58 protein-coding genes and 3 riboswitches are annotated in these 54,760 nt (G+C 70.6%); of the genes, 32 read left to right on the plus strand and 26 right to left on the minus strand.

Features of this window, described 5'->3' with window-relative positions:
• Positions 1-109: 109 nt before the first annotated feature.
• Positions 110-511: a YccF domain-containing protein gene (locus CI785_RS08505; RefSeq protein ID WP_105031681.1), complete on the minus strand. Its 402-nt coding sequence runs from the start codon at positions 509-511 to the stop codon at positions 110-112.
• 106 nt (positions 512-617) lie between these two features.
• Positions 618-2,291 carry a DEAD/DEAH box helicase gene (locus CI785_RS08510; RefSeq protein WP_105031682.1) on the minus strand — a complete coding sequence of 558 codons (1,674 nt, stop codon included), beginning with the start codon at positions 2,289-2,291 and terminating at the stop codon, positions 618-620.
• 340 nt (positions 2,292-2,631) lie between these two features.
• Here CI785_RS08510 and CI785_RS08515 point away from each other — a divergent pair, with 340 nt between their 5' ends.
• Positions 2,632-3,876 (plus strand): M20 metallopeptidase family protein, encoded by a 1,245-nt coding sequence (locus CI785_RS08515; RefSeq protein WP_105031683.1) that lies wholly within the window; start codon positions 2,632-2,634, stop codon positions 3,874-3,876.
• A 15-nt stretch (positions 3,877-3,891) separates the two neighbouring features.
• Here the strand turns inward: CI785_RS08515 and CI785_RS08520 are convergent, their stop codons facing one another.
• Positions 3,892-4,641: a GAF and ANTAR domain-containing protein gene (locus CI785_RS08520; protein WP_105031684.1), complete on the minus strand. Its 750-nt coding sequence runs from the start codon at positions 4,639-4,641 to the stop codon at positions 3,892-3,894.
• 260 nt (positions 4,642-4,901) lie between these two features.
• On the opposite strand from CI785_RS08520, the gene trmB reads away from it, so the two are divergent.
• A complete protein-coding gene (trmB, locus tag CI785_RS08525) occupies positions 4,902-5,780 on the plus strand; it encodes a tRNA (guanosine(46)-N7)-methyltransferase TrmB (RefSeq protein WP_105031685.1) in 879 nt (292 codons plus the stop codon).
• 42 nt (positions 5,781-5,822) lie between these two features.
• Positions 5,823-6,854, plus strand: coding sequence for a DUF695 domain-containing protein (locus CI785_RS08530; protein ID WP_105031686.1), 1,032 nt, complete (start codon positions 5,823-5,825; stop codon positions 6,852-6,854).
• 22 nt (positions 6,855-6,876) lie between these two features.
• Here CI785_RS08530 and CI785_RS08535 read toward each other — a convergent pair whose 3' ends face one another.
• On the minus strand, positions 6,877-7,470 hold the full coding sequence (locus CI785_RS08535) for a TetR/AcrR family transcriptional regulator (protein ID WP_170068226.1): 594 nt from the start codon (positions 7,468-7,470) through the stop codon (positions 6,877-6,879).
• 26 nt (positions 7,471-7,496) lie between these two features.
• On the opposite strand from CI785_RS08535, the gene CI785_RS08540 reads away from it, so the two are divergent.
• Positions 7,497-8,672, plus strand: coding sequence for an MFS transporter (locus tag CI785_RS08540; RefSeq protein WP_105031687.1), 1,176 nt, complete (start codon positions 7,497-7,499; stop codon positions 8,670-8,672).
• Between the two features lie 19 nt (positions 8,673-8,691).
• Here the strand turns inward: CI785_RS08540 and CI785_RS17640 are convergent, their stop codons facing one another.
• Both CI785_RS17640 and CI785_RS08550 read right to left on the minus strand, forming a co-directional pair.
• Positions 8,692-8,826: a hypothetical protein gene (locus CI785_RS17640; RefSeq protein WP_276308018.1), complete on the minus strand. Its 135-nt coding sequence runs from the start codon at positions 8,824-8,826 to the stop codon at positions 8,692-8,694.
• Between the two features lie 34 nt (positions 8,827-8,860).
• Positions 8,861-9,544 carry an SDR family NAD(P)-dependent oxidoreductase gene (locus tag CI785_RS08550; protein WP_105031688.1) on the minus strand — a complete coding sequence of 228 codons (684 nt, stop codon included), beginning with the start codon at positions 9,542-9,544 and terminating at the stop codon, positions 8,861-8,863.
• 78 nt (positions 9,545-9,622) lie between these two features.
• On the opposite strand from CI785_RS08550, the gene CI785_RS08555 reads away from it, so the two are divergent.
• Positions 9,623-10,198, plus strand: coding sequence for a DUF5655 domain-containing protein (locus CI785_RS08555; protein ID WP_105031689.1), 576 nt, complete (start codon positions 9,623-9,625; stop codon positions 10,196-10,198).
• Here CI785_RS08555 and CI785_RS08560 read toward each other — a convergent pair.
• The 9 genes from CI785_RS08560 to CI785_RS08600 form a co-directional block, all read right to left on the minus strand.
• The gene (locus CI785_RS08560) at positions 10,155-10,856 is read right to left on the minus strand and encodes a PspA/IM30 family protein (RefSeq protein WP_105031690.1); all 702 of its coding nucleotides are present in this window, start codon (positions 10,854-10,856) and stop codon (positions 10,155-10,157) included. The two genes, CI785_RS08555 and CI785_RS08560, sit on opposite strands and share 44 nt — an antisense overlap.
• A 48-nt stretch (positions 10,857-10,904) precedes the next feature.
• Positions 10,905-11,471 carry a hypothetical protein gene (locus tag CI785_RS08565; RefSeq protein WP_105031691.1) on the minus strand — a complete coding sequence of 189 codons (567 nt, stop codon included), beginning with the start codon at positions 11,469-11,471 and terminating at the stop codon, positions 10,905-10,907.
• 104 nt (positions 11,472-11,575) lie between these two features.
• Positions 11,576-12,004, minus strand: a complete 429-nt coding sequence (locus tag CI785_RS08570; protein ID WP_105031692.1) for a heat shock protein transcriptional repressor HspR — start codon at positions 12,002-12,004, stop codon at positions 11,576-11,578.
• 52 nt (positions 12,005-12,056) lie between these two features.
• Entirely contained in the window at positions 12,057-13,043 is a 987-nt protein-coding gene (locus tag CI785_RS08575; protein WP_105031693.1) for a DnaJ C-terminal domain-containing protein, read from the minus strand.
• A 184-nt stretch (positions 13,044-13,227) separates the two neighbouring features.
• Positions 13,228-13,866, minus strand: coding sequence for a nucleotide exchange factor GrpE (locus CI785_RS08580; RefSeq protein WP_105031694.1), 639 nt, complete (start codon positions 13,864-13,866; stop codon positions 13,228-13,230).
• A 2-nt stretch (positions 13,867-13,868) separates the two neighbouring features.
• Positions 13,869-15,740, minus strand: coding sequence for a molecular chaperone DnaK (gene dnaK / locus CI785_RS08585; RefSeq protein ID WP_105031695.1), 1,872 nt, complete (start codon positions 15,738-15,740; stop codon positions 13,869-13,871).
• Between the two features lie 135 nt (positions 15,741-15,875).
• Positions 15,876-17,189 (minus strand): DUF2252 domain-containing protein, encoded by a 1,314-nt coding sequence (locus tag CI785_RS08590; RefSeq protein WP_105031696.1) that lies wholly within the window; start codon positions 17,187-17,189, stop codon positions 15,876-15,878.
• A gap of 47 nt (positions 17,190-17,236) precedes the next feature.
• Positions 17,237-18,226, minus strand: coding sequence for a permease prefix domain 1-containing protein (locus CI785_RS08595; protein WP_105031697.1), 990 nt, complete (start codon positions 18,224-18,226; stop codon positions 17,237-17,239).
• On the minus strand, positions 18,223-18,567 hold the full coding sequence (locus CI785_RS08600) for a PadR family transcriptional regulator (RefSeq protein WP_105031698.1): 345 nt from the start codon (positions 18,565-18,567) through the stop codon (positions 18,223-18,225). The genes CI785_RS08595 and CI785_RS08600 overlap by 4 nt, the downstream gene beginning before the upstream one ends.
• Positions 18,568-18,686: 119 nt before the next feature.
• Between CI785_RS08600 and CI785_RS17495 the strand changes: the two genes are divergently transcribed.
• Positions 18,687-19,304, plus strand: coding sequence for a cupin domain-containing protein (locus tag CI785_RS17495; protein ID WP_240615095.1), 618 nt, complete (start codon positions 18,687-18,689; stop codon positions 19,302-19,304).
• Between the two features lie 94 nt (positions 19,305-19,398).
• On the opposite strand, the gene CI785_RS08615 is transcribed toward CI785_RS17495, so the two are convergent.
• Positions 19,399-19,884 (minus strand): GNAT family N-acetyltransferase, encoded by a 486-nt coding sequence (locus CI785_RS08615; protein ID WP_105031699.1) that lies wholly within the window; start codon positions 19,882-19,884, stop codon positions 19,399-19,401.
• Between the two features lie 50 nt (positions 19,885-19,934).
• A complete protein-coding gene (locus CI785_RS08620) occupies positions 19,935-20,540 on the minus strand; it encodes a LysE/ArgO family amino acid transporter (RefSeq protein WP_105031700.1) in 606 nt (201 codons plus the stop codon).
• 69 nt (positions 20,541-20,609) lie between these two features.
• Between CI785_RS08620 and CI785_RS08625 the strand changes: the two genes are divergently transcribed.
• Both CI785_RS08625 and CI785_RS08630 read left to right on the plus strand, forming a co-directional pair.
• Complete coding sequence (locus CI785_RS08625; protein WP_105031701.1) at positions 20,610-21,512, plus strand: ArgP/LysG family DNA-binding transcriptional regulator; 903 nt, start codon at positions 20,610-20,612, stop codon at positions 21,510-21,512.
• 99 nt (positions 21,513-21,611) lie between these two features.
• A riboswitch (cyclic di-GMP riboswitch) is annotated at positions 21,612-21,686 on the plus strand.
• Between the two features lie 122 nt (positions 21,687-21,808).
• Positions 21,809-22,624, plus strand: coding sequence for a response regulator transcription factor (locus tag CI785_RS08630; protein WP_240615096.1), 816 nt, complete (start codon positions 21,809-21,811; stop codon positions 22,622-22,624).
• Positions 22,625-22,639: 15 nt separating this feature from the next.
• Here the strand turns inward: CI785_RS08630 and CI785_RS08635 are convergent, their stop codons facing one another.
• Positions 22,640-23,086, minus strand: a complete 447-nt coding sequence (locus CI785_RS08635; RefSeq protein WP_157940210.1) for a hypothetical protein — start codon at positions 23,084-23,086, stop codon at positions 22,640-22,642.
• Between the two features lie 105 nt (positions 23,087-23,191).
• Positions 23,192-25,342: an MMPL family transporter gene (locus tag CI785_RS08640; RefSeq protein ID WP_105031704.1), complete on the minus strand. Its 2,151-nt coding sequence runs from the start codon at positions 25,340-25,342 to the stop codon at positions 23,192-23,194.
• A gap of 100 nt (positions 25,343-25,442) precedes the next feature.
• Here CI785_RS08640 and CI785_RS08645 point away from each other — a divergent pair, with 100 nt between their 5' ends.
• From CI785_RS08645 to pabB, 5 genes are all read left to right on the plus strand, one after another.
• A complete protein-coding gene (locus CI785_RS08645) occupies positions 25,443-25,913 on the plus strand; it encodes a MarR family winged helix-turn-helix transcriptional regulator (protein WP_105031705.1) in 471 nt (156 codons plus the stop codon).
• A gap of 29 nt (positions 25,914-25,942) precedes the next feature.
• Positions 25,943-26,740 carry a methyltransferase domain-containing protein gene (locus CI785_RS08650; RefSeq protein ID WP_105031706.1) on the plus strand — a complete coding sequence of 266 codons (798 nt, stop codon included), beginning with the start codon at positions 25,943-25,945 and terminating at the stop codon, positions 26,738-26,740.
• A gap of 66 nt (positions 26,741-26,806) precedes the next feature.
• Positions 26,807-27,316: a low molecular weight protein-tyrosine-phosphatase gene (locus CI785_RS08655; RefSeq protein ID WP_105031707.1), complete on the plus strand. Its 510-nt coding sequence runs from the start codon at positions 26,807-26,809 to the stop codon at positions 27,314-27,316.
• A gap of 23 nt (positions 27,317-27,339) precedes the next feature.
• Positions 27,340-27,957 (plus strand): LysE family transporter, encoded by a 618-nt coding sequence (locus CI785_RS08660; protein WP_105031708.1) that lies wholly within the window; start codon positions 27,340-27,342, stop codon positions 27,955-27,957.
• A 3-nt stretch (positions 27,958-27,960) separates the two neighbouring features.
• Positions 27,961-30,072 (plus strand): aminodeoxychorismate synthase component I, encoded by a 2,112-nt coding sequence (gene pabB / locus CI785_RS08665; protein ID WP_240615097.1) that lies wholly within the window; start codon positions 27,961-27,963, stop codon positions 30,070-30,072.
• A 15-nt stretch (positions 30,073-30,087) separates the two neighbouring features.
• Here the strand turns inward: pabB and CI785_RS08670 are convergent, their stop codons facing one another.
• On the minus strand, positions 30,088-30,981 hold the full coding sequence (locus CI785_RS08670) for a GAF domain-containing protein (RefSeq protein ID WP_157940211.1): 894 nt from the start codon (positions 30,979-30,981) through the stop codon (positions 30,088-30,090).
• A 291-nt stretch (positions 30,982-31,272) separates the two neighbouring features.
• Here CI785_RS08670 and CI785_RS08675 point away from each other — a divergent pair, with 291 nt between their 5' ends.
• The 12 genes from CI785_RS08675 (at position 31,273) to CI785_RS08725 (ending at position 42,792) form a co-directional block, all read left to right on the plus strand.
• A complete protein-coding gene (locus tag CI785_RS08675) occupies positions 31,273-32,028 on the plus strand; it encodes a GAF and ANTAR domain-containing protein (protein ID WP_105031710.1) in 756 nt (251 codons plus the stop codon).
• A gap of 121 nt (positions 32,029-32,149) precedes the next feature.
• A complete protein-coding gene (locus CI785_RS08680; protein WP_105031711.1) occupies positions 32,150-33,283 on the plus strand; it encodes an FAD-dependent oxidoreductase in 1,134 nt (377 codons plus the stop codon).
• Between the two features lie 29 nt (positions 33,284-33,312).
• Positions 33,313-33,918 (plus strand): GNAT family N-acetyltransferase, encoded by a 606-nt coding sequence (locus CI785_RS08685; protein WP_105031712.1) that lies wholly within the window; start codon positions 33,313-33,315, stop codon positions 33,916-33,918.
• Positions 33,919-34,108: 190 nt separating this feature from the next.
• Complete coding sequence (locus CI785_RS17645; protein WP_276308019.1) at positions 34,109-34,231, plus strand: hypothetical protein; 123 nt, start codon at positions 34,109-34,111, stop codon at positions 34,229-34,231.
• A gap of 188 nt (positions 34,232-34,419) precedes the next feature.
• Positions 34,420-35,409, plus strand: a complete 990-nt coding sequence (locus tag CI785_RS08690) for an ABC transporter substrate-binding protein (RefSeq protein ID WP_105031713.1) — start codon at positions 34,420-34,422, stop codon at positions 35,407-35,409.
• A gap of 94 nt (positions 35,410-35,503) precedes the next feature.
• Positions 35,504-37,027, plus strand: coding sequence for a sugar ABC transporter ATP-binding protein (locus tag CI785_RS08695; protein ID WP_105031714.1), 1,524 nt, complete (start codon positions 35,504-35,506; stop codon positions 37,025-37,027).
• Entirely contained in the window at positions 37,024-38,055 is a 1,032-nt protein-coding gene (locus CI785_RS08700; RefSeq protein WP_105031715.1) for an ABC transporter permease, read from the plus strand. Before CI785_RS08695 ends, CI785_RS08700 begins: the two co-directional genes overlap by 4 nt.
• The gene (yjfF, locus tag CI785_RS08705) at positions 38,055-39,068 is read left to right on the plus strand and encodes a galactofuranose ABC transporter, permease protein YjfF (protein WP_105031716.1); all 1,014 of its coding nucleotides are present in this window, start codon (positions 38,055-38,057) and stop codon (positions 39,066-39,068) included. The genes CI785_RS08700 and yjfF overlap by 1 nt, the downstream gene beginning before the upstream one ends.
• Before the next feature lie 34 nt (positions 39,069-39,102).
• Positions 39,103-39,981 (plus strand): aminodeoxychorismate lyase, encoded by an 879-nt coding sequence (locus tag CI785_RS08710; RefSeq protein WP_105031717.1) that lies wholly within the window; start codon positions 39,103-39,105, stop codon positions 39,979-39,981.
• A 107-nt stretch (positions 39,982-40,088) separates the two neighbouring features.
• Positions 40,089-40,207: riboswitch (SAM riboswitch) on the plus strand.
• 158 nt (positions 40,208-40,365) lie between these two features.
• Positions 40,366-41,283 carry an ABC transporter substrate-binding protein gene (locus CI785_RS08715; protein WP_105031718.1) on the plus strand — a complete coding sequence of 306 codons (918 nt, stop codon included), beginning with the start codon at positions 40,366-40,368 and terminating at the stop codon, positions 41,281-41,283.
• Between the two features lie 10 nt (positions 41,284-41,293).
• Entirely contained in the window at positions 41,294-42,058 is a 765-nt protein-coding gene (locus tag CI785_RS08720) for an amino acid ABC transporter permease (RefSeq protein ID WP_105031719.1), read from the plus strand.
• Entirely contained in the window at positions 42,055-42,792 is a 738-nt protein-coding gene (locus CI785_RS08725; RefSeq protein ID WP_105031720.1) for an amino acid ABC transporter ATP-binding protein, read from the plus strand. Before CI785_RS08720 ends, CI785_RS08725 begins: the two co-directional genes overlap by 4 nt.
• A gap of 76 nt (positions 42,793-42,868) precedes the next feature.
• Here the strand turns inward: CI785_RS08725 and CI785_RS08730 are convergent, their stop codons facing one another.
• From CI785_RS08730 to CI785_RS08740, 3 genes are read right to left on the minus strand one after another with little or no spacing between them, the layout of a single operon-like run.
• Positions 42,869-43,621 (minus strand): energy-coupling factor transporter transmembrane component T family protein, encoded by a 753-nt coding sequence (locus tag CI785_RS08730; RefSeq protein WP_105032124.1) that lies wholly within the window; start codon positions 43,619-43,621, stop codon positions 42,869-42,871.
• A gap of 41 nt (positions 43,622-43,662) precedes the next feature.
• Positions 43,663-45,165 (minus strand): ABC transporter ATP-binding protein, encoded by a 1,503-nt coding sequence (locus CI785_RS08735; RefSeq protein ID WP_420808222.1) that lies wholly within the window; start codon positions 45,163-45,165, stop codon positions 43,663-43,665.
• Positions 45,162-45,770 carry an ECF transporter S component gene (locus CI785_RS08740; RefSeq protein WP_105031722.1) on the minus strand — a complete coding sequence of 203 codons (609 nt, stop codon included), beginning with the start codon at positions 45,768-45,770 and terminating at the stop codon, positions 45,162-45,164. The genes CI785_RS08735 and CI785_RS08740 overlap by 4 nt, the downstream gene beginning before the upstream one ends.
• A 61-nt stretch (positions 45,771-45,831) precedes the next feature.
• A riboswitch (TPP riboswitch) is annotated at positions 45,832-45,956 on the minus strand.
• Positions 45,957-46,072: 116 nt separating this feature from the next.
• Between CI785_RS08740 and CI785_RS08745 the strand changes: the two genes are divergently transcribed.
• Positions 46,073-46,333: a DUF4235 domain-containing protein gene (locus CI785_RS08745; RefSeq protein WP_105031723.1), complete on the plus strand. Its 261-nt coding sequence runs from the start codon at positions 46,073-46,075 to the stop codon at positions 46,331-46,333.
• A gap of 92 nt (positions 46,334-46,425) precedes the next feature.
• Here the strand turns inward: CI785_RS08745 and CI785_RS08750 are convergent, their stop codons facing one another.
• Complete coding sequence (locus CI785_RS08750; RefSeq protein ID WP_105031724.1) at positions 46,426-47,553, minus strand: FUSC family protein; 1,128 nt, start codon at positions 47,551-47,553, stop codon at positions 46,426-46,428.
• A gap of 165 nt (positions 47,554-47,718) precedes the next feature.
• On the opposite strand from CI785_RS08750, the gene CI785_RS08755 reads away from it, so the two are divergent.
• A complete protein-coding gene (locus CI785_RS08755; protein ID WP_105031725.1) occupies positions 47,719-48,012 on the plus strand; it encodes a hypothetical protein in 294 nt (97 codons plus the stop codon).
• Between the two features lie 15 nt (positions 48,013-48,027).
• On the opposite strand, the gene CI785_RS08760 is transcribed toward CI785_RS08755, so the two are convergent.
• Positions 48,028-49,479: an amino acid permease gene (locus CI785_RS08760; protein ID WP_105032125.1), complete on the minus strand. Its 1,452-nt coding sequence runs from the start codon at positions 49,477-49,479 to the stop codon at positions 48,028-48,030.
• 233 nt (positions 49,480-49,712) lie between these two features.
• On the opposite strand from CI785_RS08760, the gene CI785_RS08765 reads away from it, so the two are divergent.
• The 5 genes from CI785_RS08765 to CI785_RS08785 all read left to right on the plus strand — a co-directional run bounded on the left by CI785_RS08765 (position 49,713) and on the right by CI785_RS08785 (position 54,115).
• Positions 49,713-50,360 carry a 4a-hydroxytetrahydrobiopterin dehydratase gene (locus tag CI785_RS08765; protein ID WP_105031726.1) on the plus strand — a complete coding sequence of 216 codons (648 nt, stop codon included), beginning with the start codon at positions 49,713-49,715 and terminating at the stop codon, positions 50,358-50,360.
• Positions 50,361-50,375: 15 nt separating this feature from the next.
• Complete coding sequence (locus CI785_RS08770) at positions 50,376-51,947, plus strand: FAD-dependent monooxygenase (protein WP_105032126.1); 1,572 nt, start codon at positions 50,376-50,378, stop codon at positions 51,945-51,947.
• On the plus strand, positions 51,944-52,285 hold the full coding sequence (locus CI785_RS08775; RefSeq protein ID WP_105031727.1) for a UBP-type zinc finger domain-containing protein: 342 nt from the start codon (positions 51,944-51,946) through the stop codon (positions 52,283-52,285). Before CI785_RS08770 ends, CI785_RS08775 begins: the two co-directional genes overlap by 4 nt.
• A 166-nt stretch (positions 52,286-52,451) precedes the next feature.
• On the plus strand, positions 52,452-52,835 hold the full coding sequence (locus CI785_RS08780; RefSeq protein WP_240615142.1) for a LexA family protein: 384 nt from the start codon (positions 52,452-52,454) through the stop codon (positions 52,833-52,835).
• Between the two features lie 5 nt (positions 52,836-52,840).
• The gene (locus tag CI785_RS08785) at positions 52,841-54,115 is read left to right on the plus strand and encodes a Y-family DNA polymerase (protein WP_105031729.1); all 1,275 of its coding nucleotides are present in this window, start codon (positions 52,841-52,843) and stop codon (positions 54,113-54,115) included.
• An 11-nt stretch (positions 54,116-54,126) separates the two neighbouring features.
• On the opposite strand, the gene CI785_RS17075 is transcribed toward CI785_RS08785, so the two are convergent.
• Entirely contained in the window at positions 54,127-54,507 is a 381-nt protein-coding gene (locus CI785_RS17075) for a response regulator transcription factor (protein ID WP_157940212.1), read from the minus strand.
• Between the last annotated feature and the right edge of the window lie 253 nt (positions 54,508-54,760).

Here is a 54,760-nt window from a genome sequence, read left to right on the forward strand (position 1 = left end):
CGCGTCGCGCCACCCCGGGCGCCCCGGCTCGACGCGGGCGGCTGACCGGCAGCGCGACCGCCGGGCCGGGCACTCCGGCTGGAGGCGGGCGGCCGACCCGGCGGGGTGCCTAGCGGTAGGTGGGCAGGTATGTCCCCGACGACGGGACGATCACCTTGCCGAGCGGGGCCAGCGACACCGGGATGAGCTTGAGGTTCGCGATGCCCAGGGGGATCCCGATGATGCTCGCGAACATCGGGATGGCCGTCAGCACGTGGCCGATGGCGATCCAGATACCGGCGACGAGCAGCCAGATGACATTGCCCACGGCGGTGAAGCCGTTCGCCGGCCCACCCCGGTTCACCACCGTCTGACCGAAGGGCCACAGCGCGTACAGGCCGATCCTGAACGAGGCGACCCCGAACGGGATCGTGACGATCAGCAGGCAGCAGACGATGCCCGCCAGGAAGTACCCGAGGGCGAGCCAGATGCCGCCGAACAGAAGCCAGATGATGTTCAGGAGTGCGCTCATGCCGCCATTGTTCCGCACACTCGACGACGCCGCATCCACCAGGACGGGGAAAGGCCCCCTACCCGGACGGGCAGGGGGCCTTTCCCTTGTGCTGCAACGGGTCGTGCTAGCGCGGGCGACGGTCGTTCGACGCCGGGGCGCCCGCCCTGCGGGAGCCGGGGGCGCGACGGGCGCCCTCGGTCCGGGGAGCGGACGACGGCGCGTGGCTGCGCTGGCCGCCGGCAGCCGGGGCTCCCGCGGCCGTGCGACGGACGGCGTCGCCGACGCGCTGACCCGAGGCGGGTCGGCGGCTGCGCGTCGACGTCTCCGAGGCCGTACGGGGCTCGTCGGCCCGTCGGCGTCCGCCGGTCTTCGCGGCAGCACCGGCATCCGACCCGAAGCGCGGTGCCTGCGGCTGGTCCTTGCGGCGGTCGGCGCGGTTGCCCTGCGCGGACTGCGGTTCGGCGGAGACGCGGCCGCGTCCACCGCGTCCTCCACGGCCTCCGGCGGTCGGAGCAGCCGCGCCACGGCGGGCGCGCTTGCGCTCGGCGTTGGCACCGGTGGAGGTGCCCTCGCCGCGTGTCGCCTCACGGGTGGCGAGCAGTGCGGCACGGGTGCGGGGATCGATCTTGTCCGCGACGTCGCCGGTCAGGGACAGCACGAGCGGCGAGGTCGCCTTGACGGTCTCGAACGCGACGTCGACCCCGGCGGCCTTCATCAGCTTCTGCACCTCGGACTTCTGCTCGGGCAGGGTGATCGTGACGACCGTTCCCGAGGATCCGGCGCGGGCCGTGCGGCCCGAGCGGTGCAGGTACGCCTTGTGCTCCGTGGGCGGGTCCACGTGGACCACGAGCTCGACGTCGTCCACGTGCACGCCACGGGCTGCGACGTCGGTGGCGACCAGGACGCGGACGTCACCGGAGGAGAACTCGGCCAGGTTCCTGTCCCGGGCGTTCTGGGAGAGGTTGCCGTGCAGGTCGACGGCGGGGATACCGGCATCCGTCAGGGTCTTCGCCAGCTTGCGGGCGTGGTGCTTGGTGCGCATGAAGAGCAGGCGGCGTCCGCTGCCGGAGGCGAGCTGCACGATGAGCTGCTTCTTCTGCGTCTGGTCGCCGATCATCAGCACGTGGTGCTCCATGGTGGTGACCGCGGCCTGGGGGTCGTCGACCGAGTGGGTGACGGGGTTGGTCATGTAGCGGTTGACCACCTTGTCCACACCGTTGTCGAGCGTGGCGGAGAACAGCAGGCGCTGGCCGTCGGCGGGGGTGGTGTCGAGCAGCTTCTTCACGACGGGCAGGAAGCCGAGGTCGGCCATGTGATCGGCCTCGTCCAGGATGGTGATCTCCACGGACTCGAGCGTGATGAGCTTCTGGCGCATCAGGTCCTCGAGACGCCCGGGGCAGGCGATGACGATGTCGACGCCGGCACGCAGCGCCTTCTCCTGGCGCTGCTGGGACACACCGCCGTAGATCACGGTGGTGTTGAGTCCGAGCTGGTTCGCGAGCGGCTCGACGGTGGCGTTGATCTGTGTCGCGAGCTCGCGGGTCGGGGCGAGCACGAGGGCCAGGGGGCGTCCCGGCTTGCGCCGGTACGCCGCTTCCTGCTCGGCGAGGCGGGCGACCATGGGCAGCGCGAAGGCGAGGGTCTTACCCGAGCCGGTGCGGCCGCGGCCGAGGACGTCACGTCCTGCGAGGGAGTCCGGGAGGGACTTCACCTGGATGGGGAACGGTTCGGCGATCCCCTGCGCGGCGAGGTTCTCGACCAGCGCTTTGGGCACACCGAGGGCAGCAAAAGTAGTCATGGAAAGTACACGAACTTTCTTCTCATCTTCCCGGCACCGGGCGGTGCGGGGGTTCGCCGAAGAAAAGTCAGACAGTGTCCACCGCGCTTCCGGTCTCGGAAGCTGGATGCGGGACAAAAGAATGCGTTCTAGCGACGCAGGCTGCGCATCTCACTGGCGGAACCGATCCGCCCTGCGCAGGCAAGTATCCCCAGTTTACCAGCAGTGACGCTCCTGGCCCGCATCGGCGGAGACGGCGCGCCCCCGCACCACGGGAACCGGGCTCCGGGGTCTCGCCCCGGCCCGGCGCATCTGCGAGGGTGGGACCACCAGCGCCGGTACCGTGCCAGGAGGAACCCCCATGACTTCGTCCCCAGCCACCCTGCTCGAGGATGCCCGATCACTCGCGGGTGACATCACCGACCTGCGGCACCGTCTGCACCGCGAGCCGGAGCTGGGCCTGCAGCTGCCGCGCACCCAGGAGAAGGTGCTGGCGGCCCTCGACGGGCTCCCCTACGAGATCACCCTCGGAACGGACACCACCTCGGTCACCGCCGTCCTGCGCGGCGGCGCCGCGCGGGAGGGCGAGGCTCCCGTGGTGCTCCTCCGCGGCGACATGGATGCCCTGCCGGTCCAGGAGGCCGCCGGCGTCCCCTACTCCTCCGAGGTCGCCGGCGTGATGCACGCCTGCGGCCACGACCTGCACACCGCCATGCTCGCCGGGGCCGCCACGCTCCTCGCCGAGCGCCGGGAGCAGCTGGCGGGCGATATCGTGCTCATGTTCCAGCCCGGCGAGGAGGGGCACGACGGCGCCGGCGTCATGATCCGCGAGGGCGTCCTGGATGCCGCAGGCAGGAGGCCCGACGCCGCCTACGGCCTGCACGTGGTGTCCTCGCTCATACCCACCGGGGTGTTCACCAGCCGGTCCGGGCCTCTGATGTCGGCGTCGGACGGGTTGACGATCACGGTCCGGGGCGCGGGCGGGCACGGGTCCTCGCCGCACTCCGCCAAGGACCCGGTGACGGTGGCCGCGGAGATCGTCACGCAGTTGCAGGTCGTGATCACCCGGCAGTTCGACATGTTCGACCCCGTGGTGCTGTCCGTCGGGGTGCTGCGCGCAGGCACGCAGCGCAACATCATCCCGGAGACGGCGCGGATCGAGGCGACCGTCCGCACGTTCTCGGCAGTGAACAGGGACAGGATGGCGGAGGCGGTCCCCCGCCTGGTGCGGCACCTCGTAGCCGCCCACGGGCTCGAGGCGGACGTCGAGTACGTCCACGAGTACCCCGTCACCGTCACCGACCCCGACGAGACGGCACACGCCGAGGCGCAGGTCGGCGCACTGCTCGGGACCGACCGGTACCTCACCATGCCCCGGCCCCTGAGCGGGTCCGAGGACTTCTCCCGCATCCTCGAGGCCGTGCCCGGCAGTTTCGTGTTCCTCTCGGCGGTGACCCCGGGCGTCGAGCCGGTCACGGCACCCTTCAACCACTCGCCGTACGCCGTCTTCGACGACAGCGTCCTCCCCGACGGCGCGGCCCTCTACGCGCAGCTCGCGATCAGCCGCCTCGACGCCGCAGCCGGCGCTGGTCCACACCGGCGATAGGGCGGCGGTCCCCGCCTACTCCGCGATCCGGCGCCGTGTCGCCAGATCTCCGCGGACGGCGAGCTGCTCGGCGACCTCGATCAGCTTGGTGTTGGTCTTCGTGCTCGCGGAGGAGAGCACCAGGAACGCCTCGTGGGCGGTGAGCTTGTGGCGTTCCATGAGGATGCCCTTCGCCTGGCCGATGACGTCCCTGGTGATGAGCGCGGCGTTGAGGTCTGAGATCTCCTGCGCGTCGGAGAGGGCGATCGCGGCGTGGGCCGCGACCAGCAGGCCGACCTGCTCGTAGTCCTCACCGAACTCGCCCACCTCCGCGCCGTACAGGTTCAGCGCACCGAGGTTGTCGTCGTCGACGAAGAGCTGGAAGGAGAGCATGCTGCGCGCTCCGGCGTCCCAGGCACGCCGTGCGAAGTCTGGCCACCGGGGCTCGTCCCTCAGACTCGGTACCCGGACGATGCGTTCACGGAAGACCGCATCGAGACACGGACCCTGCCCGGTCCGGGTCTGCAGGTCGTCGATGATCCGGGGCAGGTCCCCCGACGCGGCCCGCGATTCCACGCGCCGCCGGGCCCGGACGAGGCTGATGGAGCCCTCCGCCGCGGGCGGGATGAGGGACAGGGCGGCGTGGACGATCTCGGCGAGGGTCGAATCCACGTCGGGTTGGCGACGGAGTCCGCGCGCGAGCTCACTCAACTGCAGGGCGAGACCGCCCGTGGCCTCGCCGCCTCCAGCTGCCGCCGGCGCCACCGCATCAGGACCCGTGTTCATGTCGCGCCTCCTCGGGTTCGTCACATCACTCTGCCACTGTCCGCGTGGGCACACCAGTGCATCGCCCCGCGGCGGTGCACCCGATCGACGATGCACAGCGCCCCGATGCGATGACCACCCGGTCCGACGATGGGGTGCCCGGCGCAGCAGCGGATGCGCGGTTCACCCGTGGCGTAGGGATTCCCCGGGCGCTCCTCGCCGGCCGCAGGCCGTGCCCGGCGGCGGTACCGGCGGGCGTGCTGCCGGTAGCCTTGGAGGTGATGGAGCCCTCAGCACAGACCCCCGACCAGCCGCACCGCGCCCAGCCCGTCTCCTTCGTCCGGCGGGGCTCACGCCTCCAGGGCCGGCGCCGCGAGGCCTGGGACGACCTCGCCGAGGACTTCCTCATCGACGTACCGCGCATCGAGAACGCCGACACGTCCGTGGCTCCGGGCTTCGTGTTCGACGCCGGAACCGCCTTCGGGCGGACCGCCCCGCTCGTCGTGGAGGTGGGCTCGGGACTCGGCGAGGCCATCACGCACGCCGCGGAACAGGACCCGGACCGCGACTACCTCGCCCTGGAGGTCTACCGGCCGGGGCTGGCCCAGACGATGCTCCGTATCAGCCAGAAGGACCTGACGAACGTGCGGACCGCTCAGGTCGACGCGGCGGAGGCCTTCGCCGGCATGATCCCGGCGTCCTCCGTCGCGGAACTGTGGACGTTCTTCCCCGACCCCTGGCACAAGGCGCGGCACCACAAGCGGCGGCTCGTCAAGGACGACTACGTGGAGCTGGCCGCGCGCATCCTCGAGCCCGGCGGACTCTTCCGCCTGGCCACGGACTGGTCCAGCTATGCGGTGCAGATGCGCGAGGTCCTCGATGCGAGCGGGCGCTTCGAGAATCTGCACGACGGCGAGCGCGCCGGAGCCGCGAGCCCCCTCACCCAGGTGTGGGAGAGCGGCGTGGAATCGGTGGTGGGCGGCGCCCCGGTGCGTGAGGGACGCGACCCGGTGAGCACCGGCAACACGGGCGTCAACGAGGGCGTCGACGAGCGCGGAGGCTGGGCGCCGCGTTTCGAGGGGCGGACCCTCACGAGCTTCGAGAACAAGGCGATCAAGGCCGGGCGGATGGTCTTCGACCTCACCTACCGGCGTCGCTGACCGACGCCTCCCCGGACGCGTACACCGACAGAAGCAGGGACCATGGGACTCTTCAGCCGCCGGGCACCATCCCGCCGCGGACACGGCAGGGACCCCGTCGCGGCGTTCTGGCAGTGGTGGGCCGAGGACGGCGAGGAACTGCTCACCACAGCCACGAGGGCCGGTGACTTCGACGCCTACGTGGACGTGATGACCCACAGGGTGAGGGCGATCGCCCGGGGCCTGGAGTGGGAGACGCGCACAGGTGTCGGTGCCGAGCACACCCTGTGCCTCTCCAGCGGAGGCGATGCCGCGCTGCGTCCCGTGGCCGAGCGCTGGTACCGGGCGGCGCCGCCGCCGAGCAGGCGCTGGGAATTCATGCCCGCCCGCAGCGCGCGGCCCGACATGCTCGACTCCACCATCACGTACCGCGGCAGGACGTTCGACCTCCGCCGCACCAGGGTCCACGCGGCGGTGACCCGCAAGGGTGACGGGTTCATCGTCTCCGTGTACAACCCCGGGTTCACGGGTCGCTGGGACGACGAGCACGGCCTGTGCGTCCTCGTCCTCGAGTGGCTGCTGGGCGAGGACGACGTCGAACGCTGGGTACGCCGCGTGGACTGCATCGCGACCGACGTCGTGGACAGCATCGCGGCCGTGGACCTGCCGGCGCGGGTGGCCGACCTGGCGGGCACGCTGCCCCCGCCGGCGTGGCTGCTGATGCAGGGGTCACTCGGCGCCGGCGACCCGATCCTGGTGCGGGTCCTGCGCCCGCTGCGGTGGATCGACCACCCGCGCTTCGATCTCCACACGGCGCTGCGGGTCCCCTTCGAGGCCGACGGGCAGGGCCTGCCCCTGCCGGCGGTGCTCGGCGTCCTCGACGATCTCGAGGACACCCTCGTGCGGTCCCTCGGTCACCGTGGGATGCTCGTCGCCGCCGAGACCTCCAGGGGCGTCAGGACCCTCCACTTCTACTCCGATTCGGAGGACCAGAACGGGCGTGACGTGCTCGACGCCGCCGCTCGCGACCGGCGTCCCGTCACCGCCCGGCACTCGCTCGATCCCGGGTGGAGGAAGGTCCAGGACTTCGCGTGACCGGGCACCGGTCCCGGTGGGCTCAGGGAGCCGCCGCCGGCGCTCCGGTGAAGGACTGCAGAGTGATGCTCGCGATGCGCCGCCCTTCGGTGGTGGCGGTATTCACGTCCGTCCCACGCAGGATCATCCCGAGGACCCCGGTGTAGATCAGGACGAGGTGGCGTGCCAGGAGCGCGGCTCCGTCGGCGCCGACGAGGGGAGCCGACAGGTCTTCGAGCCGCCCCAGCAACAGCCGGGTGTCGTCGCCCAGGGTGGCCTCGAGGTCGGGACCCGGGTGCGGGGTCTCCGCGGTGACCCCGAGGAACACGCACCACCGGGAAGGTGTGACCCCCTGCCGATACCGTGCGAGGGCTGCGAAGAGCGCGAGCACCTTCTCCTCGGGGGTGGGCGCCTCGTCGACGCACTCCTGCCAGGTCGTGTCCCACCGGGACAGCCTGCGCTGCAGGGCGTGGGTGATCAGCCCCTCCTTGTTGCCGAAGTGCGCGTACAGCGTCGCCGGTGACACCTGGGCGCGCTCGAGGATCGCATCCACGGGGGTGGCGGTGACACCTCGCGTCGCGGCCAGGTCCTCTGCCGCATCGAGGAGTCGATCTCGCGCTGTCGGTTGTCGTGCCATGGAACAAGGGTATAACGTTCGTTTCAATGAAACGATCGTTACAGTTCGCCACGTCCCGTCGGGACCTCCTCTTCGCCGCATCCGCGGTCTCGCTCATCGCGGTCACCTACGGTCTGGCCCGGCTCGGCTACGGACTGTTCCTGCCCGCCTTCTCGGCGTCGTTCCCGCTGCCGCCCGCGGTGAGCGGCCTGCTGGCCGCGGGTGCGTCGGTCCTCTACTGCGTCTCCGCCGGGATCGGCTTCCGCTTCGCCCAGGGTCATCCGCGGGCGGTGACGCTGCTCGCGGGCCTCTCGGCGGCTCTCGGCAGCATCGGCATCGCCGGCGCCCAGACCACCCCGATCTTCGCCGCAGGGGTCCTGCTCGCCGGCACCGGAGCAGGCTTCGCGTCTCCCGCACTGGTGGAGCTGGTGCAGCGGAACACCGCACCGGAGGCCCGCGGGCGCCTGCAATCGGTGGTCAATTCGGGGACGGGCTTCGGCGTGGTCCTGGCGGGCGCCCTGTCCCTGGTGCTCGGTGAGGCGTGGCGCATGGCATGGGCGCTCGTGGCAGTGCTCGCCGTGACGTCCATGCTCGCCGTCCTGCGGCTCGACGGAAGCGCCGCCGCACCGGCTGCACCACCTCGGCCCGCTCCGTCCCTCGTCGCACGATCGAGCAGGCGCGGGCTGGCCCGGCCGCTGTGTGGGGCCTTCGTCTTCGGGATCGGGTGCGCCGCCGTGTGGGTGTACGGCCGGTCCACGCTCGAGCAGTCGGGCGGTATGAGCGAGGAGTTGTCGGCCGGCGCCTGGATAGCGCTGGGGCTCGGGGGCGCCGGCGCCACCCTGGTGTCGCGTTGGCTCGCCGGCCGCTCCGTCCCAGCCGCCTGGTCGCTGACCACCCTGGCGACGGCGGCGGCCACCGCACTCCTCGGGACGGTACCGGACTCCCTGCTCCTGGCCTACGCGGCCTCCGCCCTGTTCGGACTGGCCTACACGGCGGCGACCTCCGTGCTCATCCTGTGGGCCTCCACCACCGACGCGGGCAGCGCTGCGGGCACGTCGCTGCTGTTCACCTCCCTCGTGCTGGGGCAGGCGGCCGGCGCACCCCTCACCGGATTCCTGCTCCAGCAGGGCGGCGCGACGCTCGCCTTCGCGGTGGCGGCTCTCGCGTGCGCGGCGAGCACCGCTGCCGCCGCGCCGATCCGGGTGAAGGTGCGGGTGGAGTGAGAGGCGAGGCGCCGTCGGTTCAGTCGTCGATGACGGCCAGGCCCCGGCACTGGAGGTCCCCCGCGAGGTCCCCCGCGAGGTCCGCCTTCGTCCCGTGCAGGAACGCTCCCGACTCGTGGAGTTCGAAGGGCTTCGGTCCGTCCGCCGAGGTCACCTCCGATGAATGGCTGTGCCCGCCGGGCCCCTGCTCAGAATGCCGATGACGGCAGGTCGCGCTCGCCGTCCCGGATGGCCGTCACGATGCGTGCGGCGACAGCCACCGGATCCTTGCCCTGCGGCAGCCTCGGCGCCTCCCCTGCGATGGGCCGGCTAGCCAGCCCGGTCTCGGTGTGGGGCGGGCGGGCGTCGAGCACCCGCACCCCCTGCCTGCGCAACTCCAGTGTCAGCGCCTTCCCGTAGGCGCTCAGTCCCGCCTTCGTCGCGGAGTACGCGGCCATGCCCGCCGTCGGGCTCTCTGCGACGACGGCGCTGATCTGCGCGATGAACGAGTCCCGCGCGAGCCGGGGCGCGATCTCGCGCACGAGCCGCATGTAGCCGAGCAGGTTCACGAGCACGAGTTCGTCGAGGGTGTCGTCGTCCACCTCGACGGCGGGACCGAACGCCACGACGCCGGAGGCGAACACCAGCCCGCTCAGTTCGCGCCCGTAGATGGCAGCGGCGATGTCCGCCGGGCCCGTGGGTCTGCCGAGATCGGCAGCGGCGCGGCCCAGGACGGCATCGCCGAGTTCGTCCGCGAGCGCCGCCAGTCTGTCCTCGGAACGGCCCGAGAGCGTGAGCTGGGCGCCCTGGGCCACGAGCTGGCGGGACAGCTCGGCCCCGAGGACTCCCGTCGCACCGACGACGAGGACGTGGGCACCGCTCAGCTCGGTCATGGGCAGAGTGTAGCAACGGCCTTCGGCGTCCTTCCCTTCGCGCCCGGCGGGACGGCACCGGAACGCTACAGTGTGGCCATGGGCGAGATGCAGAGCTGGCAGTCGATGGTGCACGCCAACGCCGCGCGGCTGCTCCGCACCACCGGACGGACACCGGCGGACTGGGCTGCGGAGGCGCGTACTGCGGGGATCGGCACGCGGGAGGATCTCTCGCACTGGCTGAAGGAACAGGGAGTCACCGGATACAACCTGATGAGCGTCGACTGGGAGGTCTTCGGATTGCCGGAGTTCTTCGAGCGGTCGGCGGAGGAGCTCTACGCCGGCCAGTACGCGGACCGTCCGGCCCTCAGGCCCATCGCGGACAGCATCGTGTCCTGGGCCACCGCGACACCGGAGGTCACCATCCAGCTACGCAAGACCTACGTGTCCCTGCAGTCGTCGCGACGGAAGTTCGCGCAGCTCACGCCCACCAGGACCGCCGTGGACCTGGTCTTCCGGCTCGCGATCCCCGGACTGCCCGGGCTCGAGCCGATCCGCACGAACGAACCGTTCGCCTGGCGCCTCCGGCTCAGGCAGCCGGGGGACGTCGATGCCGCCGTCCGGCAGGCGCTCAGCGTTGCACTGGAGGATAGCCTCGGCCGTTCCTCCGCTTGAGCTCCTCGAGCTCCTGCTGGGCGGCGGCCTCCGCCTCGAGTTCCTCGAAGGCCTGCTGCAGGCGCGGTGACGACGGGTCCGTCCAGGACAGTTCCTCACGGGCCTGGGCCTGCGCCTCGAAGCGCCGCACCTCGAGTTCGGCGTTGCGCCGCGCCGCGTCCATCGCGGCCGCCTCCCGCGAGGACGACGCCAGTGCGTCATGAACACCGATCGCAGCCTGGGCCGCCGCGCGGCGGGCCAGCATGGCGTCGTACTCCATGGCGTTCTGCTGCACGCGCTGTTCCAGCCGCTGCACGTCGTCGTGGAGCCGGCGCGCCTGCTGCTCCGCCTCGTGCAACTGCCGGGTGAGGGTCTCGAGGCGACGCCGCGCCGTCATCGATTCGCGGATCGCGGCCCGGGCGGCGTCGTCGTCCCCGCGCTGCACCGCGGCTGCGGCAGCGGCCTCGACCCGGTTGACGTAGTCGGCGGCCTCGTTCGCGGCCAGGCCCACCCGGTGGTGGTGCGCCGCGACGTCCGCTGCCCCCCGGCGCGCCTGGTCGAGGAGGTTGCGCTGCGCCTGCTGGGCGCTCTGCACCTGGATCCGGGGATCCTGCTTGGACTCCTCCGCCGCGGAGCGGTTGGCCTGCACGATCCGCGTGATGCGGCGTTTGATCGACACTCTGGACCCCCGGGGTGATGGTTGGTTGCGGCTACCTGGACTGACCCGTCACCAGGTCTGCCGGTTCCCGTAGCTGTCCCGCCAGGTGGCCATGGCGGAGATCTCGGTGCGGAGGCGGCTGGTGGCCTGCTCGAGCTGCAGCGTGTCGATGGACCGCGAGGTCTGCAGCAGGCTGCGGCGCAGGTCGGCGGACAGTTCATCGAGCGCCCGCGCCTGCGCGGCGAGATCCGCGGTCCACTCCTGCTTCAGTGCCCGGTTCGGCTCACGGTCGGCAGCGCGCAGCAGGGTCTCCAGGGAGGCCGCGGCCTGGTCGATCTCAGCGGCCGCCCGGGGAAGGTCCCCCACGGGGCGTCGCTGCGCCGTCGCTTCGGCGAGGGCGAGGTGCGTGGCACGCGAGGACCGCGTCAGGTCACCGATGAGCCGCGCGGGTTCCCGCGTCAGCCGGTCCGGCGCGTACGCGCGGGCCGCCAGCACGCCGCGGTCCCTCGTGCGCTCGATGATGCGGGAGCGCTTGACCTTGCGGACCACGAGCCACCCGGCCACGCCGGTCCCCGCGCCCACGGCGGTGAGGACCCCGGCGCCGACGACGAGCGCCTGGACGAAGAGATCAAGCATCGTGCAACCCCACGAGGTATTCCATCTCCTTAGTCTGCCCGCGTCCTCCGACATATTCCACCCGCGGCCGTGCGCGGCCGCGGGCGACCGCTCACCGGCGGCGGCTAGTTCGCCGTCCGCGCCGTGTCGGGGCGCCACACGACGAGCGCCTGGCTGCGCGGGCGGGGGCGCTGGCCGCGGGCCAGTGTGACGACGTCGCCCGCCAGCCCGGCGGCGAAGACCCGGCTCGATTCGGCGTGGAGGCGGCGGGACGCCAGCTCGGAGGACAGCTCCGTGACGCGCGCCTGCAGTGCGGCTACCTGGTTCTCGAGTTCGAGGATGCGCCGGATGCCCTCGAGGGACACCCCCTCCTGCGACAGGCGCTGGATCTCGCGCAGCGTCCCGACGTCCTTCTGCGAGTAGCGCCTGGCCCTGCCGGGTGCCCGGCTGGGCGTCACGAGGCCCAGCCGGTCGTACTGGCGCAGGGTCTGCGGGTGCATGTCGGCGAGTTCGGCGGCCACGGAGATCACATAGATCGGCAGCGTGTAGTCCATGGCGGGCCTCCTTCCGTCGCCGGGGCTCCCGGCGGTCGCTCAAATGTACTCTTTACAGGCGCGCCTTCGCGGCGAGGCCCGCCCGCGGATCCGCGTCCCGCGTAGCAGCCCGGAAGGCCTCGACGGCGGCCTCGGCCTCCTTGGACAGATTCTGCGGGACGACGACGTCGACGGTGACGAGCAGGTCCCCCGTGGCCTTGGCGGTCTTCACGCCCCTGCCCTTGAGGCGCAGGGTCCTGCCCGACGGCGTCCCGGCGGGGATCCTCATCTTCACCAACTCACCGGTGAGGGTCGGGACGTCGATCTCGGCGCCGAGGGACGCCTCGGGGAAGCTGACGGGGACGTGCACGCGGATGTTGTCGCCGTCGCGCTTGAACAGCGGATGCTCCTTCACGGCGACGGTGACCATGAGGTCGCCGGGGCCGCTCTGCCCCGGCTGCCCCTTGCCCTTCACCCGGACCTTCTGTCCGTCGCGGATACCGGCCGGGATGCGGACGTCGATCTGCTCGCCCGAGGGTTCACGCAGGCCGATGGTGGTCCCGTTGATGGAGCCCGCGAAGGAGATGGACGTGCTGGCCGTGCGGTCGGCGCCCTTCTGGGGGCGCGTGGACTGGAAGCCGCCCGGGAATCCGTTGCCACCGCCGCCGAACAGGTCGGCGAACTCGGGGGGAAGGTCGCTGTTGGAGAAGCCGGTGCGCTGACGGGTCCCGGTCCCCTGGCCGAAGAGGTTCCCGAAGATGTCCTCGAACCCCGCACTGCCGCCGGCACTTCCACCGGCACCGCCGGCGGAGAAGCGCGCTCCCCCGCCCATCGCGCGGATGGCGTCGTACTGCTGGCGCTGCTCGGCGTCGGACAGCACGGAGTAGGCCTCCGAGACGTCCTTGAACGTCTTCTCGGACGCGGCATCACCCTGGTTCTGGTCGGGGTGGTACTTGCGGGCGAGCTTCCGGTACGCCTTCTTGATGTCGGTGTCGGACGCGTCCTTGGAAACACCCAGGATCTTGTAGAAATCCTTGTCCACCCAATCCTGACTGGCCAACGGGCGTCTCCTTTCCTAGGTACTACTGAAACGTGGGGCCGGGTTGCACGATCCCGAAGGGATCACACAACCCGGGAGCGCTGCGCGGAGTGCCGAGGAAGGCGGCTTCAATCTTTCCCAGCGAGCTCTAGCGAGCCGGGAAATTTCGTTGCCGCCGTTCGGCATCCGCGCAGCGCGGTAAGAACTACTCAGGCACCGCTACGATGACCTGCGCGGCCCGGAGGACGCGCTCGCCCTTGCGGTAGCCCGCGCGGAGGATCTGGCTGACGCTATCAGCCTGGACGTCCGCACTCGGCTGCTGCATGAGCGCTTCGTGGATGTTCGGGTCGAAGGCGACGCCGACCTCGTCGATCCGGGTGAGCTCGTACGTCCGGAGGGCGTTCTCGAGCTTGCCCGCGATCGCCGCGAAGGGTCCCTCGGCGAGGTCGCCGTGCTGGCGCGCGGCGTCGATGTCGTCGAGGACGGGCATCAGCGTGTTGATGACGCCGATGACGGCCTGGTCGCGTGCAACATCCCGGTCGCGTTCAACACGGCGTCGGTAGTTCACGTACTCGGCCTGCAGGCGGAGCAGGTCGTTGCGGAGCTCCGCGACGACGTCCACGGCCGGATTGCTCGCCCCGTCGGCGCCGGCCTCGTTCAGGATCGCCTCGGCCTGAGCCAGGGCGTCGCCCTCCGTGCTGTCGCCGGTGGGACCTGCCTGCACTCCGGCCGCGGATTCCTCCGCGGCCGGAGTACCGGCGTCGTTCTGCTGCCCACGGACTTCGCCCGTCTCAGGGGCGATCGGCTCGGACTCGTGCTCTTCTTCGTTTCCGTGGTGCGGCATGGCTACTTCTTCTCGTTGGTGTCTTCGTCGACCACCTCGGCGTCGACGATGTCCTCGTCGGTGCCTGCGGAGGCCGGCTGGTCGTCGGCGGGTGCGCCGGCTGCGGAGCCTGCGTCCTGCTGGGCGGAGGCGTAGATCGCTTCGCCGAGCCTGGACTGCGAGGACTGCAGCTTCTCGAAGGCCGACTTCACCTCGGCGTCGTTGTCCTGCGACTCAAGTGCCTTCTTCAGGGCGTCGACGTCGGCCTGGACCTCGGTGCGGACGTCCTCGGGCAGCTTGTCCGAGTTGTCGGCGATGAGCTTGTCCACCGAGTAGGCGAGCTGCTCGGCACCGTTGCGGGTGTCGGCGGCCTCGCGGCGCTGCTTGTCCTCGGCTGCGTGCTCCTCGGCCTCGCGCACCATGCGGTCGATGTCCTCCTTGGAGAGCGACGAACCGCCCGTGATGGTCATCGACTGCTCGGTGCCCGTGCCCTTGTCCTTGGCGGACACGTGCACGATGCCGTTGGCGTCGATGTCGAAGGTGACCTCGACCTGCGGGACGCCGCGCGGTGCCGGCGCGATGCCGGTCAGCTCGAACGTGCCCAGCGGCTTGTTGTCCCGGGTGAACTCGCGCTCGCCCTGGAAGACCTGGATGGCCACGGACGGCTGGTTGTCGTCAGCGGTGGTGAAGGTCTCGCTGCGCTTGGTCGGGATGGCCGTGTTGCGCTCGATGAGCTTGGTCATCATGCCGCCCTTGGTCTCGATGCCGAGGGACAGCGGGGTGACGTCGATCAGCAGGACGTCCTTGCGCTCGCCCTTCAGCACGCCGGCCTGCAGCGCGGCACCGACGGCCACGACCTCGTCCGGGTTGACGCCCTTGTTGGGCTCCTTGCCACCGGCGAGCTCCTTCACGAGTTCGCTGACCGCGGGCATGCGGGTGGATCCGCCGACGAGGACGATGTGGTCGATGTCGGAGACCTTGATGCCGGCCTCGGCGATGACGTCCTGGAACGGCTTCTTGGTGCGGTCCAGCAGGTCCTTGGTCAGGTCCTGGAACTTGGCACGCGACAGGTGCTCGTCGAGGTGGACGGGGCCGTCCGCGGTGACCGAGAGGTACTGCAGCGAGATGTTGGTGGACGTCGCCGAGGACAGTTCCTTCTTGGCCTGCTCTGCGGCCTCCTTGAGGCGCTGCAGCGCGATCTTGTCCTTGGAGAGATCGGCGCCCTTGGCCTTGGCCTGCGAGAGCAGGTAGTCGACGACGCGCTGGTCCCAGTCGTCGCCGCCGAGGCGGTTGTCACCGGACGTGGAGCGGACCTGGATGGTGGAGAACGCGTCCTCGTCCTTGCCGACCTCGAGGAGGGAGACGTCGAACGTGCCGCCGCCGAGGTCGAACACGAGGATGAGCTCGTCCTCCTTGCCCTTGTCCAGACCGTAGGCGAGGGCCGCGGCGGTGGGCTCGTTGACGATGCGCAGCACCTTGAGGCCCGCGATCTCGCCGGCCTCCTTGGTGGCCTGCCGCTCGGCGTCGTTGAAGTAGGCGGGGACGGTGATCACGGCGTCGGTGACCTTCTCGCCGAGGTAGCTCTCGGCATCCGTCTTGAGCTTCTGGAGGATGCGCGCCGAGATCTCCTGCGGGGTGTACTTCTTCGCATCGATGTCGACGCTCCAGTCGGTGCCCATGTGGCGCTTGACCGAGGAGATGGTGCGGTCGATGTTGTTGACGGCCTGGCGCTTGGCGATCTCGCCGACCAGGACCTCGCCGGCCTTGGAGAAGGCGACGATCGACGGCGTGGTGCGCGCGCCCTCGGCGTTGGCGATGACGGTGGGCTCGCCACCCTCGAGGACCGAGACGACCGAGTTGGTGGTTCCGAGGTCAATACCTACTGCACGTGACATGCAAGTTCCTTTCGACTGCCCGGGATTTGCGAGGCGCTCATCCGCCGGGCGCGTGGATTGAGCGTTCTGCACTCAACTATAGTCCTGCACAGCCGGAGATCAAAATGAAGTTGAGCCATGAGGACTCAACTTGCACTATGCCGCCGGTACGGCGGTGATGAGTCCTTCGCGGAAAGCGTCGACGAAGAGGGCATGATCCCGCCGCACCGTCTCGGCGTAGGCCTCGCCGAATCCCACCAGGTCTGCGATGAACTCCTCGCGCGCGTCACCGACGGCGGCGAGGATCGCGGTCTCCGTGCGGAACGGCACGAGGTCGTGGTCGCTGTCCTCGTCGGTCGAGCAGTGGATCTTCGCGGTGGCCTGCCCGAGCGCTTCGAGCACGGGCACCATCTGCTCGGGTTCCGTGAGGTCCTCCCAGGAGAGATCCCGCTTGTAGGGGGACAGTTCCGACACCACGAAGGAGACGCCACGGATCGAGGTGTAGCCGAGGAACGGGTCCGTGTGGGTCTGCAGCGAGCGCTGGCTCACGACGGCGCGGTGCCCGTCGTCGTGGAAGAAACCGCGGACGCGCTCGTCGTCCACGATCCGGCTGGGCGCGGCGATGTTCGACTGCTTCATCGTGAGGATGATGTCGTTCTCCTGCGCCTCGTCGAAGCCCTCGATCAGCACGTTGTAGGTGGGCAGCCCCGCACTCCCGATCCCGAAGCCCTTCTTCCCCACGATCCCCTTGACCCGGTAGAACACGCGACGGCGGGAGCGCTCGCCGTCGGGGATGGTGGCGAGGTAGCGCTCGAACGCGTCCGACACCTCCGCGGACTCCTCGCCTCCCAGCACCCGGATCGATCCGTCGTCGCGGAACTGGCGCTCGTCGTCCTCGATCAGCGTGAGGGAGTCGAGCAGGCGCGTCCGCCGCGCGGCGCGGGCCTGCTGCAGGACCCGGTGGATGGTGCCCTCGGTGTTGTCCAGCCCGAAGGCGAAGGCCGACTGCTCGTCGTCCACGTAGTCCCCGACCCGGCCCAGGTACGCCTCGAGGTAGGTGCGGGACAGGTCGCGCACCGCCCGCGACGGCAGCGCCTTCTGCCAGCACAGCAGCGTCAGCGATGCAACGAACCGGCGCAGGTCCCAGGAGAAGTGGCCCACGTACGCCTCGTCGAAGTCGTTGACGTCGAACGTGAGCCGTCCCTCGTTGCTCATGTAGGTGCCGAAGTTCTCGGCGTGCAGGTCGCCGTGGATCCACACGCGACCCGTGCGCCCGTCCGCCCACCTGTCGTCGAGCCCTGCCATGTCGGTGTAGAACAGCGACGCGCTGCCGCGGTAGAAGGCGTAGGGGTCCGCCGCCATCTTCCGGAACCGCGCCCGGAAGGCGAGGGGGTCGGCGACCATGAGGTCCTGGTGCGCCTCCACGAGGGTGTTCACGATGTGCTGCTGACGGGGCTCGGTGGCTGCCATCAGACCACGGTACGCGCGTCGCCCGGGCGGAGCGTGCCCGGGCAGGGTCAGCGGCCCACGAGGACGGGCTGCCGGGCTCCCGGGGCGGACGCACGCCGCGCCTTCAGGAACCCGTCCACCACGTCCCAGGCGGTGATGAGGACCACGACCGCGGTCACGATGGAGCCGACCGTCCAGCCGCCGCCCGTCGCGACCGCGGGACCCCATCCGACGGCGTCGACGAAGGCCGGGTTGAGCAGCCTTCCACCGGACCACAGGAGGACCGCGGGCACCGCGAAGGCGAGGGCGAGGGCGAGGTTCACGACGGCGGCCGGCCAGGACCAGTCCCGCAGGTACAGCCAGACCGCGAAACCCGCCTCGAGGACGATCAGCCCCAGGAACCACGGGAGCCAGAAGGACCACAGTGCCGGGTCGAGCAGGGGGATCGCACTGCCGTCGTCGGCGTTGACCACGGAGCGGACCTGCTGCCAGAGGATGGCGCCGGCGAAGACGGCGAGGAACACCAGTGACGCGACGAGCTCGGGCAGGCGCGCATGGCGCGAGCGGTCGGGCAGGGCGGGGAGGGTGTCGGGGGACCACCCCAGCCCCGTGCCGGGGACCCCCGTCCGCTCCAGGATGACGAACACGAGCGTGCTCCAGAACCCGATGTGCACCGTGACGTTCAGCGCCGTCGTGACAGCGCCGCCGATCGCCGCACCGACCTCACCCTGGCTCAGGAACTGCACGAGGAACACCGCGGCGGTGGAGATGGGGACGACGACGGCGAGGAGCGTCCTCAGGAGCCGGAGCCAGTCGAGGTAGTAGCGCGGCCCGATCAGCGTGAGGGGCCGGTCCACGTAGTCGGCCGCGAGGCGCTCCGGGTCCCCCAGCTGGAGCAGCGCCGAGCGCTCCGCGGCGGCGGGGTCCTCACCGGCGGCGAGGCGGGCGTCGACCGCGCCACCGATCATCTCCCTGATCTCGGGCTCGATATCGGCGCGGTGGGTATCGGGCACGGTGCGGACGGCGGCCCAGACGTAGCGATCGGTCAACGTTGTCATGGCAGTTCCCCTTCAGCGAGGCGGTGCAGCGATGCGGTCAGCCGATCCCAGTCGGCGGAGAGGGTGGCGGCGAGGTCGTCGCCGGCCGGGCTCGTCCGGTAGAACTTGCGGGGACGGGACTCGGCGGTGTTCCACTCGCTCGTCAGCAGGCCCTGCTTCTCGAGGCGCCGCAGGAGTGGATAGAGCGTGTTCGCGTCGACCTGGATGTCCAGGCCTTCGAGCGCTTCGAGGAGCGCGTACCCGTAGTCGGGGGTGCGCAGCCGGGTGAGGCAGGCCAGGACGACCGTCCCGCGCCGCAGCTCCTGCAGGTGTCCGGCAGTTCGGTCGTCATCGCTCGCCATGGCTGGAACTATAGTGTGCGTCGCACACTATAGCAAGAGGCACAATGGCGTCCTCACGCGCGATGAGAAAGAAGCCCCCACGCCGTCCACCCTGCATCCCAGCGACCTAGGAGGCACCCATGCACCCCGACACGACCAGGACCACCGGCGCCTCACCCGCGGCACGTGCGATCCCCGCGGCGGAACTCGCACTCCCCGGCAGCAGGACACGCCGCTTCGAGGGCGAGGCACACGGCTCCGCCGTCTCCTACTTCGCGGTGGACAACGACCCCGGTCACACCGTCGCCCTGCACCGGCACCCGTACGTCGAGACGTGGGTGGTCCTCGAGGGGCACGTGCGCTTCACGGTCGGGACGGCAGGGCTCTCGGGAGCGGCGGGCGACACCGTCGTGGCACCGGCCGGCGAATGGCACGGCTTCACGAACGACGGCGACGGCCCGCTGCGGATGCTGTGCATCCATGCGTCCCCGCGCATCATCCAGGAATGGAAGGAGGGTGCCATACTGTCCGGCATGGACCTCGAACAGTGGTGGAACGGCGTCATGCCGCAGACCCGGGACTGGCTGACCGCCCACAACGGTGAGGCGCTGACCCCCGAGGTGGTGGCGGACATCAGCAGCGCGGGCGGCCTCGTGGCCGCCGACTCCTGGTGGATGGGTGAGCGCGGCCCCGACGGCATGTTCCTCTCGGACGCGGCGACGGACTGGATCGAGGAGCGCGCCAACACCGAGGAGTAGTCGCCGAGCACCTCCGCCACCGGCGGGAAGAGTCCAACGCATCGAGCGGGCCCGGGACCGTCGCTCCGGAGGAGAGCGACACCTTCCCTGTCCCCTAACCGGAGAGGTCCTTGAAGTAGCGGGCAACGGGCCACCGCTCGAAGCCTGCCGCCTCGTACGCCCGGCGGGCCGGTTCATGGCCCGGATCGTCGCCGGTCTCCACGAGGACCATGCGCATGCCGGCCTCCCGGCTCCTGGCGAAGGCATGATCCATGAGGTCGCGGGCCACGCCCCGCCGCTGGAACTCCGGGTCCACGCCCAGGACGTGGATCTCGCCCATGCTGTCGTCGGGATGGAGTCGCAGGCACACCCAGCCCACCACGCGCGCACCCTCCACGGCGACGGCGATGTTCCCGAGCTCGCCGTCGAGCACGGCCGCGAGGTCACGATACTGGCGTTCCCTCCACCCGTCCGGATAGAAGGACCCGTACACGAACGGCGCCACCGCCTCGCGGACCAGCGGGAACACCGGCTCCCAGGCGCGCATCGACAGCTCGAGCACCTCCGCCCGATGGTCCGACCCGTACGGCACGATCCGCATGCAGTGACGGTAACTCCCCGGGCCGGGCGGCGCATCCGCGGCGCCGTCGGCTACCGCAGGACGAGCATCACGGCCAGCAGGAGCATCACGACGGCGATCAGCGCGTCGAGGATCCGCCAGGCGCGTGGACGGGCGAAGAGCGGCGCGAGGTAGCGGGCCCCGATGCCGAGGGCGGTGAACCACACGAGGCTGCCGAGAGCGGCTCCCCCGGCGAACCACCACTTGCCCGGCACGCCGTGCGTGGTCGCCAGCGTACCCAGCAGCAGCACCGTGTCGAGGTACACGTGAGGGTTGAGCCAGGTCAGGGCGAGGCACGTCCCGAGCGCGGCCCGCCACGACATCGTGGCGGGTCCGCCGTCGGCGTCGAGGTGCTCGCCCCGGAGGGCGCGCCGTGCCGCCAGGACGGCGTAACCGGCCAGGAAGGCGGCCCCTGCCCAGCGCACCACCTCGAGGACCACGGGGGCCCGTTCGATGACCGCCCCCAGTCCCCCGACCCCCAGCAGGATCAGCACCAGGTCCGAGAGGGCGCACACCGCCACCACCAGCAGCACATGGGAACGCCTCAGGCCCTGGCGCAGCACGAAGGCGTTCTGCGATCCGATGGCGACGATCAGGGTCAGACCGGCAGCGAGTCCGGTGGCGGCGGTGGTGATCACCTCCTCAACCTAGGAGGCGGTAACCGGTTCAGGCCAGCTAATGATTCTTCAGCATGGTAAGAATTGCTCATGAGGCACGTCGACCCGGCACACGCCGAGGCACTCGCCGCGATCGTGAGCGCCGGAAGCTTCGAGGCAGCGGCAGCGGCCCTCGCGATCACCCCTTCGGCGGTCAGCCAGCGTATCCGCGCACTGGAGGCCGCCGTCGGTCGTCCCGTCATCACCCGGACACGGCCCCTGCGCCCCACGCAGGCCGGTCAGGCCGTGGTCCGCTTCGCCCGGCAGTTCGACCTGCTGGCCGCGGACCTCGCGGCGGACCTCGAGCCGGGCGACCAGGGCGGGCGCCGGCGCATCACGATCGTCATCAATGGCGATTCGCTCCATACCTGGGCGCTGCCCGCCCTGGCCACGGTTGCCGGCACGCTGCAGATCGAGGTGTTGCGCGAGGACCAGGAGCACTCGCTCGACCTGCTCCGCAGCGGTGCGGCGGCGGCCGCCATCACGTCGGTCGCCGCCGCAGTCCGGGGGTGCTCGTCCCATCCGCTCGGGATCATGCGCTACGTCCCGGTGTGCACACGGGAGTTCCGCCGGACCTGGTTCCGGGACGGTGCGACGACGGAGCAGCTCGGTGTCGCCCCCGTGATCGTCTTCGACCGGAAGGACGACCTGCAGGACCGGTACCTCCGCTCGCGCTCGCGTCGTACCCTCGACCCGCCGCGCCACTACGTCCCCGCGGCCCAGGAGTTCATCGACGCCATCCGGCTCGGCATGGGCTGGGGGCTCGTCTCCGAACTGGAGCTGAGGGGCGAGGCCGACCGCCGGGCCTTCGAGGCCCTCGAACCGGGCGGCCACGTGGACGTGCCGCTGTACTGGCAGCAGTGGCGTCACGGCTCGACAGCGCTGTCCGCCGTCAGTGACGCGGTACGCCATCATGCAGCCATCCTCCGGCAGCCCGATGCGGCGCCGCGGTGACCTCCGCAGCCGCGGAGGAACGCCACGCCGAACCGCGCCGGGCCGTTGGTCGCTGCGGTGTCACCGGGGGTTGCTAATATCGTCGGGCGGGCAACCGCTCGTCGACAAAGGCAAACCCGGTGCGAGCCGGGGACGCAAAGCCACGGGACCCATGCGGTCAGCCGGGCCGCCGAACAGAAGAGGTCCACGCAGTATGCCAAGGACGCCTCAATTCCATACAGCCCCCGCACCGGTCGGACGGATCGTCCTCGAGCAGGCCCCTGCGGGCACGCAGCACCATCACGGGGTAACACGCCATGAATAGCCCTGCGCCCATGGACGTCCGGGCGGCCGTCGTGATCGAGGACGACCTCGACATCCGCAACCTGGTCTCCGCCATCCTGGAGCAGGGAGGCTTCCAGGTCACCGGCGCGGCCACCGGTCGCGAGGGCGTCGACGTCGTGCGTCGGGAACACCCGACCGTGGTGACCCTGGACATCGGGCTGCCCGACATCGACGGGTACGAGGTCCTGCGGAGGATCCGCTCGACCACGGACTGCTACGTGATCGTCCTGAGCGGCCGCGCGGACGAACTGGACATCCTGACCGCCCTCCAGGCCGGCGCGGACGACTACGTCCTGAAACCGTTCCGTCCCCGCGAGCTCCGGGCACGCATCGACGCGATGCTCCGCAGGCCCCGCGCCGGGCAGATGGCACAGCATCCGTCGGGCCGGTCCGCGGTGCCCGTGACGGTGGTCGCTCCGTCCGTCCCCGACCGTCGGCAGGCCTCCGACACCCTCCTGCGCAACGGCGCTCTCGTGGTGGACGGCGAGGCGCGCACGGCGAGTTGTTCCGGTATCGAGTTGCCGCTCACTAAGACCGAGTTCAACCTGCTCCACGAACTCCTGCGCAGCAACGGCGCCGTCCGGACGAAGGAGGAGCTGGTACGCGTCTCGCGGGGCAAGGACTACCGCGGATACAACTTCGTGAGCCGCACCGACGAACGCGCCATCGAGGTGCACATCGCGAACCTCCGCCAGAAGCTGGCCCGCACCATGGGGGACCCGGATCTGATCATCACCGTGCGCGGGGTCGGATTCCGGATCATGCCGCAGGGCACCACCTCGCGCTGAGCCGCCCGCCCCCGGTCAGCGGTGTTCGGGGCGGCTGTCCTGGAACGCGGACACGGTGTCGGCTGCGCACGCGCGGAGACGCGCCACCGAGCGCCGGGCGTCCTCGAGGCTGCCGGCCCTGATCGATCGCTGCGTGGCACCTGCCGCCTGGGCGAGACGTACGGCGCCCACCATCGTGGCGGACGTCGTCACGCTGAGCACGGCGTCCTCGGCCCCCATCGCGTCGTCGTCCTGGAGCCGGCCGTCGAGCCGGTCGATCTTCCCCGCCAGCGAATCGCAGAAGTCGCGCGCGAAGCGCTCCACCACCGAGGGGTCCGAGAAATCGCGCCTCATGTCCCGGAGGACGTCCGGGTCGAGGAGCTGCGCCGCCCTTCCTGGCGCGTCCGGGACCCGGACGGCGTCGTGGAGGGGCACCGTACCGTGGTCCTGGTCAGGACGCGGCGGCGTGGATGGGGTGGGCACAGTCCAAGATTAGTGACGGGTCCGCTGCCGGGCGCGGTACCCGGATGTTCTTGCGCAAAGCTTGCGGAAGGTCGGCGGTTCGTGCTCGACGGCGGGATGAGCGGGCTACCGCGGGGACGCCACTTTCCCGAGCGGTGACGGCCACCAGATCCCCGGCCCGATGTCGTAGGCCAGCGCGGGGATCAGCAGCGACCGCACCAGCACGGTGTCCAGCAGCACGCCGAACGCCACGATGAAGGCGATCTGCGCGAGGAACAGGATCGGGATGACCCCCAGCGCGGCGAAGGTCGCGGCCAGGACCACCCCCGCCGAGGTGATGACACCGCCGGTGACCCCGAGTCCGCGCAGGATCCCCGGCCGGGTGCCGATGCGCAGGGACTCCTCGCGCACCCGGGTCATCAGGAAGATGTTGTAGTCCACGCCCAGCGCCACGAGGAACACGAACGCGAAGAGCGGCACCGACGCATCCGCGCCCTCGAACCCGAAGACGTTGTTGAACACCAGCGCCGACACCCCGAGCGCGGTCGCGTTCGAGAGCGCCACGCTGGCCACGAGGAGCACCGGCGCCACGACCGAGCGCAGCAGGATGATGAGGACCACGAGGATGACGGCGAGGACGATGGGGATGATCTTCACCAGGTCGGCGAGCGCGGTGTCGTTCGTGTCCACCGCCACCGCCGTGACGCCGCCCACGAGCGAATCCGGGCTGGCGTCGTCGAGCGCGGCCCTCAGGTCGCGGACCACGTCCTCCGCCTGGCCGGAGTCGGCCTGGTACGCCAGCGTCCCGCTGATGAGCACGCGACCGTCCTCGACGACGGCGGCGCCGGTGGGGTCGGCGGTCAGGGCCGCCTCCGAGATCCCCTCCTGCGCGGTGACGGTGTCAAATGCCGTCTCCCGGTCCGCCTCCGGCGCCACGACGTAGACCGGGCTGCCGGATCCGGCGTCGAAGTGCCGGCCCAGTGCCTCCTGGCCGTCGACGGCGTTGGAGGGCGCGAGGATCAGGGCCGACTGCGGGACGCCGCTTGCCTGGAGCTGGGTCAGCCCGAGCGCCCCGGCCACGAGGACGAGCAGGGACACGACCCAGAGGACCCGCGGGCGACGGGCCACCAGCAGGGCCACGCTCCGCCAGATCCCCCTGAGCCGCTCGAGCCCGGTCTCCGGGCCGGACGCCGTCGGGGCGGCGTGCCTGCCGTGATGAGGAGGGACGACGGTGGCGAGTTCCGGGTTGTAGCGCGGGACCAGCGGCCAGAACGCTGCCCTGCCGAAGAGCAGCAGGAAGGCGGGCAGGAGGGAGAGCGCCGCTCCGAGCGAGAAGACGATGCCGATCGCGGCGATGGGCCCCAGGCTCTTGTTCGAGTTGAGGTCGGAGAAGAGCAGGCACAGCAGGCCGAGGATCACCGTGGCACCGGAGGCGACGATCGGCTCCACGGCGCCGCGGTACGCCACGCGCATGGCCTCCCATCGGGTCCCGTGCTCGGCGAGCGCCTCCCGGAACCGGGCGACGAGCAGCAGCGCGTAGTCGGTCGCCGCACCGATCACGAGGATCGAGAGGATCCCCTGGCTCTGCCCGCTGAGCTGGATCCAGTCGAGCTTCGCGAGCCAGAAGACGAGCAGGATCGACGTCGAGAGTGCGAACACCGAGGTCAGGAGGACGAGGAACGGCAGCACGACGGAGCGGTAGACCGCGAGCAGGATCAGGAACACCGCGCCGAGTGCCACACCGAGCAGGATGCCGTCGATCCCACCGAACGCGTCCACGAGGTCGTTGGTGAATCCGGCGGGTCCTGTGACGTACCCGCTCACGCCGTCGGGGAGCTCGTCCGTCAGCACCGTGCGCAGTTCGCCGACCACCTCGGCGAGTTCGGCGTCCGAGGAGACGAAGGCGATGTACTGCACCGCGAAGCCGTCCTCGGAGGGGATGGGCCCTGCGACGGCCGGCGCACCCTCGGCGGGTGGCTCGAGCCCCTCGACCTGCCCGAGCGTCGCACCGAGGTCGGCGTAGGGACCGAGGTCCCGCGGGTCGATGGCCGCGTCCGACTCGGCTACGATCACCGCCGGGATGGCGTCGGAGTCGCTGAAGCGCTGCTGCAACTCGCCCGCCGCCGTCGACTCGGCGCTCCTGGGCAGGAACGATGCCTGGTCGTTGCTCGAGACCTCCTCGAGCCGACCGAAGGTGGGACCGCCCACCGCGGCACCGACCAGCCAGACCAGCACGACGACCGCGGGCAGCAACACCCTCAACCATCTGTTCCTCATGACGTTCCTGCCCTCTCGAAGGTATCTCTGCAATAAAGTATATCTATGGTGGAGATAATCATAACCGGCCTAAACTGGAGGGGAAAGAAGGCGAGGACCCATGGCCGCGAGGGAAGAACTCATGGCACTGCTGCGGCAGTTCACGGTCGAGACGGACCGCTACGTCGACACCGTCAGCGAGCGGGACAGCCTCTACCGCACCGATCTCCATGCGCTGAGCATCATGATGGGCGCCGCCCGCGCGGGTCTCACCGTCACTCCGGGCCTGCTGCGGGAGGAACTGAACCTCAGCTCACCGGCCACCACCGCGCTCGTGGACCGTCTCGGTTCGGCCGGCCACGTCACGAGGCGTCGCAGCGACGTCGACCGGCGGCAGGTGCACCTCGAGATGACGGAGAAGGCACGCTCCACGGGGGCGATGCTGTTCGCCCCTCTCGCCCGGCACATCGACGCCGTCTTCGACCGGTACTCCGAGGAGCAGCTGGCGCTCCTGCGGGACATGCTGCAGGACGTCACCGACGCCACCGTGGCCGCCCGTGATGTGGCGCTGGACGACGTGGATGCTGGCTGAGGACGACGCCGCCGGTTAGCCTTCGGAGCATGAACAGCGAGGTCTACTCCCACGGACACCACCCGAGCGTCACGACGGCGCACGCGGCGCGCACCGTCGCGTCGTCGGCCGCCTACCTCGAGCCTCTCCTCGAAGCCGGCCTCGACGTGCTCGACGTCGGCTGTGGCCCCGGGAGCATCACCGCCGGATTCGCCGACCTCGTGGCCCCGGGCTCGGTGGTGGGGATCGACAGTTCGGCGGACGTCATCGCGCAGGCGGCGGAGACCCATGCGGACCTCGCCAACGCCGCGTTCCGCGTGGGCAACGTCTACGACCTCGACGCACCGGACGAGTCCTTCGACGTCGTGCATGCGCACCAGCTCCTGCAGCACCTGGCGGACCCGGTGGCCGCGCTGCGCGAGATGCGCCGCGTCGTGCGCCCCGGCGGGATCGTCGCGGCCCGCGAGGCGGACTTCGGCGCCATGACGTGGTTTCCCGCGGTCGACGAGCTCGACGAGTGGCGGGAGCTCTACGGGACGCTTGCACGGGGCAACGGCGGCGAGCCCGACGCCGGGCGCAGGCTTCCCGGCTGGGCGGCGGCTGCGGGGTTCGCGGACATCGAGGTGTCCTCGACCAGCTGGGTCTACGCCACGGCCGAGGACCGCCGCGTCCATGCCGAGTCCTGGGCCCAGCGCGTGCTGCACTCGGCCTTCGCCGGACAGACCCTGGAGCGCGGCCTCGCCGACCAGCAGACCCTGGACCGCCTCGCCGAGGGGTGGCGCAGGTGGTCGCGGATGGACGACGGCGTGTTCCTGGTGCCGAGCGTGGAGATCCTCGCGCGAGCCTGACCCTTCGACCGGCAGCCCGACGGCGTCCACCCGACCCCGGACGGGCACCGCAGCTAGGCTGGCGTGATGTACCGCATCGTCACCGTCTGCACCGGGAACATCTGCCGCTCCCCCATGGCCGAACTCATGCTGGCCCGCGCCTTCGCGGACGCGGGCATGGGCGGCGACGTCGCCGTCGACTCCGCGGGCACCACGGACTGGGAGGCCGGGCGGCCGATCGACGAGCGGGCCGCCGCGAAACTGACCGAACTCGGCATCGACAGCCACGGACACCGTGCACGCCGGTTCGAGCAGGAGTGGTACGGCGAGCGTGACCTCATCCTCGCCCTCGACCTGGACCACTACGGATTCCTGCGCACGAACGCGCCCGACGACGACGCCCGCGAGAAGATCCACCTCCTGCGCGAGTTCGACCCCACGACCACGGACACGGACCTCGAGCACCTCGGCATCTACGACCCCTGGTACGGCGACGCCAGCGATTTCGAGGCGACCTGGGCGATGGTGGACGGCGCGGTGGACGGCGTCGTCAAGTACGTCCGCAACGAGCTCGATGCCGACGGTTCGGAGCCCTGACCCACGGCGCATACCATGAACGGGTGAATCCCTCCCTCTGGCTTGCGCTGCTCGGCGCACAGACGCTCATCAGCTTCATGCCGGGTGCAGGAGCCGTGAACACCATGAGCAACGCGCTGACGGTCGGGTTCCGCCGCTCCATCTGGGGCATCCTGGGGCAGCAGGCGGCACTGCTGGTCCACATCGGCATCGCCGGGGCGGGCGTGGGCCTCCTCGTCGCGAACTCGCCCCTCGCCTTCGACCTCATCCGCTACACCGGCGCCGCCTACCTCGTGTACCTCGGGGTGCGGAAGTTCCTCGCGAAGCCCGAGCACAGCGAGGTCCGCGCCCTGCAGGTCAGCGAGGGAGCCTCGTCGATGTTCCGCCGGGGTGTCTGGGTGAACCTGCTCAACCCGAAGGCGATCGTGTTCTTCCTCGCGCTCATCCCCCAGTTCATCCGTCCCGAGGATCCCCTGCTGAGCCAGTACGGCGTGCTGGCCGCGACCGTGATCGTGATCGACGTCCTCGTCATGTGGTTCTTCTACGCGGGTACGGCACGCTCGTTCCGCCGCTTCACCGAGGACGAGCGCGGACAGACCATCCTCAACCGCACCTTCGGTTCGCTGTTCGTGGGCGTCGGCGCCCTGCTCGCCCTGGGCTGACCCGTGCCCGACGCTCCCGGCATCTCCTCCACCACCGCACCCGACGCCGCATCGCGCGGGGCTCCCCTGCTCATCGCGATCGACGGCCGCTCCGGCGCCGGGAAGACGACCCTCGCCGTCGAGCTCGCGGCCCTCCTGCGCGAACACCACAGCGTGGGCCTCTTCCACCTCGAGGACATCTACCCGGGGTGGGACGGGCTCGACGCCGGCATCGCCCGCTACGTGGAGCGGGTCCTCACCCCTTTGCGGGCAGGGCGCACGGCGCACTGGAACGCCTGGGACTGGGGTCGGGAACACGACGGCCCGGCGCGCACGACGCCGGTGACGGAGATCGTGCTCCTGGAAGGGGTGGGGGCGGCCGCGGCAGCAGCGCGCGCCTCGCTCGACGCCGTCATCTGGGTCGAGGCCGACGCCGGGATCAGGCGGCGGACGGCGATCGAGCGCGACGGCGACGCCTATGCGCCGTTCTGGCAGCGCTGGGCGGCACAGGAGGAGCGCTGGCTGGCAGGGGACCATCCCGGTGCCGCCGCCGACGTCGTGGTGCAGGGCCACCGCGGACCCCCGTCACCCCAGGCCGTGCGCCTCGCCCTCACCGGGCTGCCCTCCTGCGCGGTCCTGCTGGCTCCTGAGCGCGCGGGGCGGCGCGGACTCGCGCTGGACTGCGAGCGTGTCGAGGCCGTCCCGGATCCGGCCGCGCTGTTCTCCTCGCTGTACGGGGAGGCACCGGCGGCCGCCTGGCTCGACAGCTCCGACGCCCCGACGAACCCGCCCACCGGCCTGCTCGCCGACGGGCGCAACCGTTTCAGCATCATGGCCGATGCCGGCGGCGCCTTCGGGCAGGTGGCGCTCTACCGGGGCGGCGTGCTGGAGGTCGGTGCGGGGCCCGTGACCACGAGGATCCGCGAGCCCTTCTTCCGCTGGCTCGACGACGTCTGGGGGCGGCGGGCCGTGCGTGTACCCGACGGCCTGGCGTGCGGGTTCGGCCTGGGCTGGCTGGGCTACCTCGGCTACGAACTGAAACGCGAGACGGGCGGCTCGGACACCCCTGCGGGCCGCCTGCCCGAGGCCGCCCTCATCTTCGCGGGCCGCGCCGTGGTCCTCGACCACCTCGAGGGCGCCGCCTTCCTGCTGACGCTCTCGGACGGCAGGCCCGACCCCGAGCGCGACGCCTGGCTGGTTCGGGCCCGTGAGGCCGTCGTGGCGCCCGGTCCCGTCCCGCCGTCGCCCCCGCTGCCCGTACCGCACTTCGCAGTGCGGGACACACGTGCCGGGTACCTGGCGAAGATCCGGCGCGCCCAGGCGGAGATCGCCGACGGCAACACCTACGAGGTGTGCCTGACGACGTCGCTGTCGGCGCGCACCGGGCGCGGGGACCGGCTCGATCCGCTGGCCGCGTACCTGCGCCTGCGCGCGGGCAGTCCCGCACCGTTCGCGCACTTCCTGCGCTTCCCGGGGTTCGCGGTCGCGAGCAGCTCACCCGAGCGCTTCCTGAGGATCACCGCCGACGGGCGCATGCGGGCCGAACCGATCAAGGGGACGCGGGGCCGTTCGGCGGACCCGGCTGCGGACGCAGCCCTGCGCGAGGACCTCAGGACGTCGGCGAAGGACCGCGCGGAGAACATCATGATCGTGGACCTCCTGCGCAACGACCTCTCCCACCACGCCGTACCCGGCTCGGTCACGGTCAGCCGCCTGTGCGCCATCGAGACGTACGCCACGGTGCACCAGATGGTCAGCACCATCGACGCCCGGCTCCGCCCCGGAAGCGCGCGGGCGGGCGTCGTCGCGTCCGCGTTCCCCGCCGGCTCGATGACCGGAGCGCCGAAGATCAGCACCATGGCCATCCTCGACGGCCTGGAGCGGGCTCCGCGCGGACCCTACTCGGGCGCCGCGGGCTACCTCGCCCTCACGGGCGCCAGCGACCTCGCCGTCGTCATCCGCACCCTCGTGCTCGAGGACGACGACGACGGCACCCGCCTGACCCTCGGCGTGGGCGGCGCGATCACGGCCGATTCCGTGCCCGAGGAGGAGTGGGACGAGGTACGCACGAAGGCGCGCGGCGTCCTCACGGCGCTGGGTGCCGCGTTCCCGGCCGACATCCGAGTCGGCTCCTGAACCGGCAGGCCCGCGTCAGCTGATCGAGCCCCGCCACATCTCGTCCTGGACGAGCCGCGCGAGGGTCCGCAGGTCCGCGGCGTCCTCCTCCGTGAACCGTCGCGGCCTGTCATCCATGACGCACAGCGAGCCGATGCGCCATCCGTCCATGGTGGACAGCGGGTGCCCGGCATACATGCGCACTTTCGGGCCCCCGGTGACAAGGGGATGGTCCCGGTACAAGGGGTCCCGGGTCGCATCGGGGATCACCAGGGTGCGCTCCGCCTTCACCGTCACCGCGCACAGGGAGAGCTCGAGGGGCAGATCCTGACCGATGGGGCCGGCCAGGGACTTGATCACCTGCCGGTCCTCGGCGATGAAGGCGATCGAGGACGAACTGACGCCGAACCGGTCCCGGGTCCGGACGGTGAGCGCATCGAACCGTTCCTCGGCACCGAAATCCAGCATGCCCGACAGGTACAGGGCCTGCAGACGCCGGACCTCCGCGTTGTCCGTGATGTCGGTACCGTCCCTCGGTCCGGACGACGTGCGCGCCAGCTGCGTCCCCGTCCCGCCCACCGTCTGGGCATCGGGGCGCAGCGCGCGCCGATCGAAGCCGTAGCCGTCGGGATTCGTGGTCAGCGGCCGGAGGTACTCCTCGAACCCGGACGCGAACGCCGCCTCGTCGGTGCTGTAGTGCGCGCCGTCGGCCATGGAACCGGTGGCGTCGATGAGTTCGTTGATGGCGTCGGCGATCAGATTGCGGTCCTGCGCCGGCAGGCGGGTCAGCCCGCGCAGGTACCCCGTGACGTCGAAGACGTCGTGGCTGCCGCCCAACGCGGTGTAGCCGGCCAGCACCTGTTCGGAGCGCAGACCCGCCACCCTCACCGCTTCCAGGGCGGTCCATTGCTGGAGGTACGCATCAGTCACTGCTGGTTCCTCATCCCGTTCACTTGCTGTCTCGGGACGATCCACCATCAGCTGCCCCGGCTGCCGTCCATCGTAGGACCTGCAGGGTACTTCCCGTACGCGGACCACGCGGACACGGGAGGGGTGGACAGGGGGCGGCGACTGGGCATGGTCCGCGACTGCCCCGCGAACAGGCGGGTGGCGATACCCGGCCGTATAGTTCTAGGACATGGTCCCGCCCTCGCGGTGCCGCTTCCCGTGGTTCAACAGTGAGCCCTCCCTCTGATGTGCGATGAACGGACAGGTGCTCCCATGCCGGACGAGAACGAACTGGCCTCCGAGAAGGAGCGGGACCCTGTCACGGCCCTACTGCAGGACATGGTCCTCGAGAGCGAGGACGTCCAGGACTTCCTCGCCGGACTGGCCACGGTCGCCTCCCGGGCCTTCACCGGACCCTACGGCGAGGTGTTCTGCGGGGTGACCCTCCTGCGCCCACGCTCGATGGTCACGGTGGCCAGCAGCAGCGACCGCGCCCGCGAGGTCGACGAGGTGCAGTACGGGTTCGACGACGGCCCCTGCCTGCGCGCCGCGCGCACCGGCGAGACCGTGCACATCCGTGACTTCCTCACGGAGGAGCGCTTCCCGGAGTACCGCGAGGCGATCGCGTCCTACGGCCTGCGCTCGGCCCTCGGCATCCCGATCCGGCTCCAGGACGGAGCCAGCGCAGGACTCGACTTCTACTCCACCACCCCGGACATCTTCGACGACAAGGGCATCGCCGTGGCCGAGGGCCTGGCCCGCGACGCCTCGCGGTCCCTGAGGCTGGCCGTGCGGATCGCGAAACTCACCGAGGACACCCAGAACCTCCAGGCCGCGATGACCGCCCGCACCACGATCGACACCGCCGTCGGCGCGATCATGGCCCAGAACAGGTGCACCCAGAAGGAGGCGTTCGCCATCCTCCGGCGGGCGTCGTCGACCCGCAACACGAAGCTGCGGCTCCTGGCCGCCGACATACTCGAGTCGGTCGGCCAGACCGAGCCCGTCGCCACCCACTTCGACTACTGACGCCGGACCCCCGGCCGGCTCGACGGACGGGCACCCCTCCCTCCCGTTCGCGGATCGGTCGGGTGTCCGCTCGTAAGCTCCACCAGGACGGCCGGCGAAGGAATCGTGAAGGAGTGCCGCTATGACGAGCATCGCCGTGATCGGCGCCGGTCTTGCCGGGTCCTCCGCTGCCTGGCGGCTGGCGCAGGCCGGGCACGACGTCGCCGTCCTGGAGCAGGACACCCCGGCCCACCCCCGCGGCAGCTCGCACGGCTCGGCGCGCATCTTCCGCTACGCCTACGCCGAGCGACTGTACGTCGACCTGGTCCGTGAGGCGGCACGGGGATGGGCCGAGCTGGAGAGCGCCTGCGGCGCCGCCCTCCTCACGCGCACCGGTGCGCTCGACCACGGCGAGGGCCACGATCCGGAGGGTTTCGCGCGCATCCTCGCGGCGGCGGGCATCGACCACGAACTCCTCGGCGCCGCCGGAGCGACTGCCCGCTGGGGCCGGGAGTTCGAGACCTCGGTGCTGTGGCACCCCGGCGCCGGGGTGCTCGACGCCGAATCCGCGGTGCTAGCCATGCTCGACCGGGCGGCGTCCCACGGAGCCATGCTCGAGAAGGGGTGGCGCGTCGTCGCGGTGCAGCGCAGCGGCACCCGGGGCTACCGCGTCCGGGGCGCGGACGGTCGCCACGTGGACGTGGAGGAGGTCGTCGTGGCCGCGGGCGGCTGGCTCCCCGACCTCCTGAGGACCATGGACCTGCCCCGGGCCTTCGTCGGGGCACTGCCTCCCCTGGAGGTCAGGCAGGAGCAGGCCTACCACTTCCCGTATGCGGACGAAGGCGATGGATGGCCTACCTTCATTCACAAGACGAAGGACATGGTGGTGTACGGCCTGCCGGGCGGTCGCGACGCCGGCTGGTCGGGCCAGAAGGTGGCGGAGTACAACGGTGGCCGACGGCTCCGTTCGGCCTCGGGGCAGGACGGCGTGATCGCGCAGGAGAACCGGCAGCGCGTGGTCTCCCATGTGGAGCGCTACCTCCCGGGCCTCGTGCCCGAGCCGTACGCCGAGACGACCTGCCTGTTCACCAACACCCCCACCGAGGACTTCGTCGTCGACCGCGAGGACGGCCTCACGATCGTGTCCGCCTGCTCCGGCCACGGCGCGAAGTTCGCGCCGCTGCTCGGCGAACTCGTCCTCGCGCTCGTGGAGGGCCGGGAGTCGGTCCCCGGGCGTTTCCGCCCCAGCCGGTCGGACGGCCGCGTCGGGCAGTAGTGCCCGCCGTCCGCGGCTAGGGTCGGTGCATGACCGCCCTGCGACCTACGACCCTGCGGGGCGACCGCGTCCTCCTCGAGCCCCTCTCACCCGCACACCACGACGGCCTCGTGGCCGCCGCACGCGACGGCGAGCTGTGGAACCTCTGGTACACGTCCGTGCCGACGCCCGAGGGCATGCGACAGGAGATCGACCGCCGGATGGGCCTGCAGGAGAAAGGCTCGATGCTGCCCTTCACCACGCGCCTGGTCGACGCCGACGGCGGGCCCGGCAGGATCATCGGCATGACGACGTACATGAACATCGACCAGGACACCCCGCGGGTCGAGATCGGCTCCACGTGGAACGCCGCCTCCGCCCAGCGGACGGGTACCAACACGGAGTCCAAGTTCCTCCTGCTGCGCCATGCCTTCGACGTGTTCGCGTGCCCGGCGGTGGAGTTCCGCACGCACTGGCTGAACCACCAGTCGCGCGAGGCCATCGAGCGACTCGGCGCGAAGCAGGACGGGGTGCTCAGGAGCCACAGCCGCACCAGGAGCGGGGAACTGCGCGACACCGTCGTCTACTCGATCCTCGCCCACGAGTGGCCGATGGTGCGCGAGAACCTCCTCCACAGGATGAGGATCCACTCCTGAGCGGACCCTCCCCCACAGGCGGGTGCAGCACCCGGCGGGGCCCGCACGGGGATCCGGTCGGATGCGTTTGTCAACCTCCCGCTCCGCCGTCCTCCCACGTTCCCCGCATTCCCGGGCGGGTGGAGCATGGAGGGGTCAGAGCGCGGCAGCCACGGCGGGCCGCGGACCGGTTCGACGGAAAGAAGTCTTCATGGCGGACATTGGTGGAATGGCCGACAAGGCCAAGGATGCTGCACAGGACCATCCGGAGAAGGTGGACCAGGCCAAGGACAAGGCCAAGGACGCCGTCGACGGCAAGGACGACCAGAAGTAACCGATCCCCACGGAGGCCGGGCCCGCCGCGGTCCGGCCTCCCCCATGTCTTCCGGGGTACTACCGGAATGACGCGATTCCCTTGACCAACCATTTGTTACCGTTCACAATTGCCGCAGGGCTCCCCGCCCCTGCAGCAACGACGGTGCAGATACCCCTTGCTGTGGTTCCGTTTCCAAGGAGGCAGCAGTGTTCAGGAAATCCCTCGTGGCGGTCGTCGCCGCCACCACCCTCGCCCTCACCGCCTGCGGCGGAGGGTCCGATTCCGGTGGCGGTTCCGACGCCGGTGGCGCTTCCGACGGCACCATCACCATGGGCTTCGCCCAGGTCGGCGCGGAGAGCGGGTGGCGCACCGCCAACACCAAGTCGGTCCAGGAAGCGGCGGAGGCCGCGGGCGTGGACCTCAAGTTCTCGGATGCGCAGCAGAAGCAGGAGAACCAGATCAAGGCGATCCGCTCCTACATCCAGCAGCAGGTGGACGTCATCGCGTTCTCACCCGTGGTCGAGTCCGGCTGGGACACCGTGCTGAAGGAGGCCAAGGACGCGGAGATCCCCGTCATCCTCACCGACCGCGCCGTCGACTCCGCCGACACCTCCCTCTACAAGACGTTCCTCGGCTCGGACTTCATCGAGGAGGGCAAGAAGGCCGGCGACTGGCTCGTCGAGGACTCGGCCTCCACCGAGGGCCCGGTGAACATCGTCGAACTGCAGGGGACCACGGGAGCCGCTCCGGCCATCGACCGCAAGGAGGGCTTCGAGACCGCCATCGCCGCGGACCCCGACCTGAAGATCGTGCAGTCGCAGACCGGCGACTTCACCCGCAGCGGCGGCAAGCAGGTGATGGAGGCGTTCCTGAAGAACACCCCGGACATCGACGTGGTCTACGCGCACAACGACGACATGGGCCTCGGTGCCATCGAGGCCATCGAGGCGGCGGGCAAGGTGCCGGGCAAGGACATCAAGATCATCACCGTCGACGCCGTCAAGGACGGCATGACGGCCCTCGCGGACGGCAAGATCAACTTCATCGTGGAGTGCAACCCGCTCCTGGGCGAGCAGCTCATGGACCTGGCGGCCAAGGTGGTGGCGGGCGAGGAGGTCCCGGCCCGCGTGGTCACCGAGGAGACCACCTTCACCCCCGAGCAGGCCAAGGAAGTCCTCGCGAGCCGCGAGTACTAGGAACCGGATCCGGCCCCGCGAGGGTGGCCGGGTCACCAGGAGAGCCGGATGCGGCGGGGACGACCCGCCGCATCCGGCCACAGGAGGGCAGGGCATGAGCGAGAGCACCCCCGTAGTGGACATGAAAGGCATCTCCATCGCCTTCCCGGGCGTGAAGGCGCTCGACGGCGTCGACTTCCGGCTGTTCCCGGGAGAGGTGCACGCCCTGCTGGGTGAGAACGGCGCCGGGAAGTCCACCCTCATCAAGGCGCTCACGGGCGTCTACGCGGTCGACGACGGCACCATCACCGTGCTGGGGGCCCGCCAGAGCTTCGGCACGCCGGCCGAGGCGCAGGCTGCCGGGATCAGCACCGTCTACCAGGAGGTGAATCTCTGCCCCAACCTCTCGGTCGAGGAGAACATCCTGCTCGGTCGCGAACCGCGCAGGCGCGGCGGCATCCACTGGCGGAACGTCCGCCGGAAGGCGGAGGAGGTCCTCGATCAGCTCCAGCTGGGCCACATCGACCCGCGGTCCGTGCTGTCGTCCCACTCGATCGCCGTCCAGCAGCTCATCGCCATCGCCCGCGCCATGCAGGTCGAGGCCCGGGTGCTCATCCTCGACGAACCCACCTCGAGCCTCGACGCGGACGAGGTCCAGCAGCTGTTCTCGGTGATCCGGACATTGCGGGACCGGGGCGTGGCGATCCTGTTCGTGTCCCACTTCCTCGAGCAGGTGTACGAGGTCTCGGACCGCATGACGGTCCTGCGCAACGGCAGGCTCGTGGGCGAGTACCTGACCGCCGACCTCCCTCGCATGGGCCTGATCTCCAAGATGATCGGCAAGGAACTGGACGCGCTGGCCGAACTCGAGGAGGCCGAGAGCCGGCGCCAGCCCGACCGCGCGGAGCGGACGCCGTTCCTGCAGGCGGAGGGCCTGGGCAGGAAGGGCTCGGTCAGGGACGTGACCATCACCGTGCACGCCGGCGAGATCCTCGGCCTCGCCGGCCTCCTCGGATCCGGCCGCACCGAGACGGCCCGGCTGCTCTTCGGCGCCGACCGCGCGGACCAGGGACGGCTGAGCATCAACGGGTCCGTCCGGACGCTCCGCACGCCCCGCTCGGCCATCGACCGGGACATCGCATTCTCCTCGGAGAACCGGAAGGAGGAGGGTCTGATCAGCGACCTCTCGGTGCGCGACAACCTGATCCTGGCCATGCAGGCCGGCAAGGGCTGGTGGCGGCGCGTGCCCCGCAGCACCCAGGACCAGCTGGCCGAGCAGTTCATCGAGACCCTCGACATCCGCCCGGCCAACAAGGACGCCCTCATCCGCGACCTCAGCGGAGGCAACCAGCAGAAGGTGCTCCTGGCGCGCTGGCTCATCACCGAACCGAAGCTGCTGATCCTCGACGAACCGACCCGGGGCATCGACATCGGCGCCAAGACCCAGATCCAGAAACTCATCAGCGGCCTCGCCTCCGGCGGGATGTCGATCGTCTTCATCTCGGCCGAGCTCGAGGAAGTGCTGCGCCTCAGCGACACCATCGCCGTCCTCAAGGACCGGCACATGGTGGCCGACATCCCGAACGACGGAGTCACCATGGAGGACGTCATGACGGTCATCGCGGGGACCGGCGCATGAGCGCCCTGCTGAGGCACCGCCTGACCTGGCCCGTGCTCGCGCTGGTCCTCCTGCTGCTGCTCAACCAGCTCTTCCGCGCGGACTTCCTGTCGGTCCGCATCCAGGACGGCCACCTGTACGGGAGCCTGATCGACATCCTACGCAACGGGGCGCCGACCATCCTGATCGCCCTCGGCATGACGCTCGTCATCGCCTCCCGCGGCATCGACCTCTCGGTGGGAGCGGTCGCGGCCATCGCCGGTGCCATCTCCTGCATGTACATCTACAGCTCACCGGACCCCTCCTCCTGGCAGACCGCCGCCATGGGGGTGACGATCGCCGTCGTGGCTGGCCTGGCCCTCGGGCTCTGGAACGGTTTCCTGGTCTCCGTCATCGGCATCCAGCCGATCATCGCCACGCTGGTGCTGATGACCGCGGGGCGGGGCCTGGCCCAACTGGTCACCGACGGGCAGATCATCTCCGTCTCGAACGACTCCTACCAGGCGATCGGCGCCGGATTCTTCCTCGGCCTGCCCATCGCGATCCTCATCGCGGCAGGCGCCTTCGGCGTCGCCGGCCTGCTGACGCGCCGCACGGCCCTCGGGACGCTCATCGAGGCCGTGGGCATCAACCCCGTGGCCAGCAGGCTCGCGGGGATCGACGCACGCACCATCACCTGGACGGTGTACGTCTTCAGCGGGCTGTGCGCGGCCGTCGCCGGCCTCATGATCAGTTCGAACGTGACGGCGGCGGACGCCAACAACGCGGGTCTCTACATCGAGATGGACGCGATCCTCGCCGTCGTCATCGGCGGCACATCGCTCGCCGGCGGCCGGTACAGCCTCGTGGGAACCCTCGTGGGGGCACTCATCATCCAGACCCTGACCACCACTGTGTACACGCTGGGCGTCCCGCCCGAGGCCACCCTGGTGTTCAAGGCGCTGGTGGTCATCATCGTGTGCCTCCTGCAGTCCAGCAGGGCCCGCACCCTCTTCAGGCAACGCAGGCGTCCCGTGACCGAGCAGTCCCAAGTGAAGGTGGCCATCTGATGTCGGTCCTCACCCGCACCCCGGCACCCCTCGACCGCCGCCGCATCAGCCGGCTGCAGGGCAAGGCACGCTACGCCCCCTCGCTGGCGACCGTGGGCCTGTTCCTCGCGATGTTCGCCGTCGGTGCCGCCATGTACCCCGGGTTCCTGTCCGGGCAGGTGTTCCTCAACCTCCTGATCGACAACACCTTCCTGATCGTCCTCGCCGTCGGCATGACCTTCGTGATCCTCACCGGCGGGATCGATCTGTCGGTCGGCTCCGTGGTCGCGCTGTCCATGATGATCGCCGCCGCCCTCCTGCAGGCCGGCTGGAACCCGTTCGCCGTGATTCTCCTCGTGCTCCTGACCGGCGCGGTCTTCGGCCTGGCCATGGGCGCCGTGATCCAGGTCTTCGAGATCCAGCCGTTCATCGTGACCCTCGCTGGGCTGTTCCTGGCGCGCGGACTCTGCTATGTCATCAGCGTCGACTCCATCACCGTGACCGACCCCTTCTTCACCTCCATGGCCCAGGCGAGGATCCCGCTGGCGGACAAGCTGTTCGTCTCCCCCGGCGTCGTGATCGCCCTCCTCGTCGTCGCCGTCGCGTTCTACGTGCTGCACCAGACCCGGTTCGGCCGCACCGTGTACGCGATCGGCGGCGGGGAGTCCTCGGCACTGCTCATGGGCCTGGCCGTCCCGCGGACCAAGATCCTCGTGTACGGGATCAGCGGGCTGTGCTCCGCGATCGCCGGGATCCTGTTCTCGTTCTACAGCCTCTCCGGGTACAGCCTGGCGGCCACCGGGCTGGAACTGGACGCCATCGCGGCGGTCGTCGTCGGCGGGACGCTGCTGACCGGCGGGTACGGCTACGTGCTCGGATCCCTCGCCGGGGTGCTCGTCCTCGGCATCGTGCAGACGTTCATCTCCTACGAGGGGACGCTGAGCTCGTGGTGGACGCGCATCGTGATCGGGGCCCTGCTCCTGGCCTTCATTCTGCTGCAGAAGCTGTTCACCCGGAAGGTGCGCCTGACCTGAGGGCTCCGGCGCCCCGGGCCGATACGCTGGGGCCATGACTGTTCTCGTGTTCCTCGACCCGGCCCACGACGACGGCAGGATCGCCGACGCGTCGCAGCCGCAGCTCATGATCTCCGACCTCGGGGCCACCCGCGGTGACGGCGTCTTCGAGTCGATGCTGGCCGTGGACGGGACACCCCGCAAGGAGCAGGCGCACCTGGCGCGGCTCGCGTCCTCGGCCGCGGCCCTCGACCTTCAGGTGCCCGACGCCGAGGCGTGGAGCCGTGCCATCCGCACCGCCCTGCGCGCGTTCGCCGCGGCCGAGCCCGGCCGGAGCGACGCCGTCGTGAAGCTGATCGCCACCCGCGGCGTCGAGGGCGCCGGACGGGCGACGGCGTGGGTGCAGGCAGCGCCGGTCCCGGCGTCGACCCTGGCCCAGCGCGAGGCGGGCCTGAAGGTCCTCTTCCTCGAACGCGGCTACGACAGCACGGTGGCGCAGCGCGCGCCGTGGCTGCTGATGGGCGCGAAGACCCTCTCCTACGCCGTCAACATGGCCGCGATCCGCTACGCCAAGGCGCACGGCGCCGACGACGTCATCTTCACCTCCTCCGACGGCAAGGTTCTCGAGGGCCCCACCTCCACCGTGCTGCTCGCCCGCGAGCGCGACGGGCGGAAGACCCTCCTCACGCCGCAGCTGGAGAGCGGCATCCTGGCGGGCACCTCGCAGGCCGCGCTGTTCGCGGCGGCGAAGGAGCAGGGGTGGGAGCTCGGCTACGGTCCGCTCGAGCCGCACCACCTCCTGGAGGCCGACGCCGTATGGCTCATCTCGAGCATCCGGCTCCTCGCCCCCGTCCTCTCGCTCGACGGGCAGGAGCTCCGCACGTCGGCCCCGCTGACCGCCGAACTCACGGAGCTCGTGCACCGCTTCGTGTGAAGTCCGCCACACCACCTGCCTGAACGGGCGTGATTGCGCGTCAAGCGGCGCAATGTCCGCGGTCCCGTTTTGACCCGGCACTCCGTCCTGCCCTAGCGTTTTGCTGAAATCAAGAGTTCCAGCCTTCAGGCCCTGGCCGGCTGGACAGCAACCCTCTCCCGTAGTGGGGTGCTCCAGGTGAAGATTCGGTCGCCGGGCCCAGTCCCCCGGTTGGCAAGTACGGCGTCGTGCGGTCATGTCCCGGCTTTCGTCGGCACCTCCCGCCACAGCGCGCACAGCCCAGAACAGCGAGCGTGTCACCGAGCAGCATCTCCTCCCCCGCCGGTACCGGCGAACGATCTCACCCAGTGCGCCCTCCCCGGGCCCGCCTCCAAGAAGGACACCATGAATCTTTCCCGCAAGCTCCTCGCGGCACTCGCCGTACCCATGCTCGCCCTGACCGTCTCCTGCGGCAGCAGCTCCAGCAGCGAACCCGCCGAGACCACGGACGCCCTGGCCGGCAGCGACCAGCAGTCGCTGGACAAGTACACCACCGAGACCACCACCCCGATCGAGGAGATCGACACGGCGGACCTCGGCCTCATCACCGACGGCACGCTGCGCGTTGGCACGCTGTCGGACGCCCCGCCGAACATCTTCCTCGAGGACGGCGTCTTCACCGGCTACGACAACGAGCTGCTGCGCGCCATCGGCGACAAGCTGGGCCTCGAGGTGGAGTTCGCGTCCACTGACTTCTCGGCGCTCCTCGCCCAGGTGCAGAACAAGCAGTACGACGTCGGATCCTCCTCGATCTCCACCACGGAGGCCCGTCGCGAGAACGTCGGCTTCACCAACGGCTACGACTTCGGCTACATGGCCGTCGTCGCCAAGAACGGCTCCCCGGTCACCGGTTTCGACTCCCTCTCGGAGAGCACCCGCATCGGCGTGGTCCAGGGCACCGTCCAGGACGACTACGTCTCCAACACCCTGGGTCTGGAGCCCGTGCGCTTCCCGGACTACAACACCGTCTACGCGAACGTGAAGAACGGCCAGGTCGACGCCTGGGTGGCGCCGTCGCAGCAGGCCACCGGCCAGGTCAAGGAAGGCGACGACACCACCATCGCCGAGACGATCATCAACACCGAGAACTTCACCGCGTACGCCGTGAACAGCGACAACCAGCCCCTCATCGACGCCCTGAACGCTGGCCTCGACGCCGTCGTCGCCGACGGCACGTGGACCGAGCTCACCAAGGAGTGGTACCCCGACCGCGAGATGCCCTCCGACTGGAAGCCCGGCAGCAAAGCCGTGGAAGTAAAGTAGCGGTCCCTGCATGGACGCCCTCGAACAGCTCGGCAAGACCTTCTTCGACTGGGAGGCGATGGCAGCCGTCCTGCCGGACCTCCTGACCGTCGGCCTGCCGAATACCCTCATGCTCGCCCTGGCCTCGGGGATCATCGGAACGGTCGTCGGCATGCTCCTCGCGATCATGGGGATCTCCCGCAACCGCGTTTTCCGGTGGATCGCCCGTATCTACACGGACATCTTCCGGGGACTGCCCGCCGTCGTGATCATCCTGCTCATCGGCCTGGGGCTCGGTCCGATCCTCCGGCAGATTACGGGCAGCACCAGTCCGTACCCCCTGGGCATCCTCGCCCTCTCGCTGATCGCCTCGGCGTACATCGGCGAGATCTTCCGCTCCGGCATCCAGAGCGTGGAGAAGGGACAGCTGGAGGCCTCGCGCGCCCTGGGCTTCAGCTACAGCGCGTCCATGCAGCTCGTAGTGGTCCCCCAGGGCGTGCGGCGCGTGCTGCCCGCCCTGGTGAACCAGTTCATCTCGCTCATCAAGGAGTCCTCGCTGGTCTACTTCATCGGCCTCGTGGCCAGTGAGCGGGAGCTCTTCCGGGTCGGTAACGACGCCGCGAGCAACACCGGCAACCTGTCGCCGCTCATCGCGGCCGGGCTGTTCTACCTGTGCCTGACCATCCCGCTGACGCACCTCGTGAACTTCATCGACAACCGGCTCCGCGTGGGCAAGAAGCAGAAGCCCGAGCCGGATGAACTGGCCGCGAGGATCGGCGAAGGAGCAAAGGCGTGACGACCATCGAATCGGGAACCCTGACGGGGCGGAACCTGCACCTGTCCTTCGGCACCAACCACGTGCTGCGCGGTATCGACCTGCACGTGGACCAGGGCACGACGGCGTCCGTCATCGGCCCGTCCGGCTCCGGGAAGTCGACCCTGCTGCGTGTCCTGAACCGGCTCATCGAACCGGACCAGGGTGACATCCTGCTCGACGGCCGGTCCGTCCTGAAGGACAACCCGGACGAGCTGCGCCGGCGCATCGGCATGGTGTTCCAGCAGTTCAACCTCTTCCCCCACAAGACGGTGCTGGACAACGTCTCGCTGGCGCTGCGCAAGCTCCGGAAGATGTCCGCCGACGAGGCCCGTGAGAAGGCCCTCGCGCAGCTCGACCTCGTGGGCCTGAAGCACAAGGCCGACGTCCGTCCGGGCAACCTCTCGGGTGGGCAGCAGCAGCGCGTCGCGATCGCCCGGGCGCTGGCCATGGATCCCGAGGTGATGTTCTTCGACGAGGCCACGTCCGCCCTGGACCCGGAGCTCGTCAAGGGCGTCCTGGCGCTCATGGCGGACCTCGCCTCGGCGGGCATGACCATGGTGGTCGTCACGCACGAGATGGGTTTCTCGCGCAACGTCTCGGACACCGTGACCTTCATGGACGGCGGCGTGGTGGTGGAGACCGGACCTCCGGCCGCGATCTTCGACGACCCGCGGACGCCGCGCCTGAAGTCGTTCCTTTCGGACGTCCTCTAGGTACTGCGTCGGCCCGTCGAACGGGGGTCCGCCTGGGCGGGCCCCCGTTCCGTTCCCCCACGATCCGCGGGCGCCGTCAGGACAGGATGAAGTTCCAGGTCCCGGCCAGGACGGCCGCCGTCACCGCGCCCGCGGCGACGAGGAGTCCGACGGCGGCCACGACGGCGTCGAGGGGCAAGAAGGTGCTCTCCCGCGCCCACGTGCGACTGCCGCTGCCGAACCCACGGGCCTCCATCGCCGTCGCCAGGCGCGTGGCCCGCCGGATGGCCTGCACGATCAGCCCGAAGGACTGCCCCAGCAGGTTCCGGGCACGGGCGACGGGGGACCCGTCGGAGCCGATCCCGCGTGCATGCCGGGCGAGCCCGAGCATCTCCCACTGCTCCACCAGCAGTCCCACGAGCCGCAGCGACGCCAGCCCCCCGAGGACGAACCGGTGCGGCAGGTGCAGCTTCTGTGCGAGCGCGTCGGCGAGGTCCGTGGGATCCGTGCTGAGCAGGATGAAGATGCCCGGCAGCGCGAGTGCCAGTCCCCTCAGCCCCACAGCGATCCCGGCGGCCACCGACCCCTCGGTGAACAGGAACGGCCCGATGTCGAGCAGCACCGCCCCCGTCTTCTCCGCGAGCAGCGCCGTGCCGTAGGCACCGACCCCCGCGGCGATCAGCAGTGGCCAGATCCGCCGGACGAGGCCCCGTACGCTGATGCCGAGCAGCGGCATCAGCGCGAGCTCGCAGGCCAGGACGACGGCGGCGCTCACCCAGTCGATGCTGGCCATCAGTGCCAGGGTGATCACGACGGCGGCGAACAGCTTGGACACCGGGTTGGCCCGCATGAGCGTCGTCCCGGTGAGCACGGGCGTCAGGTAGTCGGTGCTCACCGGGACACCAGCCGTCCCGCCCCGCCGGAGATGTGCAGGGTGGTGCCGCCGAGGGCGGCGATGAACTCGGCGTCGTGCGTCACCGACAGCACGGCCACGCCGTCGTCGACCAGTTCGCGGAGCAGGGTGACGAGCTCCGCCCAGGTCCCGGCGTCCTGGCCGAACGTCGGCTCGTCGAGGACGAGGACGCGCGGCGCGGTGGCGAGCATCGTCGCCACCGACAGGCGCCGTTTCTCCCCGCCGGAGAGCGTGAACGGGTTGGCCTGCAGCAGGTGCGTGAGGCGCAGCCGCTCGGCGACGCTCGCGGTGCGCGTCGCCTCGGCGGTGCCGGCCTGCCGCGGCCCGAACGCGAGCTCGTCCGCGACGGTCGCGGTGAGGAACTGGTGCTCGGGTTCCTGGAAGACGGTTCCGATGCGCCGCACCAGCTGGGCCGAGCGCCAGCGGAACGGATCGCTCCCGGCCGTTCCCGCCAGGAGCGGTGAGGCGTCGAGCCGCCCGGCGCGCGGGCGCAGCAGGCCCCCGAGCGTCAGCGCGGCCGTGGACTTCCCGGCGCCGTTGGGCCCGGTGATGCCCAGGGCCTCCCCGGCCCGCACCGTCAGGTCGAGATCCTCGACGGCGGCAGGGCCGCGCCGCGTCCGGGCGACGCCCAGGCCGTGCGCTGACAGGAGCACGCCGTCGCCGTAGCCGGATCCCGAGCTCCCGGGCATCGTCCCGCCGACAGCGGGCTGCCACCCCGGCACCCAGACCCCTGCCGCGGCGAGGCGCGTGCGGGTGCCCTCCTGGACGAGGACGGTGGCGGGGGGACCGTCGGCGAGGACCCCACCGGTGGCGTCGAGCACGATCACGCGGTCGACGACGTCCGCCCAGACGGCCACGCGGTGCTCGACGACCACGAGCGTGGCGCCCGTGCGCTCGAGGACGCGCACCACGGCGTCGCGGACCTCCAGGACGCCGTCGGGGTCCAGGTTCGCGGTGGGCTCGTCCAGCAGGAGCAGTCCGGGTTCCATCGCGAGGACCGCGGCGAGCGCGAGGCGCTGTTTCTGCCCGCCGGACAGGGCGGTGGTGGGGTGGTCGAGCGGGAGGCCGAGGCCCACGTCGTCGAGCGCGCGTCCCACGCGCCGCCAGATCTCCTCACGGGGCACGGCGAGATTCTCGGCGGCGAAGGCCACCTCGTCGCCCACGCGGGCGAGGACCACCTGCGTCTCGGGATCCTGCAGAACCAGCCCGGCCCTCCCCCGCGCCGCGGCGGGGTGCGCGCCGTCGAGCAGGAGCTCGCCCTCCTGCTCTCCCTCGTCCTGGCTTCCGAGCAGGCCCGCCAGGCCGTGCAGGACGGTGGACTTGCCCGCACCGGAGGCGCCGAGGAGCAGCACGCGCTCGCCGGGCTGGATCTCGAGGTCGAGGTGGCGCGCGGCGAAGGCCCTGCGACCGGCGTGACGCCACCCCCATCCCCGGGTGCGGATGTGCACCGCGCCCGGGGACGGCGCATTCGCTGGTGTCACACGTCCGCCGTACGCCCGGCCGCGAAGGCGGACAGCACGCCCGTCCTCGCGAGGCCGCGCATGGCCAGCCATGAGAGCAGGCCCGCGATGACGACGCCGGAGATGCTCGCGAACAGCGTGTAGAGGAGCTTGAACTCGATGCTCCACAGCGCGTTGTAGAGGATGTTCTCGCTGATGGCGAGCGCCAGGCCCGCACCGAGCCCGGCGAGGAGCGCGACCGGGAGGTTCCACTTCCGGTAGAGGAAGAGCAGGAAGACCAGTTCCGCCCCGATGCCCTGGATGGCCCCGGAGAGCAGCACGCTCACCCCCCACTGGGTCCCGATGAGCGCGGAGACCACCGAGGCGAGCACCTCGCAGTAGATGGCCGCGCCGGGCTTCCGGATGATCAGCCCGCCGAGCACGCCCGCGATGAGCCAGCCGCCCGAGTACAGGCCTGCGAGCGGCGGGAAACCGGCGGTGAGGACGCTGATGCCGGAGTAGCCGGCGGACCACGCGAAGAACAGGACGCCGACGGCGACCGCGATGACCGAGGCCACCACGATGTCGACGACGCGCCACTGCCGCGTCGACGCCGGGGCGCCCCTGAGGGATGTTGACGATGCCATGGGAATTCCTCCTGGGATACAGGAGGGGAGAGTGTCGGGCGTCGACGCAGCGATACCCGTGCACTCTGAGAACTCGACTCCCTTCGCCGGTACTAGCCGGATCAGGTTCGAGGGTCTGCGGCGGTCCGCACTCTCAGCGCCCGGCCCGGCAGCATGCTGCCGATCGGCGCTCCCCTGTCGTGTGTTGCTTGAGCGTTCCCGATCCTACACCGGCGCAGCGGTGTCCCGCCGATCGTGCCTGCGATCGGGTGCGGAGCACGACTAGGCTAGGCGCAGGACTATTCGGACCAGAAGGAGAAACCATGAACGTGGTGTTCAAACTGCTCGGCGTCGGCCTCAGCGCGGGTGCGGGCTTCGTCGGGACCAAGCTCGTCGACTTCCTGTGGGAGAAGATCACGGGCGAGGCCCCGCCGAAGAGCAAGGACGGGCTGGAGAACACCCTGCGCTCGGCGCTCGTGTTCGCCATCATCTCGGGGGCCGTGAGCACCACCATCCAGGTGCTCACCAACCGCTCCACGCAGAAGGCGATCGCCCGGTACTCGAAGACCCGCGACCTGACCTGACCCGGTCCGGCCTTCCGCCGGTCGGAGGAGGTCGAAGGGAGGAGGGGCGTCCCTCCTCCCTTTTTCGTGGCATCCCGCGGCCGGTCCCCCGATCAGTCCGCGCCCTCGATGCGCAGCCCGGGTGTCACGGCCTGCAGGATGCGGTGCAGGCTCATGGCGATGGCGGCCGCGGCGCCGAAGGGCACGTCCGGGGTGGAGGAGTCGTACGCCGCGGCCGCGAGGGCCCGCAGGCTGTCCTCAGCGGCCTGGAGCGTGGCGGCGTCGTCCTCCTCCACGGTCCACAGGTCGAGCACGTCACCGACGGCGGTGAACGAGCGCTGGAGGGCCGGCCGGACGGCCCGCGGGATGGGGTGCTCCCTGGACGTCCCGTGCAGGGCGTCCTGCAGCATGTTCGTGATGTTCAGCGTGTGGGCGGCGACCACCTCGAGGACCTCCACGTGCTGGTGGTCGCGGCGGACGTCGCGCGGGTGGAAGCGGCGCCGGACGTTGCCCTTCCGGCTCTCGTCCGCGTACTGCAGGGCGTCGCGCGCGTTCCGGGCGGACGCCATGAGGTCGTCCCGGCGCTCCGACCAGCGGGGGTCGTCCGCGGCCCAGTCCGTCTCGAGGGCCTCGCCCATCTCCTGCAGCTGCCGGGCCGCCGTCCTGCGGAGCCGGCTCATCTGCCCCACGGCGTCATTCAGGTTCAGTGGCGGCAGGATCAGCGCGCTCACCGCGACCCCCACGCCCACCCCCACCACGGTCTGCACGAGGTAGCCGAGCGAGTACCCGAGGTTGTCGTTGCCGATGACGAGAACGAACAGCCCGGCGGAGGCGATGCCGGAGCCACCGCCCGCCGTCCTCCGCAGGGCGCCTCCCAGGAGCACGCCCGCTCCGACGACGAAGGCGATCGTCGCCCAGTTCGGATCCCCTGCCCAGACCGCCACGTAGGCCAGGACGATCCCGATCGTGAGACCGACGACCGTCTGCAGTCCCGACTTCAGCGACCCGGCGACGGTGGGGTAGATGGCGAGCAGGGCGCCCAGCGGTGCGTAGTACGGGTACCGGGAGGCCTCCCCGGGGATGGCCAGCGCAAGGGTCCAGGCGACGGCCGCGGCAAGCGCGGCCTTGGCGGCGAGGAGGAACTGGGGACTGACCGCCGCGGAGCGCAGGCGGTCCTTCAGGTCGTCGTCGAAACGGGCGGCGAGGACACCCCGGCCGGATGTGCTCCTGTTCTTGGCCATCCCCGCAGTATGGCAGCCGGACCTGAGAACGCCCCTGCCGCAGCGACCCCGGGAACGGAGTCGCCTCCCGGTGACGACCGGCCCCTTACTACTCAGGGATGACGCGCGGGGGCGTCTTCCTTCCTAGGCTTGGAGGGTCGTAAACCGTCGGCCGAAGGAGGAGACATGCACTTCGTCCACAGCAGGGCCCTCTGGTTCCTGGCCACCCTGCTCGTGCTGATGCCGGTCCTCGTGATCGCGCACACCGAGACCGGGCGCGCCCTGGACGCCGCCGTCCTCTACAGCCTCATCACCGCCGCTGCCATCGGGGGTCTCAACGCAGCCCTCGTCAGCCGGCGCCGGCACTCCGGCCACTCCGGAGAGCCGCCCGCGCACGGCCGGGGGACAGCCTCGCCCGGACCGATGGCGCAGGCCGGACGCACGAAGGACCGCCCCCGGACGGGACGGTCCTTCGTCTGAACGGGAGGGCAGGACCTACGCGGTGCGGGCCCGTTCGGACCGCACCAGGGCTTTGTGCTCCTCGATGCGGGCCTGCTGGAGCGGTGTCCTGCGGTTCAGGAGCCAGGCACCGCCGAGCAGCGCGAACCACAGGGGCGCGATGACCAGTGCCAGGCGCGTGTCCTCAGCCTGTGCGAGGGCCACGAGCATGAAGAGGAAGAACGCGAGGACCACGTACGGCATGAACGAGGAGCCGGGCATCCGGAAGGCCGATGCCTCGTGCAGCTCGGGCCGACGGCGGCGGAACGCGACGTAGCTGATGAGGATCATGGACCAGACGAACATCGTCAGGACCGAGGCCACCGAGGTGACGATGGTGAAGGCACCGATCACGGAGTCGCCCGAGTAGAGCAGGATCAGCCCGGCGAGCAGGAAGATGCAGGAGAACAGCAGGGCGTTCTGCGGGACCTTGCGGGAACTGAGCTTGCCGAACGACTGCGGCGCGTTGCCGTCCTGCGCCAGCCCGTAGACCATGCGTGAGGTCGAGTAGATGCCGGAGTTCGCGCTGGAGGCGGCCGAGGTCAGCACCACGAGGTTCACCACGACGGCGGCGATGCCGAGGCCTGCGAGCGTGAACATGCCGATGAACGGGCTGTTCGCGGCGTCGATGGTCCGCCACGGGTTGACGGCCATGATCACGATCAGCGCACCCACGTAGAAGAGCAGGATGCGGATGGGGATGGAGTTCACGGCACGGGGCAGCGTCTTCTCGGGGTCCTTCGTCTCCGCGGCGGCGGTGCCCACCAGTTCGATGCCGGCGAACGCGAAGATCGCGATCTGGAAGCCGAGGATGAAGCCGAAGAGACCGTGCGGGAACATGCCGCCGTCGTTCCAGATGTTCGCGAGATCGGCGACCTGCCCGCCGGGCGACTGGAAGCGGGTGGCGATCATGACAATGCCCGTGACGATCAGCGCGAGGATGGCGACCACCTTGATGATGGCGAACCAGAACTCCGCCTCGCCGAACGCCTTCACGGTGGGGAGGTTCAGGAGCAGCAGCACCACGGGGGTGGCGAGCGCCGGGATCCACAGCGGGGTGCCGGGCGCGAGGATGTCGACGTAACCGGCGATGGCGACGATGTCCGCGACACCGGTGACCACCCAGAAGAACCAGTAGGACCAGCCGGTAAAGAAGCCCGCCCAGGGGCCGAGCAGGTCGCCGGCGAAGTCGCTGAAGGACTTGTACTCGAGGTTGGAGAGCAGGATCTCGCCCATGGCGCGCATGACGAAGAACAGCATGAAGCCGATGATCATGTACACGAAGATCACGGAGGGGCCGGCGAGCGAGATGGTCTTGCCGGAGCCCATGAACAGGCCGGTGCCGATTGCACCACCGATGGCGAGCAGTTGGATGTGGCGGTTGCTGAGCGCCCGGGTGAGGTGCGGGGACTGGTGCTGGTCGCCGGCGGCGTGGGCCGTGGAGACCATCGCCGAGGAAGCGGATTCGGGCATGGGGTAGGAATTCCTTCTGCGGCTGCAGGGCATGCGGGCATGACTGCGAGCGGGTGGGTCGGGATGAGGACAGACCTAAAACCCTGAACCGTCCGCGGGCGTGAGTCAAATCACGGCGCCGGGAATCGTCGGTCGACATCCGTCGCGGGCGGCCGTTCCACCCGCCCCGGGGCCTTCTCTGTCCCCCGGGACTTCGACATACTGGCCGCATGACGATCCTCAGCACCCAGGACATCCTCGACGCCGGGCTGGACGACTGGCGGAAGCTGGCGCAGGCACTGCATGCCCGCTTCCTGACGCGCGACTTCGCCACGGGCCTCGCGTTCGTCTCCGCCATCGGGGAACTCGCGGAGGAGGCGGGCCACCACCCCGATGTGACGCTCACCTACCCGCATGTCGACGTGAGGCTCCTCAGCCACGACGCGTCCGGCGTGACCGGGCGCGACGTCGAGCTCGCCCGACGGATCAGTCGGGTCGCCGCCGGCCAGGGCGTCCCGGCCGATCCCGCCGCGCCCGCCGTCGTCGAACTCGCCCTCGACACCGCGGACGTGGCCGCCATCGGTCCGTTCTGGGCCGCCCTGCTGACCGGCGACGCCGGCGCGCGGGACGGGGACGACATCGAGGATCCCGGCGGGCGGGTGCCGCTGCTGTGGTTCCAGCACACCGACGCCCACGAGACCCCGCGGCAGCGCTTCCACCTGGACGTGTGGGTGCCGCACGACGCGGCGGAGGGGCGCATCGCGGCCGCCGTCGCCGCCGGGGGCAGAGTGGTCGACGACGCCGCGGCGCCGTCCTTCACGGTGCTGGCGGACGCCGAGGGCAACCGCGCCTGCGTCTGCACCATCCTCGACCGCTGACCCCCGGAGCCGATGATGACCCCTGAAGGTGCGGCGGACGACGTCGAGGTGCTCGTGGTCGGGGCCGGCCCCACGGGCCTGATGCTGGCGAACTGGCTGGTGAAACTGGGCGTGCCCGTCGCGGTCATCGACGGCAAGGACGGGCCGACGGTGGAGTCGCGCGCCCTGGGCGTGCACTCGCGCTCCATGGAGATCTACGACCAGCTCGGCGTCGTGGACGGCGTGCTGGCCGAGGCCCAGCACGCCGAGTCGCTGCGCCAGGGGTACGGGCGGAAGGCCTTCACCCCCATCCCGCTGACCCGGCTCGGGCAGGGCCTCACGCCCTACCCCGGGATGTACATGCTGGAGCAGAGCGCCAACGAGCGGATCCTTGCCGCCAACCTGCAGGCAACCGGCGGATCCGTGCGCTGGCGGCACCGGCTGGCCACCCTGGAGCAGCACGACGGCGCCGTCTCCGCCGTCGTCGAGGGCCCCGCCGGGACCTCGACCATCCGTGCGCGCTTCGCCGTCGGCTGCGACGGTGCGTCCTCGGCCGTCCGGTCCCTGTGCGGCACGCCCTTCGAGGGCACGACCAGCCGGCAGAGCTTCTACCTCGTGGACGCGCTGGGCGTCCGGGGGCTCAGCCCCGCCTCCGTGAACATCCGCCAGGGCGCCACCGAGTTCCTGCTCGCGTTCCCCATGCGCCCGGCGGAGGACGGCCGGAGCGGGCAGCGCCTCATCGGCATCGCCGGCGACGACACCCCGCCGATCACGGAGGACGTCGCGCGCCGCCGCCTGGCCGAGGGCTTCGGCGTCACGTACGAGGACCACCGCTGGTTCTCCACGTACCGCGTCCACCACCGGATCGCCGCTCGGTTCCGGACCGGCTCCGTGTTCCTCGCCGGCGACGCCGCCCACGTCCACTCACCCGTCGGCGCGCAGGGCATGAACACCGGACTCCAGGACGCCCACAACCTCGCGTTCAAACTCGCGGACGTGGTCGCGGCTCGTGCCCCGGAGTCGCTCCTGGACCGCTACGAGGCCGAGCGCCGACCCGTGGCCGTGCGCCTGCTGAGGACGACGGACACCGTGTTCCGCGGGGTCACCTCCCGCAGGAGGACCGCGGTCCTGGTACGCCGCTACGTGCCGCAGGTGGTGCTGCCCGTCGCCATGGCCGTGCTGCCCCGCCTGCCGGTGGGCCGCCGTCTGGCCGGATACCTGGGCCAGCTGAGGATCCACTACCGCATGCCCGGCTCGCCCCCGGGGCGGCGCCGCGACGCCGTCGTCGGCCGCCGCCTGCCCTGGACGGGGGAGAACTTCGCGGCACTCCGCACCGCGGTGTGGCAGCTGCACCTGTATGCGGGGGACGACGCCGCGGCACGCCTGGCAGGTGTGGTCGCCGGCGAGCTCGGACTTCCCCTCTCCACCTTCGCGACGACCGGGTCGACCCCGCTCGAGGCCGGCGTGCTGTACCTCGTACGGCCCGACGGCTTCGTGGCGGCGGCGGCCACGCCTGCCAAGGCGCTCCCCGCCTTCGACGCCGCGCGGCGCGCCTCGCCCACAACGGGATCCCCTGCTCACCCCGCCGAGACGAAAGGACTGCCATGACGGACGCCATCGATACGGGCGTCGCCCCCTCGGGCACCGGCTGCAAGGAGTGCGACGCCTCCGGAGGCTGGTGGGTGCACCTGCGCCGGTGCGCCGCGTGCGGTCAGGTGGGGTGCTGCGACAGCTCCCCGTCCCGCCACGCCTCCGCGCACGCGGCGTCGGCCGGTCATCCGGTGGCGATGTCCTTCGAGCCGGGCGAGGACTGGTTCTGGGACTACCGCACGCACCAGTTCACGGACGGTCCTGCCCTCGCCGAGCCGACCAGCCGCCCGGCCGACCAGCCCGTCCCCGGCCCGGCCGGGCGCGTGCCCGCCGACTGGCGACGCCGCATCCACTGACCCGGGCAGCGACACCACGGCGCGCCCCCCTGTCGTCGTGCTCCGGGCGTCGGTGGCAGCGTCTAGGCTTCGAAGGCCGGCACCGGGACGAGGAGCCGGCACCACGGGGAGACGGGGTGTGAGGATGGACGGTTCCGGTGCGTCCGGTGCGGCGCCGCGCCGGCCGATGGGCTCGACCGAAGGCGGCTCGCTCCTGCCGTCGGGGTACGCCTCCCCCGCTCAGGACTGGTTCGAGGACCGCATCGACCTCAACCGCCACCTCATCAAGGACATCACGAGCACCTTCATCGTCCGGGTCTCCGGGGATGCCATGGAGGGAGCGGGCATCTCCGACGGCGACGAGCTGATCGTCGATCGCGCCCTGCGCCCGCGCGACGGGTCCGTGGTGATCGCGGTGCTCGACGGCGAGCTCGTCATCCGCAGGCTCCGGATCGCACCGTCGGGAGTTCTGCTCGTCGCCGCCCACACCGCCTACGAGCCCATCCCCGTCCCCGATCCGGACCACCTGGTGATCTGGGGGGTCGCCACCCGGTGCCTGCACCATGTCTGAGCACCATGTCTGAGCACCGCAGCAGCATCGCGCTGGTGGACGTCAACAATTTCTACGTCTCCTCCGAGCGCGCCTTCGACCCGTCGCTCGAGGGCCGGCCGCTCGTGGTGCTCTCCAACAACGACGGCTGCGTGATCACCCGCAGCCCCGAAGCGAAGGCCCTCGGCATCAGCATGGGCACGCCGTGGTTCCGCATCGCCGGGCAGGCGCGGGACTGGGGGCTGGAGGTGCGTTCGAGCAACTACGAGCTCTACGGCGACCTCAGCGCCCGCGTCATGGAACTCCTCGGCCGGTACACCGGGAACCTCGAGATCTACAGCATCGACGAGGCCTTCCTCACCCTCTCGGGCCCCCTGGACGCCCAGCACCGCACCGGAACCGAGATACGGGCCGTGGTGCGCCGCCACGTCGGCCTGCCCGTCTGCGTGGGGATCGCGCCCACCAAGACCCTCGCCAAGCTCGCCAACCGCTGGGCGAAGGGCAACCCGGGCTTCGACGGCGTGTGCCACTGGGACCTGGTGCCCGAGGAGCACCGGCGGTCCCTGCTGCAGCGCCTCGCTGTCTCGGACATCTGGGGTGTCGGGGCGAGGAACGCCCAGCGGCTCAACGCGATCGGGATCGACTCGGCATGGGACCTCGCCGCCGCCGACCCCGTCGGCATCCGCAAGCGCTTCTCGGTGGTGCTCATGAGGACGGTGCTCGAGCTGCAGGGCACTTCCTGCATCACCGGACACGAATCCACCGGCAACGAGCAGGTGCTCTACTCCCGCTCCTTCGCCACACCGGTGACCACGCGGGATGCGATGCACCAGGCGCTCAGCACCTACGCGCAGGGCGCCGCCTCCCGCCTGGCCCGGAAGTCACTGCAGGGGCGGGTGATCACGGCCTTCGCCGCCACCTCACCCTTCAGCACCGGACCCAGGAGCGCGCCGACCGTCTGCGTCCCGCTGCCCGCCCACACGGCGAACCCCCTAGAACTGACGCGCGCCGCGGATCGGCTCCTCCCCCTCGTCGAGGAGGGTGTGCCGTACATCCGCGCGGGCGTGGTCGTCACCGACCTGCGACCCGCCGGCGCCCAGGCCCTGCTGCCGGTCGACGGCTCGGCGCCGAAGGACACAGGTCTTCTCCTACACGACGTGGGCCGGCGGTTCGGACGGTCGGCCATCGGGCTCGGCCACGCGGGGCTGAAGGCGGGCTCCGACTGGACGATGAAACGGGACATGCTCTCGCCCCACTACACGACCAAGTGGTCGGAGCTACCCGTCGTGAAGGCCCGGTAGGCGCACGCGCGTCAGGCGGCAGCCCTCATCGGCAGGACGGCGTCGAGGTGGGCTGCGAGCGCGCGCGGGCTGAACGGCTTGGCCAGGAAGTGGTCGGATCCGGCCGCGAGGCACTGTTCCTCGGTGAGCTGCGGGGGCCGGGCGGAGATCGTGAGGATATGTGCCGTCGATCCGGCGCGCAACCGGGGGCACAGGTCGAGTCCGTCCATGTCCGGGAGGTTGAGGTCCAGCGTGACGAGCTGGGGGTCCACCGTGTCGACGAGGCGCTGCCCCTCGGCTCCCGTGACCGCCTCGTGCACCGTGAAACCCCGGCCGGACAACACGATGCCGAGCAGCCGGCGGATGTCGCCGTCGTCCTCGATGATCACCGCGTTGCGCTGCAGCCCTACCATTCCTGAACCCGATTTCCTTGACGTCGCCCCATGATCAGCAGCCACCTTACCTTCTCCTGCCGGCCCTGCGGCTCTCCACCGGTGGTCCCGGGGGCTGCTTGACAGGCCGGTGACGCACCCTTCCGCGCGCCGTCCGGCCCGTGGAGGTCCGTCGCGCCGCCGTCTGCGCTCAGGCGCGATCCCTGCGCGCCCGCCGGCCGGTGCCACCGGGTGCGCGGGGCGCTGCCGGGTCGACGACGGCGGGATCCACCGG

The sequence above is a fragment of the Arthrobacter ruber genome (assembly GCF_002954225.1).
GTDB lineage: Bacteria > Actinomycetota > Actinomycetes > Actinomycetales > Micrococcaceae > Arthrobacter_D > Arthrobacter_D ruber.

What these genes read in the sequence shown, in the direction of transcription:
- CI785_RS08505 (WP_105031681.1), bottom strand. Translation starts at nt 511, where the DNA reads ATGAGCGCACTCCTGAACATCATCTGGCTTCTGTTCGGCGGCATCTGG.
- CI785_RS08510 (WP_105031682.1), bottom strand. Translation starts at nt 2,291, where the DNA reads ATGACTACTTTTGCTGCCCTCGGTGTGCCCAAAGCGCTGGTCGAGAAC.
- CI785_RS08515 (WP_105031683.1), top strand. Translation starts at nt 2,632, where the DNA reads ATGACTTCGTCCCCAGCCACCCTGCTCGAGGATGCCCGATCACTCGCG.
- CI785_RS08520 (WP_105031684.1), bottom strand. Translation starts at nt 4,641, where the DNA reads ATGAACACGGGTCCTGATGCGGTGGCGCCGGCGGCAGCTGGAGGCGGC.
- trmB (WP_105031685.1), top strand. Translation starts at nt 4,902, where the DNA reads ATGGAGCCCTCAGCACAGACCCCCGACCAGCCGCACCGCGCCCAGCCC.
- CI785_RS08530 (WP_105031686.1), top strand. Translation starts at nt 5,823, where the DNA reads ATGGGACTCTTCAGCCGCCGGGCACCATCCCGCCGCGGACACGGCAGG.
- CI785_RS08535 (WP_170068226.1), bottom strand. Translation starts at nt 7,470, where the DNA reads ATGGCACGACAACCGACAGCGCGAGATCGACTCCTCGATGCGGCAGAG.
- CI785_RS08540 (WP_105031687.1), top strand. Translation starts at nt 7,497, where the DNA reads ATGAAACGATCGTTACAGTTCGCCACGTCCCGTCGGGACCTCCTCTTC.
- CI785_RS08550 (WP_105031688.1), bottom strand. Translation starts at nt 9,544, where the DNA reads ATGACCGAGCTGAGCGGTGCCCACGTCCTCGTCGTCGGTGCGACGGGA.
- CI785_RS08555 (WP_105031689.1), top strand. Translation starts at nt 9,623, where the DNA reads ATGGGCGAGATGCAGAGCTGGCAGTCGATGGTGCACGCCAACGCCGCG.
- CI785_RS08565 (WP_105031691.1), bottom strand. Translation starts at nt 11,471, where the DNA reads ATGCTTGATCTCTTCGTCCAGGCGCTCGTCGTCGGCGCCGGGGTCCTC.
- CI785_RS08570 (WP_105031692.1), bottom strand. Translation starts at nt 12,004, where the DNA reads ATGGACTACACGCTGCCGATCTATGTGATCTCCGTGGCCGCCGAACTC.
- CI785_RS08580 (WP_105031694.1), bottom strand. Translation starts at nt 13,866, where the DNA reads ATGCCGCACCACGGAAACGAAGAAGAGCACGAGTCCGAGCCGATCGCC.
- dnaK (WP_105031695.1), bottom strand. Translation starts at nt 15,740, where the DNA reads ATGTCACGTGCAGTAGGTATTGACCTCGGAACCACCAACTCGGTCGTC.
- CI785_RS08590 (WP_105031696.1), bottom strand. Translation starts at nt 17,189, where the DNA reads ATGGCAGCCACCGAGCCCCGTCAGCAGCACATCGTGAACACCCTCGTG.
- CI785_RS08595 (WP_105031697.1), bottom strand. Translation starts at nt 18,226, where the DNA reads ATGACAACGTTGACCGATCGCTACGTCTGGGCCGCCGTCCGCACCGTG.
- CI785_RS08600 (WP_105031698.1), bottom strand. Translation starts at nt 18,567, where the DNA reads ATGGCGAGCGATGACGACCGAACTGCCGGACACCTGCAGGAGCTGCGG.
- CI785_RS17495 (WP_240615095.1), top strand. Translation starts at nt 18,687, where the DNA reads ATGCACCCCGACACGACCAGGACCACCGGCGCCTCACCCGCGGCACGT.
- CI785_RS08615 (WP_105031699.1), bottom strand. Translation starts at nt 19,884, where the DNA reads ATGCGGATCGTGCCGTACGGGTCGGACCATCGGGCGGAGGTGCTCGAG.
- CI785_RS08625 (WP_105031701.1), top strand. Translation starts at nt 20,610, where the DNA reads ATGAGGCACGTCGACCCGGCACACGCCGAGGCACTCGCCGCGATCGTG.
- CI785_RS08630 (WP_240615096.1), top strand. Translation starts at nt 21,809, where the DNA reads ATGAATAGCCCTGCGCCCATGGACGTCCGGGCGGCCGTCGTGATCGAG.
- CI785_RS08640 (WP_105031704.1), bottom strand. Translation starts at nt 25,342, where the DNA reads ATGAGGAACAGATGGTTGAGGGTGTTGCTGCCCGCGGTCGTCGTGCTG.
- CI785_RS08645 (WP_105031705.1), top strand. Translation starts at nt 25,443, where the DNA reads ATGGCCGCGAGGGAAGAACTCATGGCACTGCTGCGGCAGTTCACGGTC.
- CI785_RS08650 (WP_105031706.1), top strand. Translation starts at nt 25,943, where the DNA reads ATGAACAGCGAGGTCTACTCCCACGGACACCACCCGAGCGTCACGACG.
- CI785_RS08655 (WP_105031707.1), top strand. Translation starts at nt 26,807, where the DNA reads ATGTACCGCATCGTCACCGTCTGCACCGGGAACATCTGCCGCTCCCCC.
- CI785_RS08675 (WP_105031710.1), top strand. Translation starts at nt 31,273, where the DNA reads ATGCCGGACGAGAACGAACTGGCCTCCGAGAAGGAGCGGGACCCTGTC.
- CI785_RS08680 (WP_105031711.1), top strand. Translation starts at nt 32,150, where the DNA reads ATGACGAGCATCGCCGTGATCGGCGCCGGTCTTGCCGGGTCCTCCGCT.
- CI785_RS08685 (WP_105031712.1), top strand. Translation starts at nt 33,313, where the DNA reads ATGACCGCCCTGCGACCTACGACCCTGCGGGGCGACCGCGTCCTCCTC.
- CI785_RS17645 (WP_276308019.1), top strand. Translation starts at nt 34,109, where the DNA reads ATGGCGGACATTGGTGGAATGGCCGACAAGGCCAAGGATGCTGCACAG.
- CI785_RS08695 (WP_105031714.1), top strand. Translation starts at nt 35,504, where the DNA reads ATGAGCGAGAGCACCCCCGTAGTGGACATGAAAGGCATCTCCATCGCC.
- CI785_RS08700 (WP_105031715.1), top strand. Translation starts at nt 37,024, where the DNA reads ATGAGCGCCCTGCTGAGGCACCGCCTGACCTGGCCCGTGCTCGCGCTG.
- yjfF (WP_105031716.1), top strand. Translation starts at nt 38,055, where the DNA reads ATGTCGGTCCTCACCCGCACCCCGGCACCCCTCGACCGCCGCCGCATC.
- CI785_RS08710 (WP_105031717.1), top strand. Translation starts at nt 39,103, where the DNA reads ATGACTGTTCTCGTGTTCCTCGACCCGGCCCACGACGACGGCAGGATC.
- CI785_RS08715 (WP_105031718.1), top strand. Translation starts at nt 40,366, where the DNA reads ATGAATCTTTCCCGCAAGCTCCTCGCGGCACTCGCCGTACCCATGCTC.
- CI785_RS08720 (WP_105031719.1), top strand. Translation starts at nt 41,294, where the DNA reads ATGGACGCCCTCGAACAGCTCGGCAAGACCTTCTTCGACTGGGAGGCG.
- CI785_RS08730 (WP_105032124.1), bottom strand. Translation starts at nt 43,621, where the DNA reads ATGCGGGCCAACCCGGTGTCCAAGCTGTTCGCCGCCGTCGTGATCACC.
- CI785_RS08740 (WP_105031722.1), bottom strand. Translation starts at nt 45,770, where the DNA reads ATGGCATCGTCAACATCCCTCAGGGGCGCCCCGGCGTCGACGCGGCAG.
- CI785_RS08745 (WP_105031723.1), top strand. Translation starts at nt 46,073, where the DNA reads ATGAACGTGGTGTTCAAACTGCTCGGCGTCGGCCTCAGCGCGGGTGCG.
- CI785_RS08750 (WP_105031724.1), bottom strand. Translation starts at nt 47,553, where the DNA reads ATGGCCAAGAACAGGAGCACATCCGGCCGGGGTGTCCTCGCCGCCCGT.
- CI785_RS08755 (WP_105031725.1), top strand. Translation starts at nt 47,719, where the DNA reads ATGCACTTCGTCCACAGCAGGGCCCTCTGGTTCCTGGCCACCCTGCTC.
- CI785_RS08760 (WP_105032125.1), bottom strand. Translation starts at nt 49,479, where the DNA reads ATGGTCTCCACGGCCCACGCCGCCGGCGACCAGCACCAGTCCCCGCAC.
- CI785_RS08765 (WP_105031726.1), top strand. Translation starts at nt 49,713, where the DNA reads ATGACGATCCTCAGCACCCAGGACATCCTCGACGCCGGGCTGGACGAC.
- CI785_RS08770 (WP_105032126.1), top strand. Translation starts at nt 50,376, where the DNA reads ATGACCCCTGAAGGTGCGGCGGACGACGTCGAGGTGCTCGTGGTCGGG.
- CI785_RS08775 (WP_105031727.1), top strand. Translation starts at nt 51,944, where the DNA reads ATGACGGACGCCATCGATACGGGCGTCGCCCCCTCGGGCACCGGCTGC.
- CI785_RS08780 (WP_240615142.1), top strand. Translation starts at nt 52,452, where the DNA reads ATGGGCTCGACCGAAGGCGGCTCGCTCCTGCCGTCGGGGTACGCCTCC.
- CI785_RS08785 (WP_105031729.1), top strand. Translation starts at nt 52,841, where the DNA reads ATGTCTGAGCACCGCAGCAGCATCGCGCTGGTGGACGTCAACAATTTC.
- CI785_RS17075 (WP_157940212.1), bottom strand. Translation starts at nt 54,507, where the DNA reads ATGGTAGGGCTGCAGCGCAACGCGGTGATCATCGAGGACGACGGCGAC.